The organism is Streptomyces sp. NPDC086077 (assembly GCF_040686175.1).
In the GTDB taxonomy this organism is placed as follows: Bacteria; Actinomycetota; Actinomycetes; order Streptomycetales; family Streptomycetaceae; genus Streptomyces.
The window spans coordinates 1-47359 of the sequence record NZ_JBFBJT010000049.1 but is presented as its reverse complement, the minus strand read 5'-3'; the positions used below and the strand labels follow the sequence as shown (position 1 = coordinate 47359).

42 protein-coding genes and 1 pseudogene are annotated in these 47359 nt (G+C 72.9%); 23 read left to right on the top strand and 20 right to left on the bottom strand.

Translation table 11 applies throughout. The annotated features are described in order from the left end of the window. The 5 genes from AB0O67_RS16725 to AB0O67_RS16705 all read right to left on the bottom strand — a co-directional run. A partial coding sequence (locus AB0O67_RS16725) for a CHAT domain-containing protein (RefSeq protein ID WP_365450623.1) occupies positions 1-2732 on the bottom strand: 2732 nt, incomplete at its 3' end. 18 nt (positions 2733-2750) lie between these two features. Beyond that, complete coding sequence (locus tag AB0O67_RS16720; protein ID WP_365450621.1) at positions 2751-3524, bottom strand: hypothetical protein; 774 nt, start codon at positions 3522-3524, stop codon at positions 2751-2753. A gap of 83 nt (positions 3525-3607) precedes the next feature. Then, a complete protein-coding gene (locus AB0O67_RS16715; RefSeq protein ID WP_365450619.1) occupies positions 3608-5197 on the bottom strand; it encodes a transporter in 1590 nt (529 codons plus the stop codon). Then, entirely contained in the window at positions 5194-5988 is a 795-nt protein-coding gene (locus tag AB0O67_RS16710; protein ID WP_365450617.1) for an ABC transporter ATP-binding protein, read from the bottom strand. Before AB0O67_RS16710 ends, AB0O67_RS16715 begins: the two co-directional genes overlap by 4 nt. Positions 5989-6027: 39 nt before the next feature. Beyond that, positions 6028-6690: a bifunctional DNA primase/polymerase gene (locus AB0O67_RS16705; protein ID WP_365450615.1), complete on the bottom strand. Its 663-nt coding sequence runs from the start codon at positions 6688-6690 to the stop codon at positions 6028-6030. 308 nt (positions 6691-6998) lie between these two features. On the opposite strand from AB0O67_RS16705, the gene AB0O67_RS16700 reads away from it, so the two are divergent. Next, complete coding sequence (locus AB0O67_RS16700) at positions 6999-8384, top strand: transcriptional regulator (protein ID WP_365450613.1); 1386 nt, start codon at positions 6999-7001, stop codon at positions 8382-8384. Positions 8385-8584: 200 nt separating this feature from the next. Continuing rightward, positions 8585-10306, top strand: coding sequence for a hypothetical protein (locus AB0O67_RS16695; RefSeq protein ID WP_365450611.1), 1722 nt, complete (start codon positions 8585-8587; stop codon positions 10304-10306). Between the two features lie 28 nt (positions 10307-10334). Here AB0O67_RS16695 and AB0O67_RS16690 read toward each other — a convergent pair whose 3' ends face one another. After that, a complete protein-coding gene (locus tag AB0O67_RS16690) occupies positions 10335-11642 on the bottom strand; it encodes an ABC transporter substrate-binding protein (protein ID WP_365450609.1) in 1308 nt (435 codons plus the stop codon). Between the two features lie 117 nt (positions 11643-11759). Between AB0O67_RS16690 and AB0O67_RS16685 the strand changes: the two genes are divergently transcribed. Together AB0O67_RS16685 and purU are read left to right on the top strand one after the other, a co-directional pair. Next, on the top strand, positions 11760-12278 hold the full coding sequence (locus tag AB0O67_RS16685; protein ID WP_365450607.1) for a hypothetical protein: 519 nt from the start codon (positions 11760-11762) through the stop codon (positions 12276-12278). A 40-nt stretch (positions 12279-12318) separates the two neighbouring features. Beyond that, a complete protein-coding gene (gene purU / locus AB0O67_RS16680; RefSeq protein WP_365450604.1) occupies positions 12319-13212 on the top strand; it encodes a formyltetrahydrofolate deformylase in 894 nt (297 codons plus the stop codon). 165 nt (positions 13213-13377) lie between these two features. Here the strand turns inward: purU and AB0O67_RS16675 are convergent, their stop codons facing one another. Next, entirely contained in the window at positions 13378-14568 is a 1191-nt protein-coding gene (locus AB0O67_RS16675; RefSeq protein WP_365450631.1) for a maleylpyruvate isomerase N-terminal domain-containing protein, read from the bottom strand. A gap of 101 nt (positions 14569-14669) precedes the next feature. After that, positions 14670-15242: a sigma-70 family RNA polymerase sigma factor gene (locus tag AB0O67_RS16670; RefSeq protein ID WP_365450602.1), complete on the bottom strand. Its 573-nt coding sequence runs from the start codon at positions 15240-15242 to the stop codon at positions 14670-14672. Positions 15243-15588: 346 nt separating this feature from the next. Between AB0O67_RS16670 and AB0O67_RS16665 the strand changes: the two genes are divergently transcribed. Further along, positions 15589-15969: an STAS domain-containing protein gene (locus AB0O67_RS16665; protein ID WP_365450599.1), complete on the top strand. Its 381-nt coding sequence runs from the start codon at positions 15589-15591 to the stop codon at positions 15967-15969. A gap of 135 nt (positions 15970-16104) precedes the next feature. Next, the gene (locus AB0O67_RS16660) at positions 16105-16617 is read left to right on the top strand and encodes an EF-hand domain-containing protein (RefSeq protein ID WP_365450597.1); all 513 of its coding nucleotides are present in this window, start codon (positions 16105-16107) and stop codon (positions 16615-16617) included. On the opposite strand, the gene AB0O67_RS16655 is transcribed toward AB0O67_RS16660, so the two are convergent. Then, complete coding sequence (locus AB0O67_RS16655) at positions 16601-18112, bottom strand: AMP-binding protein (RefSeq protein ID WP_365450629.1); 1512 nt, start codon at positions 18110-18112, stop codon at positions 16601-16603. The genes AB0O67_RS16660 and AB0O67_RS16655 overlap by 17 nt on opposite strands. 152 nt (positions 18113-18264) lie before the next feature. Here AB0O67_RS16655 and AB0O67_RS16650 point away from each other — a divergent pair, with 152 nt between their 5' ends. The 4 genes from AB0O67_RS16650 (at position 18265) to AB0O67_RS16635 (ending at position 22423) form a co-directional block, all read left to right on the top strand. Then, positions 18265-19458 (top strand): amidohydrolase family protein, encoded by a 1194-nt coding sequence (locus AB0O67_RS16650; RefSeq protein ID WP_365450594.1) that lies wholly within the window; start codon positions 18265-18267, stop codon positions 19456-19458. Then, positions 19458-20591 (top strand): acyl-CoA dehydrogenase family protein, encoded by a 1134-nt coding sequence (locus tag AB0O67_RS16645; RefSeq protein ID WP_365450592.1) that lies wholly within the window; start codon positions 19458-19460, stop codon positions 20589-20591. The genes AB0O67_RS16650 and AB0O67_RS16645 overlap by 1 nt, the downstream gene beginning before the upstream one ends. Before the next feature lie 2 nt (positions 20592-20593). Further along, positions 20594-21478 (top strand): acyl-CoA dehydrogenase family protein, encoded by an 885-nt coding sequence (locus tag AB0O67_RS16640; RefSeq protein ID WP_365450590.1) that lies wholly within the window; start codon positions 20594-20596, stop codon positions 21476-21478. Positions 21479-21934: 456 nt separating this feature from the next. Further along, positions 21935-22423: an ATP-binding protein gene (locus AB0O67_RS16635; protein ID WP_365450627.1), complete on the top strand. Its 489-nt coding sequence runs from the start codon at positions 21935-21937 to the stop codon at positions 22421-22423. Positions 22424-22805: 382 nt separating this feature from the next. On the opposite strand, the gene AB0O67_RS16630 is transcribed toward AB0O67_RS16635, so the two are convergent. After that, positions 22806-23732 (bottom strand): cyclase family protein, encoded by a 927-nt coding sequence (locus AB0O67_RS16630; RefSeq protein ID WP_365450588.1) that lies wholly within the window; start codon positions 23730-23732, stop codon positions 22806-22808. A gap of 84 nt (positions 23733-23816) precedes the next feature. Here AB0O67_RS16630 and AB0O67_RS16625 point away from each other — a divergent pair, with 84 nt between their 5' ends. The 3 genes from AB0O67_RS16625 to AB0O67_RS16615 all read left to right on the top strand — a co-directional run bounded on the left by AB0O67_RS16625 (position 23817) and on the right by AB0O67_RS16615 (position 27064). Then, positions 23817-24728 (top strand): SDR family NAD(P)-dependent oxidoreductase, encoded by a 912-nt coding sequence (locus tag AB0O67_RS16625; protein WP_365450585.1) that lies wholly within the window; start codon positions 23817-23819, stop codon positions 24726-24728. Between the two features lie 132 nt (positions 24729-24860). Further along, positions 24861-26015 carry an acyl-CoA dehydrogenase family protein gene (locus AB0O67_RS16620; protein ID WP_365450582.1) on the top strand — a complete coding sequence of 385 codons (1155 nt, stop codon included), beginning with the start codon at positions 24861-24863 and terminating at the stop codon, positions 26013-26015. After that, positions 26015-27064: a Zn-dependent alcohol dehydrogenase gene (locus AB0O67_RS16615; RefSeq protein WP_365450580.1), complete on the top strand. Its 1050-nt coding sequence runs from the start codon at positions 26015-26017 to the stop codon at positions 27062-27064. The genes AB0O67_RS16620 and AB0O67_RS16615 overlap by 1 nt, the downstream gene beginning before the upstream one ends. A gap of 9 nt (positions 27065-27073) precedes the next feature. Here AB0O67_RS16615 and AB0O67_RS16610 read toward each other — a convergent pair whose 3' ends face one another. Next, the gene (locus AB0O67_RS16610) at positions 27074-28084 is read right to left on the bottom strand and encodes a helix-turn-helix domain-containing protein (RefSeq protein ID WP_365450578.1); all 1011 of its coding nucleotides are present in this window, start codon (positions 28082-28084) and stop codon (positions 27074-27076) included. Between the two features lie 71 nt (positions 28085-28155). On the opposite strand from AB0O67_RS16610, the gene AB0O67_RS16605 reads away from it, so the two are divergent. Together AB0O67_RS16605 and AB0O67_RS16600 are read left to right on the top strand one after the other, a co-directional pair. After that, complete coding sequence (locus AB0O67_RS16605) at positions 28156-29442, top strand: MFS transporter (RefSeq protein ID WP_365450575.1); 1287 nt, start codon at positions 28156-28158, stop codon at positions 29440-29442. Between the two features lie 154 nt (positions 29443-29596). Then, positions 29597-31963, top strand: coding sequence for a SpoIIE family protein phosphatase (locus tag AB0O67_RS16600; RefSeq protein ID WP_365450573.1), 2367 nt, complete (start codon positions 29597-29599; stop codon positions 31961-31963). 27 nt (positions 31964-31990) lie between these two features. Here AB0O67_RS16600 and AB0O67_RS16595 read toward each other — a convergent pair whose 3' ends face one another. From AB0O67_RS16595 to AB0O67_RS16580, 4 genes are all read right to left on the bottom strand, one after another. Beyond that, positions 31991-32581: a flavin reductase family protein gene (locus AB0O67_RS16595; RefSeq protein ID WP_365450570.1), complete on the bottom strand. Its 591-nt coding sequence runs from the start codon at positions 32579-32581 to the stop codon at positions 31991-31993. Between the two features lie 141 nt (positions 32582-32722). Next, positions 32723-33514 carry an enoyl-CoA hydratase-related protein gene (locus AB0O67_RS16590; protein WP_365450567.1) on the bottom strand — a complete coding sequence of 264 codons (792 nt, stop codon included), beginning with the start codon at positions 33512-33514 and terminating at the stop codon, positions 32723-32725. A 126-nt stretch (positions 33515-33640) separates the two neighbouring features. Further along, complete coding sequence (locus tag AB0O67_RS16585) at positions 33641-35872, bottom strand: acetate--CoA ligase family protein (RefSeq protein WP_365450564.1); 2232 nt, start codon at positions 35870-35872, stop codon at positions 33641-33643. Between the two features lie 120 nt (positions 35873-35992). After that, positions 35993-37306: an NAD(P)/FAD-dependent oxidoreductase gene (locus AB0O67_RS16580; RefSeq protein WP_365450562.1), complete on the bottom strand. Its 1314-nt coding sequence runs from the start codon at positions 37304-37306 to the stop codon at positions 35993-35995. 227 nt (positions 37307-37533) lie between these two features. Here AB0O67_RS16580 and AB0O67_RS16575 point away from each other — a divergent pair, with 227 nt between their 5' ends. The 3 genes from AB0O67_RS16575 to AB0O67_RS16565 are packed head-to-tail and all read left to right on the top strand — an operon-like array spanning position 37534 to position 39042. Beyond that, a complete protein-coding gene (locus AB0O67_RS16575) occupies positions 37534-37983 on the top strand; it encodes a DoxX family protein (protein ID WP_365450560.1) in 450 nt (149 codons plus the stop codon). Continuing rightward, positions 37980-38384, top strand: coding sequence for an OB-fold domain-containing protein (locus AB0O67_RS16570; RefSeq protein WP_365450557.1), 405 nt, complete (start codon positions 37980-37982; stop codon positions 38382-38384). The genes AB0O67_RS16575 and AB0O67_RS16570 overlap by 4 nt, the downstream gene beginning before the upstream one ends. A gap of 31 nt (positions 38385-38415) precedes the next feature. Then, positions 38416-39042, top strand: a complete 627-nt coding sequence (locus AB0O67_RS16565; protein ID WP_365450555.1) for a GNAT family N-acetyltransferase — start codon at positions 38416-38418, stop codon at positions 39040-39042. 73 nt (positions 39043-39115) lie between these two features. Here AB0O67_RS16565 and AB0O67_RS16560 read toward each other — a convergent pair whose 3' ends face one another. The 3 genes from AB0O67_RS16560 to AB0O67_RS16550 all read right to left on the bottom strand — a co-directional run bounded on the left by AB0O67_RS16560 (position 39116) and on the right by AB0O67_RS16550 (position 41478). After that, positions 39116-39781 (bottom strand): pyridoxal 5'-phosphate synthase, encoded by a 666-nt coding sequence (locus AB0O67_RS16560; protein ID WP_365450553.1) that lies wholly within the window; start codon positions 39779-39781, stop codon positions 39116-39118. Between the two features lie 25 nt (positions 39782-39806). Further along, the gene (locus AB0O67_RS16555; protein ID WP_365450551.1) at positions 39807-40232 is read right to left on the bottom strand and encodes a pyridoxamine 5'-phosphate oxidase family protein; all 426 of its coding nucleotides are present in this window, start codon (positions 40230-40232) and stop codon (positions 39807-39809) included. 76 nt (positions 40233-40308) lie between these two features. Further along, positions 40309-41478, bottom strand: coding sequence for an acetyl-CoA acetyltransferase (locus AB0O67_RS16550; RefSeq protein ID WP_365450549.1), 1170 nt, complete (start codon positions 41476-41478; stop codon positions 40309-40311). Positions 41479-41564: 86 nt separating this feature from the next. Between AB0O67_RS16550 and AB0O67_RS16545 the strand changes: the two genes are divergently transcribed. Both AB0O67_RS16545 and AB0O67_RS16540 read left to right on the top strand, forming a co-directional pair. Then, complete coding sequence (locus tag AB0O67_RS16545) at positions 41565-42773, top strand: acyl-CoA dehydrogenase family protein (protein WP_365450546.1); 1209 nt, start codon at positions 41565-41567, stop codon at positions 42771-42773. Beyond that, positions 42773-43240: pseudogene (locus AB0O67_RS16540) on the top strand (nitroreductase family deazaflavin-dependent oxidoreductase). Before AB0O67_RS16545 ends, AB0O67_RS16540 begins: the two are co-directional and overlap by 1 nt. A 52-nt stretch (positions 43241-43292) precedes the next feature. On the opposite strand, the gene AB0O67_RS16535 reads toward AB0O67_RS16540, so the two are convergent. Further along, the gene (locus tag AB0O67_RS16535) at positions 43293-43913 is read right to left on the bottom strand and encodes a LysE family translocator (RefSeq protein ID WP_365450544.1); all 621 of its coding nucleotides are present in this window, start codon (positions 43911-43913) and stop codon (positions 43293-43295) included. A gap of 82 nt (positions 43914-43995) precedes the next feature. Between AB0O67_RS16535 and AB0O67_RS16530 the strand changes: the two genes are divergently transcribed. After that, positions 43996-44448, top strand: a complete 453-nt coding sequence (locus AB0O67_RS16530) for an Lrp/AsnC family transcriptional regulator (protein ID WP_365450542.1) — start codon at positions 43996-43998, stop codon at positions 44446-44448. A gap of 113 nt (positions 44449-44561) precedes the next feature. On the opposite strand, the gene AB0O67_RS16525 is transcribed toward AB0O67_RS16530, so the two are convergent. Continuing rightward, positions 44562-45197: a TetR family transcriptional regulator gene (locus tag AB0O67_RS16525; RefSeq protein WP_365450625.1), complete on the bottom strand. Its 636-nt coding sequence runs from the start codon at positions 45195-45197 to the stop codon at positions 44562-44564. Between the two features lie 134 nt (positions 45198-45331). On the opposite strand from AB0O67_RS16525, the gene AB0O67_RS16520 reads away from it, so the two are divergent. Both AB0O67_RS16520 and AB0O67_RS16515 read left to right on the top strand, forming a co-directional pair. Next, complete coding sequence (locus tag AB0O67_RS16520; RefSeq protein WP_365450539.1) at positions 45332-46066, top strand: VOC family protein; 735 nt, start codon at positions 45332-45334, stop codon at positions 46064-46066. 276 nt (positions 46067-46342) lie between these two features. Then, the coding region (locus tag AB0O67_RS16515) for a serine/threonine-protein kinase (protein WP_365450537.1) at positions 46343-47359 on the top strand (1017 nt) is incomplete at its 3' end.

Sequence of the window (47359 nt, the reverse complement as noted above, 5' to 3'; positions counted from 1 at the left end):
GGGGCGCCGGTGCCGGTCGCGGCGAGGGCGGCGAGCCGGCGCAGCACGGGCAGCACCCGGACCCGGGTCGCCCGGCTGCCGTCCCGGCGCAGCACGGCCTGGAGCAGCGCCTCGGCGCCCTGCCAGACGCGTGACCGGATCAGGTACGGCGCCGCCGACAGACCCGCGCGCGCGAGCACCGGCCCGGCGAGACGGGCGCCCTCCGCGTCGGTTCCCTCCCGTGCCCACGCGAGCTCGAAGACCCGCACCCAGTACCCGGACATCCGCGTGTCCACCAGCTGCCGGAACGCCTCCCCGGCCCGCGCCCGCCCCTCGGCGGCGACGGCGGGCTGGATGTCGTACGACTCGTGCGTCCCTTGCGGTGCCGGTGCGGTCCGCCGGGTGAGCAGTCCGCATGTGACCAGGGTGTCGAGGAGCGGGGTGAGGGGCGCGTCGGGATGGCCGAGGCCGGCGCGCAGTGCGGGCCAGTTGTGGTCGAGGACCGGCCGGGTGCGGTCGGGCTCCTCCAGGCAGCACAGGACGTGGAACAGGTCGCGCGGGGCGGGCGCCAGGGCGTCGGTGACGCCGTCCGTCCAGACGCTCAGCACGCGCGCGTGGTCGGCGTCCCGGGGGACGGTCGGGCCGGCCGTGAAGAAGCCCTCGGGCACCTCACCCGTTTCCGCCCAGGCCCGTCCGGCGGACCCCAGCAACGCGGTCAGGCGCGCCGGGTCGGCGGCCTGGCCGTCGGCGAGTTCGAGCAGCTTGGGGTGGCCCTGGGTGAGGTCCAGCAGGCTGGTGAGGTGACGGCGCGCGGTGCCCGGGGCGATGCCGGGCGCGCGGCCGTCGGCGAGGCGGCCGAGGTGGGGCAGCTCGCGGACGAGGAGCAGGGCCTCGTCCGGGTTCAGCAGGTCGACCGGTGCCGTCGGCACCCGGGGGCCCGGGCCGGGCGGGCGTACCCGGCCGGTCAGGATCAGCCGTCCGGGCCCGTCATGCCGCGACAGCGCCGCGAGCAGCGCCTCCCACCGCGCGTCCCGCCAGGCCCCGGTGGGCGTGAGGAGTCCGTCGAGATGGTCCACGACGACCAGCAGCCGCCGCCGCGCAAGACACCGGGCGACGGCGCCCACGAACTCCTCGAACCGCCCGTCGAGGTCGAACTCCCCGCCGAGGCCGAACCCCCCGTCGCCATCGAACCGCCGCCCGTCGTCGAGCTGCTCGTCAGCGCAGAACCGCCCGTCGGCGTGCGGCCGTCCGTCACCGGCGTGCTGCCCGTTGCCGCCGGGTGGCGCGTCGGTCCCGTGCTGGTCGTCAGGCCCTCGCCGCCCCCGCAGGAACCCCTCCGACAGCACCGCGAACTCCGCGAGGGCCGCGCGGCCGTCCGTCTCCGGGCGTTCCGGTGCCTTGAACCAGGCGACCTCCTCGAAGGCGTGCGCGTGTGTCGCCACCAGCTCCCGTGCGCAGGCCGTCTTGCCGACGCCGGGCATGCCTTGCAGGAACACGCCGCACAGACCGCTGCGCGGGGCGAGGGCGGCGCCGGCCCGCGCCATGAGGGCGACCCGGCCCACGAAGTGCTCCGGGAGAGCGGGGAGTCGAGGGAGGCGATCGACCCGCGGCGTACGCCGGGGCGGCGCCGCCAGGCGCAACCGCGCGGCCCGTGCGCCGAACAGCGCCGGTGTTCCCGCCTCCAGAGCCGACCGCTCCGCGTCGCGCTCCTGCGCCAGCACCCCTTCGAGCGCCTCCGGCAGCGGCCTGCCTTCGATGATCAGACGCCGGTACAGCCCCTCCGCCAGCGTGATCGCGAACCGGTCCGTCACCGGATGGCGCAACGCCAGCACCGCGCACCCGAGCCGCTCCACCAGCTCCCCGGCCAGTGCGCCGACCACGTGCGGCGGGCGGCCCCCCTCGTCCACCGGGACCCCGGCCGTGGGCACCCCCAGCGCCCGCCGCTGCTCCCGCACCGTCGACGCCCCCGACCAGCACGCCGACACGGTCACCAGCGACACCCCGCGGGCCACGCCCAGCAGCGCCCCCAGCTCCGGCGCCGGGATCCGGTCCGTCCCGCCGCTCCCGGTCTCCAGCAGCAGCTCACCGGGTGCCCCGTGACCGGACACATGGACGACGTCCCACCCCTCGGCGAACACGTCCCGCAGCCGCTCCCGCGTCACCCCGTACTGCAACGTCCGCACCTCGACGTGCCGTCCGGCGCCGGCGAACAGCCTGGTCAGCGCGAGCCGTTCCCGCCGCAGGTTCAGGGCCCGGCTGCCCTCCGGCTGGCTGAACAGGGCCAGCACCCGCACCGGCCGTCCCTCCGCGACCGGTGCGTGCGGGTCGCAGGAGTCGCCGATCTGCATCACCAGGGAGACGCCCCGAAGGGCCAGCGGCCGCCCGTCGACGTGGGCGAGTTCCAGCGGTACGTACAGCAGCCGCCGCGCCTCGGGGACTTCCGTCGGGACCACGACCCGTACGACCACCGGGGCGGCCGCCAGGAGGACGCCGGTGGCGGGGCCGAGGATCTCCGTGCCGATCCATGCCCCGACCTCCCGCACGATCTCGCGCTCCCGCTCCGTCCGGCGGTCGGGCGCCGCATGCCGCCGCACATGGCCGGGGATGTCGAGGAACGCCTCGTACGGCGGGCAGCCCGGGTCGAGCCGTACCTCGTGCCGGGCAAGTACACGCCCGCCGCCCGGCTCGGTCAGCTCCCACCGCCAGCGGTCGAGGCCTGTGAAGTCCCGCACCTCAAGGCGCAGTTCCGCCATGCCGGACACCTCCGCGGCTCAGATGCCGAGCATGCCGCGCAGGTGGCGGATCCGCTCCACCGCCCCCTGGACGGAGCCGTACGCGGGATGGGTGCGGGGGAACTCGCGCAGGGCCCGCTCGTACAGCTCCTGCGCCTCGGCCGCGTGCCGGACCTGCCCGCCCTGCACGAGCCCGAGCAGCGCCCCGCCCAGGTTGACCAGCCGCACCGGGTGCATCGGATCGTGGGCCGGGGTGTGGTCGAGCGCGGCGCGGGCGTGCCCCACGGCCTCCTCCAGCGCGGCCGGGTCCGGGAACTTCTGGACCCGGCGGAGCAGCGCGTTGGCGAGGTTGGACTCCTGCCCGGCGTGTTCGGGGTGGTCGGGCGCCAGGATGTCGAGGCAGCCGCGGTAGAGGGCGATGGCCTCGTCGATGTCCTGCCGCCTACCGGTGCGGTCGAAGGCCTCCTGGAGCGAGGTGGCCAGCGACGACATGTGCCGGCCGAGCTCGGGGTCGCCGGGCGGGGAGACCTCGACGGCCTCCCGTCCGTACGTCACCGACCGGTCCAGCAGCCGTGCGTCCCGTTCCCGCTCCCAGCGCAGCCGGTACAGCATGCACAGCGCGGACAGGGCGGCGGCGTGGCGCGGGTCGTCGGCCGTACTGCCCTCCCGGGCCCGTTCCGCCGCCTGGACCGCGCGGTGCAGCAGGCGCGGGTCGCCCGTCTGCCCGTAGGCCAGCCGCAGTTCGTCCGCGGTGCCCAGCGGATCGTCGTCGCCGGGCCGTTTCTCCTGGGACTTGCCGAACCACCTGGCCACTCGCGCCCCCAACGCCGACTGCCGTCCCACGATCGTAAGCCCGAACGGCGGGCGGGCGACAGGAGTTGACGTCGGCCGACGGCTCAGCCCTTGCTGACCGCCGCGAGGATCTCCGGCAGCCGCTGGGCCGTGCGCGGCGCGGCCAGCCGGAGGCCGAGGTAGGTGAGCACCGCCCCGTACGCCGTCCCGACGGGCAGCAGCAGCCAGGTCCACGCGTCGCCGTCCGCGCTGGTGTTGATCAGGATGGTCAGCACGATGACGGGCGCGCACAGCAGGGCCGCGGCCACCATCCCGCCGAAGATCGAGATCCAGGCGAGCCCGACCTGGCCGGGGGCCACGTTCTTGTAGCCCTCCTGCGGGATGGAGTACGGGAAGCGCGCCGAGGTCCACGCCCCGGTCGCCAGCATCGCGCCGAGCAGCGCGAAAGACAGGCCCAGCACCTCGAGCAGCTTGGCCCAGTCACCGAGCAGCGCCGTGGTCAGGACGGTGACGAGAAGGGCGTACGGCAGGGTGATCAGCAGCAGGGCGTAGGCACGCGCGCGCAGTTCGACTGCGGCGTCGCGGGTGGAGGAGATGGTCATGGCGACCATCCAGAACGCGGACGTGTCCTGCCCGAACTGGTTGTACATCTGGATGCCGAGCATGCCCGCGGCGAAGCACGCGAAGTAGATCGACCCGGTGCCCTGCAAGGCGTTGAACACGGGCACGATCAGCCCGATGGCCAGCGACGTCACCCAGGCCGCCTTGGTCTTCGGGTCGCGCCACACGTAGCGCAGGCTGCGCTCCATGACCGTCCCGGTCCGCCCGCCCGGCAGCAGCCGCGCCGGCCCGCCGGAGGACCGGTCGCGTACGGCGGTCTCGGCCATGGCCTGGATCGTCGACCCGTCCGGCGAGGTCATCAGCCGGTGCAGATGCCGTGCCCACACCGCGATGAGCGCCACCAGGGCCAGCGCGGTCAGGGCGAGTTGGGCGGCGGCGACGCCGTACGAGCCGTCGCCGGCCGCGTCCACGGCGCCGAGCGCGGAGGCGGGCGGTATCCAGCGCAGCACGTCGGCGGCCGGTTCGAGCTGCCCCAGACCGGCCGAACCGATCCGCTGCGCACCGAAGTTGACGACCTGCGCGCCGACCGCGATCACGAGCCCGCTCAGCACGGCCAGATCGCGCCCCCTGCGGCTTGTCAGCAGCCGGACGTTGGCGGCGGCGACGGCCCGCGCGAGGGCCACGCAGACCAGCAGCGCCAGCACGGCGGCGACGACTCCTACGACGTACGCCGCCGTGCCGCGCGCCACCGCGATCACGGAGCCGACCAGCATGCACACGGTGAACAGGGGCCCGATGCCCACCAGGGAGGCCGCGAGCAGCGCCCGCACCAGCGGCCGGGCCCGCAGCGGCAGCATGACCAGGCGGGTGGGGTCGAGGGTCTCGTCGCCGCCGGGGAAGAACAGCGGCATCACCGCCCAGCCCAGCGCCAGTACGGCGACCAGCAGCACGATCACGGCGTCGGCGTGGTCGTTGCCGCGCAGCAGGACCAGGCCGAGCAGTTGCAGCGCGGCGAAGAGCAGGGTGAGGACCGCGGAGGCGATGTAGGCGGCGCGCCGCCCGGCGGACTGCCGCAGTCCGTTGCGCAGCAGGGACAGCTTCAGCTGTACGAGGGTCGCCGTGGTGCCGGTCATCGGGCGCCGCCGCCGAGCCAGTCCAGGAGGTCGCTGCCGGCGTCGCGGTCGTGGGCGCCGACGAGTTCGAGGAAGGCCTGCTGAAGCGTGGGGGCGTCGCCGCGGACCTCGGCGAGCGGGCCGTGGGCGCGGATCCGGCCGGCGGCCATCACGGCCACCCAGTCGCACAGCGACTCGACCAGCTCCATCACGTGGGAGGAGAAGACGACGGTGGCGCCGGAGGCGGTGTACCGCTCCAGTACGCGCCGGATGGTCTGGGCGGACACCGGGTCGACGCCCTCGAACGGCTCGTCGAGGAACAGCACTTCGGGGTTGTGCAGCAGCGCGGCGGCGAGTCCGATCTTCTTGCGCATGCCGGTCGAGTAGTCGACGACCAGCTTGTGCTGTGCGCCGGCCAGGTCGAGGACGTCGAGCAACTGGGTGGCCCGCTTGTCGACCTCGGCGCCGGGCAGGCCGCGCAGCCTGCCCGTGTACGCCAGCAGCTCCCGGCCCGACAGCCGCTCGAACAGCCGCAGCCCCTCGGGGAGCACCCCGATGCGGGCCTTGACCTCCACCGGGTCCCGCCACACGTCGTGCCCGACGACCTCGACGGAGCCCTGATCGGGGCGCAGCAGCCCGGTGACCATCGACAGCGTGGTGGTCTTTCCGGCCCCGTTGGGCCCGACCAGCCCGATGAACCGCCCGGCGGGCAGCTCCAGATCGATCCCGGAGACGGCGACGTGCTCCCCGAAACGCTTCCAGAGCCCTCGTACGCGTACGGCGGCCGTCCCCGCCCCTGCTCCCTGGTTCATGGGAGCACCCTAAGGGGAGCCCTGTCCCGTGGGACCTGGTCAGCGGTCCCGTCCGCAGGCGTACGCGAGCGGGGAGATCAACTCCTCGGCGTCCGGCAGCCAGCGGTTGGCGGGGGTGGGGCGGCAAACCCACTGGACGGCGCCGCGAGAGCCGAAGCGGGTGGGGGGCGCGGCGACGTAGCCGCCCTCGCCCAGTGCGACCAGGTCGAGCGACCCGATCGACCAGCCCAGCTTCCGGACCAGATCGGAAACCTTCACGGACGCGCCCGGCAGCACGAAGAACTGCATCCTCCGGTCAGGGGTCAGCGTCACCGGTCCCAGCATCAGCTCCATCCGCTCCATGCGGGCCAGGGCCAGGAACCCGGCGGTCTCCGGCACGGAGATCGCGTCGAAGGTCCGGCCCGTCGGCAGCAGGATCGACGCGTTCGGCTGCTTCTGCCACATCCGGCGCGCCACCGTCGCACTGCCGGTCGCCTGCGTCTCCCAGTCCGGCCGTGCCGGATGCGCCCCCGGCGCATCGCACGCGGCGTCGCCGCAGGAGCAGCGCTGCACCCCGCCGACGGCTTCCAGCCAGGTGCCGGGGAACACGTCCCAGTGACGCTCCTCGGCGTAGCGAACGGCGGTCTCCAGCAGCGATTCGCCGCGCTGCTTCGGAATCTGTGCGGCTTCGGTGGCCGGGATCGTCTTTTCCACGCTCAACACAACTCCCAGCCCCACCTCGGGTTACGGCCGGACCGCGCGCGGGAGGAGCATCGATTCGGCATCCGGGGCGCATGGGTGCATGTCCGGGGGCGCGCAGGAGGAACCGCGGCGGGAGCTGGGTAGCCAGGTGTGGGGTCGGCAACCGCCGGTACCCCGGCAATCCTCGCATGCCTCGCATTTTCGGTATGTCCGCGGGGCATTGATCTTCACGGCCGGAATTCCTCGCTCCCGCAGGGTGGGGGGCTCGGGTCCTGGAAGACACGACAACTCGGTGTGCGGGCAGGCACCGCAGCCTCAGGGGGTACGCCATGGCCGCAAGGCCTCTCGTCGCACGGCAGCCGAACGAACGGCTGCAAGCGCTCATCCAGGAAGCGGGTTGCTCGAACGCCGGGCTGGCCCGGCGCGTCAACATGTGCGGCGCCGAGCACGGTCTCGACCTGCGCTACGACAAGACGTCGGTGGCCCGCTGGCTGCGCGGACAGCAGCCGCGTGGCCGCGCGCCGGCGATCATCGCGGAGGCGCTCGGCCGCAAGCTCGGCCGTACGGTCACGATCGACGAGATCGGCATGGCCAACGGCAAGAACCTCGCCTCGGGCGTCGGCCTCCAGTTCTCGCCGACGGTACTGGGCGCCATCGAGCAGGTCTGCGAGCTGTGGCGCAGTGACGTGGGGCGCCGGGACTTCCTGTCCGGTTCGTCCGTCGCGGCCTCCGCACTGGTGGAGCCGAGCCGTGACTGGCTGATCTCCGCGCCCGACGCGCAGGTGGCGCGCTCGGCGGGCCCGCGCGTGGGCCAGTCGGACGTGGCGGCCGTGTGCGCGATGACGCAGGCCCTGGTCGACCTGGACCACCAGTACGGCAGCGGGCATGTGCGCCCGGTCGTCGTGCACTACCTCAACAGTGTCGTCTCGGGGCTGCTCGCCGGCTCGTACCGGGAGGCCGTCGGGCGGGAACTCTTCGCGGCCGTGGCGCGGTTGACCGAGCTCGCCGGGTACATGGCGGTCGACACCGGGCAGCCGGGCCTCGCCCAGCGCTACTACATCCAGGCGCTGCGGCTCGCGCAGGCCGCCGGTGACCGTGGTTACGGCGGCTATGTGCTCGCCGCGTCCATGAGCCACCTGGCCGCGCAGCTGGGAAACCCGCGGGAGATCGCCCAGTTGGCGCGGGCGGCACAGGAGGGGGCGCGGGGGCGCGTGACCCCGCGCGCGGAGGCGATGTTCCTCGCCGCCGAGGCGCGCGGGCACGCCCTGCTGGGCGACGCGCGCGCCACCCAGGCGGCCGCCGGGCGGGCGGTGACCGCCATGGAGCAGGTGGACGGCGCCTCCGGCGACGACCCGGCGTGGATCGCGCACTTCGACGAGGCCTATCTCGCCGACGAACTGGCCCACTGCCATCGCGACCTCGGCCAGGCCGAGGCGGCGGCGCGGTGCGCGCAGGAGTCCCTCGACGGCCACCCCGAGTCCCGGGCGCGCAGGCGGGCGATCGGCTACGTGCTGCTCGCCACGGCACAGGTGCAGCAGCGCGAGATCGAGCAGGCCTGTCATACGGGGCTGAAAGCGGTCGAACTGCTGGAGACCCTCCGCTCGAACCGGGGCGCCGAGTACCTGGAGGACTTCCAGCAGCGGCTTGAGCCGTTCCAGGAGGAGTCCGTGGTACGGGAGTTCGGGGCGCGGCTGGACCTCCAGGCGGCCGCGTGAAATACGCCTCGCGCGGGCGTGAACGCGCGGAGAACGAGGGCGCCGGGAGCCGGAGGTGACATAAGCAGCGTGCCGCGGGCCGGTTTTGTTACGGCGGTCACAGGGCATGAGGTCAGGTCCTGTGCTGCGTGGCAACCGGCTCGGGGGACCCGGTAGCGTGAGCCGACGATTCCGATGGTCCCCCATTCGTAGGAGCCCCGGTGACGCAGAGTGGACAGGGCGAGGAGCCCTCGGCGCGGCCCGCGCGCGAAGGCATCGTGCTGCCCTCCGACGGTGGCGAACCGCTGCTGCCGGGTATGACGGGCGGACCCGCCGACCGAGCCGCGGGGCAGCGGCACGGCGCCCCACAGGACGGCCCCGCCCCGGCCTCGGCGCCGCCCGGCGGCCAGGCCTGGGGGCAGCCGTGGGGGCCCGAACAGCACCAGGCCCCGGCCCCGCAGCCGGGCCAGGACTGGCAGACTCCGCCCGCCGATCCGTGGCAGGCGCAGCAGCCTGCCCGGTGGGCGGCGCAGGACCAGCCGGGCGCGCTCCCCCAGGAGGCGGCGCCCGGCCAGCCGTACGGCAACGACCCACAGGCGTCCTACGGGGCTTACGGAACGCCGGGCGCGGCGCCGCTGCCCCCCGCCGGTCACGGCGCACCGATGCCGCCGGCCGACGACGGGGCGACCCAGTACATACCGCCGGTCGCGGCCGCGCCCGGCGACGAGGGGGCCACGCAGTACATCCCGCCGGTCGGTGGCGGTCACTACCCTGCCCCGGGCGGCCCCGGGAACGAGGGTGCCACCCAGTACATCCCGCCCGTCACCGGTGGGCCCGGTGACGGAGGCGCCCACCGGTACGCGCCGTCCACGGCCTCCGGCGACGAGGGCGCCACGCAGTACATACCGCCGGTCGGGCCCGGGGCCCTGCCGCCCGAGATGCCGTCCGGCGGACCGGCGGACCGGCCCGCCGAGACGACGACCTACCTCGGGAGGGCCCAGGAGGACGGCGGAGGGGCCGGACCGATGCCGTCCGGATCCGACGCCGACGCCACGCAGTACATCCCGCCCGTGCCCGGGCAGGGGGCGTACGGGGACCGGCAGCCGCCCGCCGAGTTCGACAACCTCTTCCGCGGCGGACCCGGCGGCGACGGCGGCCAGGCCGGCGCCACCCAGCACATGCCCCGCTACCAGGGGCCGCCGCAGAGCACCGGACACGCCGCCCCGCAGCCGTCCTACGACGCTCCCGGCCCGGCGCAGGGACGGCGGGCCTCCCGGGGATCCCGGGACGGCGGTGGCCGGACCGGCTCGAAGGTGCCGCTCATCGCGGCCTGCGGCGTCGCCATCGCCGTGGTCGGCATCGGGGCCGGCGCGTTGCTCGCGGGGGGTGGCGACGGTGAGCAGGACAAGGACCCTCTACCCGTCTCCGCCTCGGCCCCGGCCCCGGCGAGCAGCGAGGCCTCTGGCTCACCGTCCGCCGACCCGGCGAAGGAGCAGGCCGTCGCCCTGGACAAGCTGCTCGCCGACAGCGGTGACAGCCGGGCCACGGTGATCAGTGCCGTCGGTCAGGTGAAGTCCTGCGGCAACCTCGCCCAGGCCGCTCAGGACCTGCGCGGCGCCGCCGAGCAGCGCAACAGCCTGGTCACCCAGCTGTCCGGGATCTCCGTCGACAAGCTGCCCGAGCACGCCGCGCTGACCGACGCGCTCAAGAAGGCGTGGAAGGCGTCCGCCTCCGCGGACAACCACTACGCGGCCTGGGCCGACCAGGTCGCCGGGCAGAAGGGCAAGCTCTGCAAGAAGGGGCAGGCCCACAGCACCGGCCAGACCGCCGCCGGCAACCGGGAGAGCGGCATCGCCACCACGCAGAAGGCCGAGGCGGCCAAGTTGTGGAACGCGATCGCCCGGACCTACGGCCTGACCGAGCGCCAGCCGACCCAGTTGTGAGGTGACCGGGGCGCCGGGCGCCGGGAGGTCATTCCTGGTTCTCGGTGCCCTGGAGGGTCTTCGTCACGTCGATGGCGCCCTGGCGGTCCGCCACCAGCTGGCCCTCCTTGACCACCTGAGGAGTCACGTCGGTGTTGACCAGGCGCGGCAGGCCGACGGAGGCCAGCACGTCCTGGAACTGCCAGCGCAGGGTCGGCGTGAGCCCGCCCGTGGTGACCTTGAATCCGTCGTCCAGGGTGCGCCGTACCGTGTCCGCGGAGACCTCGCCGTCGCCGAGCGCCTTCACGACGGCCTCCAGGACGGTGTACGCGATCCAGGTGGTCTGCACGCCCGCGTCCGCGGGGTCGATCCGGGTGTCGGTGAAGGCCTGTTCGCGGATGACCTTCTTCATCCCGTCCCAGCGCTTGTCGGTCTCCACCGGGTACCAGCCGGTGATGTACGCCCCCTCGTAGGGGCTCGACGCGCCACCGGTGGCGTCGATGACCGTCTGGTCGACGCTGCCGAGCACGGTGCCCGTGCGCACGTCGGGGTACTCCTCGCGGTCGCGCCGGAAGGAGTCCATGAAGGTGTTGGTGCGGTCGCCGAGGGCCGGCACCACGCAGCCCCGCTTCCCCGGGTCCTCGGTGGCCCGGGTCAGGGCCTGCTCGGACTGCGCGGAGAACTCGGTGGCGTCCTCGGCCGCCCGAAGGTCGGTCACGTGGGTGTGACCGCCCGACTCGAGGCCCGAGTTGAGAAGGTTGGGAAGTTCGTCACCCGCGATGGTGTCGGGCCGGACCAACGTGACCGGGCCGCAGTTGCTCGCGAGTTGCCTGCCGAGGCCGGCCAGCAGGGCGGGCTGGCCGCCGTTGACCGGGTAGGAGAGCGGGCTGGTGAACTCGGCGTTCGTGATGCCGTAGCCGCCTATGTACGGTATGCCCGCTCCCTCGAGGATCGGGAAGAACGTGTCGGCGAACTGGCTGTAGGAGCCGACGACCGCGGCGACCTTCTGCTTGACCGCGCGGCGCGCGCACTTCGCGGCGTGCACGCTGTCGTTGCGGTCGTTGCAGATCACGACCTTGAGCTTGCGGCCGTTGATGCCGCCGTCGGCGTTGACGTGGCGGGCGTAGGCGAGCGCCAGGGCAGGCATGCCGGGCTTGTTCGTGGTGTTGGTGTCCTGTGGGGCCCAGGTCATGACGGTGATCGGGTCGTCCCCGGTGTCCCCCGGCAGACCGGGGACGACCCCGCATCCGACGGCGAGCGACGCACACGCCACCAGGGCGCCCGCCGCGCGCAGGGTTTTGACGGGCCCGGTGAGGGCGGGGAGGAATGTGCTGCGGGTGCGTCGCCTGCCGGTCATGGGCCCGCACGATTCCGCCACATCAATAACCTCTGAGTGACCCTTGCTCAACAGGAGGTGACGTCCAGGTGAATTGCGGGGTCCGGTGAACGGCGCGTGGCGAGGAACGTACGATCGATGACCGTGCAAGGTGTGCAAGGAGTACAAGGTTCGGTGAACCCTTCCCGTCGCGGGCAGCGCTCATCCACGATGGGTGGCATGCCACTGAACGACATGCCGTGGTGGCGCTGGCGCAGCAATGTGCGCTCCGCGCTGCACATGCTTTCCGATCCGGTGTTCCAGCGGGACGTCTGGCTTGCGGGCGTCGAGGGATACGGGGACGTGACCGACGCCGTGTACCGGCTGGTCGAGGACACCTGGCTCGATCACTGGTCCGCCGAGAAGTACGTCGGGACCATATTCCGGGACTCGCAGGAGGCCGCGCTGATCGACACCGCGGTGCTGCGGGTGCTGCGGATCATGCACCAGGTGGGGCCGGACGCGCCGGTGTCCTCGTACATGGAGCATCCGGCCTGGCCGGAGGCGGTGCGGGCGGCTCGGGACGCGCACGTGCGGATGGCGGTGAGCGACGGGGAGGATCCCGACGGGGCGCCTCGGACGCTTGAGGTGCTGCGGATCCTGACGCGGTCGGCCTAGGGCTTCTGGCTGCTCAGGTCCGTGTGGGACCCTGTGGTGCATGAACGAGCAGCCCAACAGAGCCGCGGCCGAGACGGCCGCGCCGGTCGACCAGTACGTCCTCACTCTGTCCTGCCCGGACAAAAAGGGCATCGTGCATGCCGTCTCGAGCTACCTCTTCATGACCGGCTGCAACATCGAGGACAGTCAGCAGTTCGGTGACCATGACACGGGGCTGTTCTTCATGCGTGTCCACTTCTCGGCGGATGCGCCGGTGACGGTGGACAAGCTGCGGGCCAGCTTCGCGGCGATCGGTGACTCGTTCCACATGGAGTGGCAGATCAACCGGGCCGACGAGAAGATGCGCATTCTGCTGATGGTCAGCAAGTTCGGGCACTGCCTGAACGATCTGCTGTTCCGGGCGCGGATCGGTGCGCTGCCTGTGGAGATCGCCGGGGTGGTGTCCAACCACACCGAATTCGCCGAGCTGGTGGGTACTTACGGGATTCCGTTCCACCACATTCCGGTGACGAAGGACACCAAGTCGCAGGGGGAGGCGCGGCTGCTGGAGATCGTGCGGGAAGAGGGCGTGGAGTTGGTCGTTCTGGCCCGCTACATGCAGGTGCTCTCCGACGATCTGTGCAAGCAGCTGAGCGGACGGATCATCAACATCCATCACTCGTTCCTGCCCAGCTTCAAGGGCGCCAAGCCGTACCACCAGGCGCATGCGCGGGGTGTGAAGCTGATCGGCGCGACGGCGCACTACGTCACGGCGGATCTGGACGAGGGACCGATCATCGAGCAGGAGGTCGAGCGGGTGCGTCACGATGTCGCCCCGGATCAGCTGGTCGGGATCGGGCGGGATGTGGAGTGCCAGGCGCTGGCGCGGGCCGTGAAGTGGCACGCGGAGCGGCGGATTCTGCTGAACGGGCGTCGGACGGTCGTGTTCGCGTAGGCGGTGGCGCGCCGCCAGGCCTGCGGCGCCTGTGCGGATGCGGTGGGGGTGCGGGTGGCGCCTTCTGTCCGGGGTCGGGGCCGTGCCGGGGGGTTACCGCCGTACGCGACTGCGGTGTGCCGCGCCAGCCGCCTGGTTGGGGGCGATCGGTCCTCTGCCGTGGGGCTACATGCGGCTCAGGGAGGCTGCTGCGAGGAGGACGTCCCTGATGGCCTCGCGGTCGCCCAGCTGGCCCGCTGCCGCCTCCTCGGGGGAGACGTGGCCCGCGGCCAGGCGGCAGAATTCGACGCCGTCCAGGGCGACGTGGGCCACCTCGTGCTCGGTGGAGCCCACCTCCGCGGGGGAGTCCAGGGGGATCAGCCACTCGCCGCCCCCGGAGCCCTCGATCTCCAGGCGGAGGGTGCGGCCGGGGGTGCCGGCGGGGACCAGTTGGCGGTGGGTCCGGGCGGGGCTCGCCAGGCCCGCGCGGCGGCGTTCCGCGAGGGACGTGGGCAGCAGGCGGGCCGCGAGGTCGATCATGCGGTTGAGGTGGCGGGCCGACGGCGGGTCGTAGGGGTAGTCCACCGCGTCCGCGATGTCCTCCGCGTGCACCCAGCACTCGAAGGCCCGCTCGATCATCGCGTCGTGCAGCGGCAGCTCGCCCACTCCGTACGGCACGCCCAGCTTGCCCTCGGTGCCGCCCGTGAAGGACGCCGTACGCACGATGCCGTGGCCCTGTTCGCGCCAGGGCGCCTGGACGGTGCGGGTGGGCGGGAAGTGCGAGGCCCGCCAGTACGCCTCCGTGCGGGCCGTCGGCGTCGGCGGGTCGGCGTCGGTGTCGCCCAGGGGGTCGTCCAGGCCGAGGGCGACGGCGATCAGGCCGTCGACCGCCACGAGGTGGGCGATGACGCCCGCGACGGTCGTGCGGCGGCTGGCCGGTTCCGTGCCGTCGAACCAGCGCAGCCGTACCGGCGCGTGCCACTCGGCGTCCCCGAAGTCCTGGAGCAGGGCGTCGAGGCGTGCGGTCTCGGCGTCGTAGGGCCTGGCCCACTCGGGGACCGGGATGCGCGGTGGCCGCCGGTCCAGGCAGGTCGCCAGGACGCGGGTGCGCAGGCCCGGGTCGAGGTCGAGGCTGTCGGGGCGTTGCAGCAGGCCGACCGCCTCGCGCAGCCGCCGCGCCTCGTCGGCGCAGTTGCCGCACAGGCCGAGGTGGTCCTCGACGGCCAGCGTCTCCTCGGCGGAGCAGGCGGCCAGCGCCCACGCGCCCAGCAGGGACTTCAGGACGTGGTGTTCCAGGGGCGGGTAGGACGGCTGGAGGGTGTCGAGGGCGGGGAGGGGCAGGCCCGTGTCCTCCACCGAGGCCCTTGGCATCGGTATGCGGGGCTGGTGGGCGGGGGTGTGCGGCTCGTCCTCCTTCTTCTCCGCGCCGTGCGGGTGGTGCTCGTGCTCGTCGGGCGGTTCGTGGTGTTCCGGGTCCGTCACGCCGCACCTCCGTATCCGGGCGGTGCGCCGGCGTCGTGGGCCGTCGAGAGAAGTTGCAGGCCCAGACGGAGGCGCCGGCGTGCCTCGTCCTCGGTGATGCCGAGGTCGGTGGCGGTCTGGCGGTAGTCACGGCGCTGGAAGTAGGCGCGCTCCAGGGCGGCGCGCAGCGGGGCGGGCATGGACTGGACGATGTAGTCGGCACGGGCGGCGACGGAGGCGTGGCGGACCTTGAGCTCCAGGTCCTCGCTGGAGCCGTGCCCGCCCTCGGCGAGGGCCGCGGTCTCGGTGGCGCGCAGGCGCTGTACGGCCAGGCGGTGGGTCAGGGTCGCCACCCAGGAGCGGAGGGGGCCCTGCTTGGGGTCGTACGCGTCGGGGTGCTCCCACAGATGTATGAAGACCTCGCGGGTGATGCCGTCGGCGGCCCGCTCGTCGTCGAGCACGCGGTGGGCCAGACCGTGCACGAGGGAGGCGAAACGGTCGTAGAGCTCGCCGAGGGCGGCCGCCTCACCGCGTGCGAGTCGCTGCTGCATCTTGCGGTCCCAACGGGGCGGTGCGTCCTTCTTCGCCATGCGGCCCCCTCCCCGTGGTTCGTCCCGGTGTCCAGCCTGCGTCCATCGCCACCTCGAATGTAGTCGGCACGTCGGACAACGCACGCCCCTTTGTGCCAATGCGCGCCCCTCGACCAGTCGCAGGTGATAGTGCGCTTTCGCGCCGCGCCTACCCACCGCGTACAAGACCAGACCTGATCGAACAGGATCGAATGCGACTGAATCAAGCCTTTTCCGTTTGGGTTTCGTTTCCGGCAAGGTGTTTCAGGGAACGGCCGCTGGGCAGCCGCGCCGCAAGGAAGCGTAGGGACTGGTTCCGTTTCCGGATGGTTCCGGCTGTTTCCCGCACGTTCCGGCGACGAAGGGCATGGTGGTGGCGTTCAAGGTGACCGGCGGCGAGCAGGGCGACTGGGCCGTGCTCCATGTGTCGGGCGAGCTGGACCTGGTGACATCGCCGGTGCTCCGTCAGCGGGTGCACGACGCGGTGGCCGAGGGCCGCCACAGTCTCGTCCTCGACCTCTCCGAGGTCTGGTTCTGCGACTCCAGCGGTGTGGGTGTGCTGATCGCGGGCCGTCGGCTGCTGCGCTCGTGCCAGGGGCGACTGCGGCTGATACTCCCCGCCCAGGGCGCGGCCGACGGCTCGCACGTCAACCGAGTTCTGGGCGCACTGGGGGTACGGCGGCTGTTCGACGTCCATCCCGACCTGGCCTCCGCGACCGCGGACGACGCCGGCCCTCTCTCCGCGTGAACTCTCTGCCACACCGTTGTTCCGAAATTCCCCCGGTCTTGGCACAACCGTCGTTTTCCCGCTCCCGAACCGCCCGCGGCGTCGTACGCTCCCTGGCGAGAAGCACCCGACATGACGTGAGGCGGCCTGAAAGACATGGTCAGCAGCGAGTACGAGCGCAGGATCGCGGCCCGGTTCGCCACCTTCGACCAGGACGGCAACGGCTACATCGACCGCGAGGACTTCAGTGGCGCGGCCAAGGCACTGCTCGTGGAGTTCGGCACGGCGTCCCGCTCCGACAAGGGCCAGGCGCTGTACGGCGGCGCCGAGGCCTTCTGGCAGGGCATGGCCGGGATAGCGGACCGGGACGGTGACCAGCGCATCACCCGCGAGGAGTTCGTCAACGGCGCGGTCAAGCGGCTGCGCGACAACCCCGACCGCTTCGCCGAGATCGCCCGCCCCTTCCTGCACGCGGCCCTCGCCGTCGCCGACCCGGACAGCGACGGCGCGGCCACCGTCGAGGACCTCGCACGCGTGCTGCGGGTGCTCGGAGCCCCCGGCGACATCGCGCGGGCCGCGGCCGGCTCGCTGGACGGCGACGGCGACGGCAAGGTGAGCGAGACGGAGATCATCTCCGCGTTCGCCCGCTACTTCACCGTCCCCGAGTAGCCGAGAAGCGGTCCCTGAGCTTGTACTTGAGCACCTTCCGCAGGGTGTCGTTGCGCGGGAGGGCGTCGACCACCTGCAGCTGCTCCGGCAGCTTGTGCACCGACAGCCCTTCCGCGCGCAGGTAGGACGTCAGCGCCTCCAGGGTCAACGGGGTGACCCGCGGCGGCTGCTCGATCACCGCGCAGACCCGCTCCCCCCGCTCGGCGTCCGGCAGGCCGATCACCGCCACGTCCGCGACGGCCGGATGCCGGTGCAGCAGTTCCTCGATCTCCTTGGCGGAGATGTTCTCGCCCTTGCGGATGATCACGTCCTTGAGCCGGCCGGTGAGGACCAGGTGCCCGTCGGCGGTGAGCCGCCCGAGGTCGCCGGTGCGCAGGAAGCCGTTCTCGTCGAACGCCTCGGCCGTCTGCGCCGGGTCGAGATAGCCCCGGCAAACGGCCTCGCCGCGCAGCCGCACCTCCCCGTCGACGATCCGTATCTCCATGCCCCGCGGCGGGCGCCCCTCGGTCGTCGCCAGGTTGTCGGGGGTGTCGTCCGGCGTACCCATGGTGATCATCGGCACCTCGGTCATGCCGTATCCGTGGGTGAGCTGTACGCCCATCTCGCGGACGACGGCGTGGTGGACGTCGGGCGGCTTCGGCGCCCCGCCGCCCGCGAGCAGCCGCAGGGTCGGGACGACGGGGGTCCCGGGCCGCTTGCGCTGCTCGGCCAGGAACATCGAGTAGAACGCCGTGGAACCGCCGGCGATCGTCACCCCGTGTGCGCGGTACGCGGGCAGCGCGTCCGGCAGCGCGAACTGTTCCAGCAGCAGCGCCGGGAAGCCGTACAGCAGCAGCATCACCGTGTAGTCGGGGCCGCCTATGTGGGCGTACGGGAAGGCGATCGACCCCACGTCGTCGGCGGTGGGGCGCAGGGCGTGCGCCAGGCACGTGCCGCCCGCGATCAGGGAGCGGTCCGTGTGCAGGACGCCCTTGGGGTCGGAGGTGGTGCCGGAGGTCCAGTAGATCCAGCGGACGTCGGTGCCCCGTTCCGGCGGCGCGGGCAACACCGACGGATCGCCGTCGGGCAGGTCCTCGTACGCCTCGAAAACCCCCTTCGCGCCGAGCCGCCGGGCCATCGCCGTGTGGTCGAAGCCGCGCCAGGTGCCCGGTACGGCGAAGTACCCGGCGCCCGACTCGCGCAGCGCGAAGCCCACCTCGCGGTCGCGCAGGAACGGGATGAGCGGGGTCTGGACGGCGCCCAGGCGGGCCAGCGCGAAGGTCAGCACCGCCGTCTCGACGCGGGTGGGCAGCTGCCAGGCGACGACCGTGCCGGGGCGCACGCCCATGCCGTACAGCCCGGCCGCGGTCCGCTCGGCGCGGGTGCGCAGGGCGCCGAAGGTCAGGGTGCGGTCGTCCTGGAGCAGGACGGGGCGGTCGGGGGTGCGGTCGGCGCGGCGGGAGAGCAGGTCCCAGAGGGTGGGTGCGGTGCTGAGCTCGTGCGCGGTGGTGTGCAGGGTCACGGTGGCCCCCGGTGAGCTGACGACCAGTCAGATAGTGGGGTGAGCGTAGGGCTCGGCGCCTTGTCGGTCCAGGGGTGCGGGACTAGCCTTCCGGTACGGCGTCATCTGACGGATCGTCAGATCCGGATCTCCGCGGAGGGGGACCCATGACCGAACTGCCCCGCATCATCAGCGTCGACGACCACGTGATCGAGCCCGCGCACCTCTTCGAGACCTGGCTGCCGGCCAGGTTCCGGGACCGCGGGCCCCAGCCGCTCACCGCGGGCATCGGCGAACTCGCCTACGTCGGCGGCAAGTACCAGATCACCATGGACCCGGACGGCCAGCCCACCGACTGGTGGATCTACGAGGACCTGAAGTTCCCGTACAAGCGCAACATCGCCGCCGTCGGCTTCGACCGCGACGAGATGACCCTGGAGGGCATCACCCGGGAGCAGATGCGGCGCGGCTGCTGGGACCCCAAGGCGCGGCTCGCGGACATGGACCTCAACCACGTCGAGGGCAGCCTGTGCTTCCCGACCTTCCCGCGCTTCTGCGGGCAGACCTTCGCCGAGGCGCACGACAAGGAGGTCGCCCTGGCCTGCGTGCGCGCCTACAACGACTGGATGGTCGAGGAGTGGTGCGGCGACAGCGGCGGGCGCCTCATCCCGCTGTGCCTGATCCCGCTGTGGGACATCGACCTCGCCGTCGCGGAGATCCGGCGCAACGCCGCACGCGGCGTGAAGGCCGTGACGTTCTCCGAGATCCCCACCCACCTGGGGCTGCCGTCGATCCACTCCGGCTACTGGGACCCGTTCTTCGCGGTCTGCCAGGAGACCGGGACCGTGATCAACATGCATATCGGGTCGTCGTCCCAGATGCCGGCCGCGTCCCCGGACGCGCCCCCCGCCGTGCAGGCCTCGCTCTCGTTCAACAACGCGATGGCCTCGATGGCGGACTTCCTCTTCAGCGGCGTCCTGGTGCGCTTCCCGCAGCTCAAGCTCGCCTATTCCGAGGGCCAGATGGGCTGGATCCCGTACGCCCTGGAGCGTGCCGACGACGTCTGGGAGGAGCACCGCGCGTGGGGCGGCGTCCGCGACCTCATCCCGGAGCCGCCGTCGACGTATTACTACCGGCAGATCTTCTGCTGCTTCTTCCGCGACAAGCACGGGGTCGCGTCCCTGGACGTCGTCGGGCGTGACAACGCCACCTTCGAGACCGACTACCCGCACGTCGACTCCACGTTCCCGCACACCAAGGAGGTGGCCCTCGACCACGTCAAGGGCCTCGACGACGAGACCGTGTACAAGCTGATGCGGGGCAACGCCATCCGCATGCTGGACCTCGACCTGGACCGGTAGTGGACCTGACGTACACGCCCGAGGAGGAGGAGTTCCGGGCCGGCCTGCGCAAGTGGCTGAAGGGCGTGCTGCCCTCCCTGCCGGCCAAGCCGTCCCCGGACGACTGGCCGGGGCGGCGCGCCTACGACCTCGGCTGGCAGCGGACGCTGTACGACGCCGGGTACGGCGACGTCCACTGGGACGCGTCCCCGACCGTGCGGCTGATCTTCCTGGAGGAGACCGAGCGGGCCGGCGCCCCCTACGTGGGCGCCAACTTCGTCGGCCTGCTGCACGCCGGGCCCACCATCGCCGCGGAGGGGACCGAGGCGCAGCGCGCCCGCTGGCTGCCGCCCGTCCTGCGCGGCGAGCAGGTCTGGTGCCAGGGCTTCAGCGAACCGGACGCCGGGTCCGACCTCGCGGCACTGCGCACGCGCGCGTGGCGGGACGGCGACGACTACGTGGTCTCCGGCTCCAAGATCTGGACCTCGCACGCCGAAGTCGCCGACTGGTGCGAGCTGTTGGTGCGCACGGACACCGCCGCGCCCCGGCACCGGGGGATCAGCTGGCTGGCCATGCCGATGGACGCGCCGGGCATCACCGTACGGCCGCTGCGCACCCTCGCCGGCTCGGCCGAGTTCGCCGAGGTCTTCCTCGACGAGGTGCGGGTGCCCGTCGCCAACCGGGTCGGCGACGAGAACGACGGCTGGCGGGTCACCATGGTGACGCTGTCGTTCGAACGCGGCACGGCGTTCGTGGGTGAGGTGGTGGCCTGCCGCCGGGTGCTGGGCGACCTCGCACGCGAGGCCCGGAAGAACGGCCGGTGGGACGATCCGGTCCTGCGCCGGCGGCTGGGGCGGCTGAACGCCGAGTTCCGGGCGCTGTGGCGGCTCACCCAGTGGAACGTGAGCGAGGCGGAGGCCTCGGGCGGGGTCCCCGGGGTCGGGGGTTCGGTTTTCAAACTGAGGTACTCGCACGCGCGCCAGGACCTCTACGACGCCGCCGCCGACGTCCTGGGCCCCGAGGCGCTCGACCTGGACCGGCCGTGGACACTCGACCGGCTGTCCTCGCTGTCGTACACCATCGCGGCCGGCACCTCGCAGATCCAGCACACCATCGTGGCCGAACGGATCCTCGGCCTGCCGAAGGGGCGGTAGCCGTGCGCTTCCAACTCACTTCGGAGCAACGCGCGTTGCGGGCCGCGCTGCGCCAACTGCTCGACCGGCGCTTCGACGGCGGGGCGCGCCGGACGGCCGTGGAGCGGGCGGCGCCCGCACTGGACCGGGCGCTGTGGCGAGAGCTGGGCGCGGCGGGGTTCTTCGCGCTGCGCCTGCCGCAGGCGCGGGGCGGCGTGGGACTCGGGCTGCCGGAGGCCGTGTTGGCGTTCGAGGAGGCCGGGCGGGCGCTGCTGCCCGGTCCGCTGCTCGCCACGCACCTCGCTGCGGGCGAGGTGGCCGGCGCGGCGGACGGGGCGGCCGTCGTGGCCGCCGTCGACGCGGGCGGGCTGGTGGAGTGGCTGACGCAGGCCGACGCCGTGCGCGGCGACGCCTCCGGGGCCGTGGGGTTGCGGTCGGTGGATCCGCTGACGCCGCTGCACCGGGTGCCGGGGGCCCGGGGGGTGGCGGATCCGGTGGCCGTGCTGCTCACGGCGGCCGAGCAGCTCGGCACGGCCGTGCGTACGTGCGAGCTGGCGGCGCAACACGCCCGGACCCGTGAGCAGTTCGGACGCCCGATCGGAGCCTTCCAGGCCGTGCAGCAGCTGTGCGCGCGGTCCCTGGTCCGGGTGGAGGTGGCGCGCGCCGCCGTGTACGCGGCGGCCGTCACGGCGGACCCCGTGGACGTCGCCGCGGCCCGGCTGCTCGCCGACGAGGCGGCCGTGCGCGGCGCCCGCGACTGCCTCCAGGTGCACGGTGGCATGGGCTTCACCTGGGAGGCGGAGGTGCACCTGCATCTGAAGCGGACCTGGGTGCGGACCCAGCGTGCGGGCGGTGTCACGGAGAGTGAGGAGGTGCTCGCGCGCGATCTGTTGGCCGAAGGGCTCTGACAGGGCCCCTGCCTGCGGCGTCGACGAACCCTGTAATACGGGATGTCGCGGATTGTGGCACGCCGGTATTACGGAGCGTTGATATCGGCTTGTGTCCTAGGTGTGACTTGTCACGTCCTGGAGTCGAAGGTCCGCTCCGGTACCTTGTGTGAGATGCGAGAGGTTCCGAGCTCGAGCAACGCCGGTGACGGGCCTTGTTCCGCCGCCTGTTCGACTCTCTGCGGCGAGCGTCGCACAGTATGCCGCACGGGTACTCCTTCGCGCTGGAATATGCCCGAAGCGCTTGTTGGGGTGACTGTACGTCAACCATGCTGTTGCGTAAGGGATTCACGTTCCGTGATCTCTGCTCTGGCCGTTGTTCTGGTCATGCAGAAAATGGCTACGATCGTGGCCCTCCTGAGGCGCGAGCCTCTGTGTCCACCGGTTCGGATGGTGTGAGCGGTGCAGGTGCTTCAAGTGCAGCTGGAGATCCGGCCCGACCCCGCGGAAGTGGGGCGCGCCCGTCGGTGGGCCCGCTCGCGGCTTGCCGGGTGCGGAATAGCAGCCGATGAACCCCTCGCCGAGACGCTGGTCCTGCTCGTCTCCGAACTTGTCACCAACGCCGTCGTGCACACCGGCTGCCCCGCCGTGCTGCGCCTTTCCCTGCCCCAGCCCGCCACCGTCCGCGTGGAGGTCGCCGACGGCAGCACCAGCGCCCCGGTCCCCCGGTGGGTGGACGGCGAGGAGACCGGCGGCCGTGGCCTCGCGCTCGTCGACGGCCTCGCCGACCGCTGGGGCTGGAGCCCCGACGGCGTCGGCAAGCAGATCTGGTGCGAACTGGACCGCTGCGCCGAACCGCGTACCGCGGCCATGGCGTACGGGGGCGGCGCGGTGGGCGTCTGCGAGGGCCTGGAAGGGCTCGACGGGTACGAGGGTTACGAAGGGCTGGCGTACGAGGCAGTCTGAGGCGCCCGGTGTCGTACCCGGGGTCACGAGGGCAAAAGCGTCGGACGCGCCAGGCCCGGTGCGGGATGTGCGCCCGCGTGTGCTTCCGTGCGCGCCTCCGCCGCACGGGACGTAACCGGCAAATCCCCGAACCGCTGTTGACGCGGCGTGTCCGACTGATCACGCTGAGAGCAGCGAATCGCCGCGAGGGGACGACGAGGGTTGACGCGACGGAAACCCTCGTCGAGTGCGACTCGTGTTTCGGCGTGGGTTCGCTCATCGGGCAGGGGAGGCCGGGGCGGGTTACGCCGGAGCCGGATGGCGGCGCGTGGCGCCGTGCTCGGGGCGGGCGCGTACGCGCCGCCGTCCGGATTCACCGCACGGCACGCCCGGTCGTCCGCCGCTACAGCACGGCGACCGGCGCCACCGGGGCGCCCGTCGCGCCGGTGAACGGCTCGGGTGTGGCCGTCAGCAGGAACGCGTAGCGACCCGATTGTCCACAGGCTGTGGACAACTCTTCGAGATTCCAGTTCTGGCCCTGCGGCATCCCCATCTCCACCAGATGCAGCGCGTGCACGGGCAGCCACAAATCCTCCGTCTCCGGTGGAAAGACCTCGAACGTGAGGGTGTCGTTCGCGACGGCCGCGACATCGCGCGCGTGGAACCACGCGGGCGTACGCATCGACAGCCCCGGCGAGGGATGGGCGTACCCGTGCTTGTCCCCGGCGAGACAGGCCCGTATCTGACCCGTCCGTACGAGCACGACGTCGCCGGCGCGCACGCGCGTGCCCGCCAGGTCCTCCGCCGCGTCCAGGTCCTCCGGGGTGACCGCGTGTCCCCCGTCCAGGCGGTCCGTCCCCCGCGCGCGGGCGACGTCCAGCAGTACACCGCGCGAGACCAGGTGCCGCACCGTGCCGATGCCGCTGAACTCGGCGCCGCCGTGCGCGGTGACCGTGCCCGCCGGGCGGCCGTTGTAGAGCCGGCCCGAGTGCGAGACATGAGTGAGGGCGTCCCAGTGGGTGCCCGCCTGGAGTCCCATGGTCACCGCGTCGTCGCTGCACGCGACCGTGCCCGGCCCGAACAGCTCCTGGTTGATCTGCACCATGACGTGCAGCGGATTGACCCGCCCGGGGATCATCCCGGTCTGCACGCCGTCCTGGCGCAACGGCAGCGCGAGCGGCACTCGCCTTCCGGTGCGGACCTCGCCGGCGGCCCGCCGGACCACCTCGTCGGTGATCAGGTTGAGCGTCCCGATCTCGTCGTCCGCCCCCCAACGGCCCCAGTTGTTCACGCGCTTGGCGATCTCGTGGAACTCGGCCGGCAACGACATGGGCCCTCCCCGGGGCTTGTGTCCGGGCATCTGACGGGTCATAAAATCTAACGGTCCGTCAGAACCTGCGGGAAGGGGCCGGGCGTGGGGAACTTCTTGACCGGCGAGGTCGTCGTCGTGACAGGGGCGGGACGCGGCATCGGCCGTGCGGTCGCGCTCGCGGCGGCCGCCGAGGGAGCACGGGTCGTCGTCAACGACTACGGGGTGGCCGTCGACGGGGCCTCACCCACCAGTGGGATCGCGGACGCCGTGGTCAAGGAGATCGAGGCCGCGGGCGGCGAGGCGGTCGCGGTGGCCGACGACATCTCCACCATGGCCGGCGGCCAACGCGTGGTCGACGTCGCGCTGGCGTCGTACGGGCGGCTCGACGGGGTCGTCTGTGTCGCCGGGATCCTGCGGGAGCGGATGCTGTTCAACATGACCGAGGAGGAGTGGGACCCGGTGGTCGCCACTCATCTCAAGGGCACGTTCACGGTGTTCCGGGCCGCGTCGGCGGTCATGCGGCGGCAGCGGGGCGGCACCCTGATCGGCTTCACCAGCGGCAACCACCAGGGGTCCGCGTCGCAGGCCAACTACAGCGCGGCGAAGGGCGGGATCATCTCGCTCGTGCGCAGTGCCGCGCTGGGGCTGCACAAGTACGGGGTGACAGCGAACGCGGTGGCGCCGGTGGCGCGTACGCGGATGTCGGCGGACGTGCCGATGGAGCTGACGGAGATCGGGGACCCGCAGGACGTGGCCGCGCTGGTGGTCTATCTGCTGTCCACGCGGGCCCGGGAGGCCGGGATCACCGGACAGGTGTACACGATCGCCGGGCCGAAGATCGCGGTGTGGGCGCAGCCGCGGGAGCTGCGCTCGGCCTATGCGGAGGGCGCGTGGACGCCGGAGCGGATCGCCGCGTTCCTGCCGGGGTCCGTGGGGGTGGATCCGATGCCGATGCTGGAGCGGGTGGCGGGGATGGAGCGGGCGGCGAGATCCGGGGAGCGGCCGAACGCCTGAGAGCTCGGGGCTCTTGCGGTGTGGCGGGTGCGGCCGCGTCGTGGCTGGGCGCGCCCACGCGGCGGAGCCGCGCAGGGATGCAGTCCCGCGCCCCAGAGGGCGTTGATGTCGGCCGGAATCTAGGAGGACGCCGTGGAGTTCGGGTTCACCGTCGAGGACGAGGCGTTTCGAGGTGAGGCGCGGGCCTGGCTGGACGGGCATGCCGGGGAGGCGCAGGACCGCCGTGACTGGGAGCGGACGCTCGGCAAGGCCGGGTGGATCGGGATCGGGTGGGCGGCGGACGGGTGGGGCAACCGGAGGGCCTCCCTGACGCAGCAGGTCGCCTGGGCCGAGGAGTACGCCCGCTCCGCGGCGCCGCCGCGCTCCGGGCACATCGGCGAGAACCTGCTCGCCCCGACCCTCATCGCGCACGGCAGCGAGGAGCAGAAGACCCGCTTCCTGCCGCCGGTCGCCGCCGGGGACGAGCTGTGGTGCCAGGGGTACAGCGAGCCGGGCGCGGGCTCGGACCTGGCGGGCGTGCGCACCGCGGCGGTGCGGGAGCCGGGCGGGACGTACTACCGCGTCACCGGGCAGAAGATCTGGACCTCGCTGGCGCACGAGGCGGACTGGTGTTTCGTGCTGGCGCGCACGGAGGCGGGGTCGCGGCGGCATCACGGGCTGAGCTTCCTGCTGGTGCCGATGGACCAGCCGGGGCGGATCGAGGTGCGGCCCATCCGGCAGCTGACCGGCACGAGCGACTTCAACGAGGTCTTCTTCGACGGGGCACGCGCGCGCGTGGAGCACGTCGTGGGCGGGGAGGGCGCTGGGTGGCGGGTCGCGATGAGCCTGCTCGGGTTCGAGCGGGGGGTGTCGACGCTGGCCCAGCAAGTGGGATTCGCCGAGGAGCTGGGGCGCGTGGTGCGGGCGGCCCTCGACTCGGGGGCGGTGGACGATCCGGTCGTACGGGAGCGGCTGGTGCGCCAGTGGGCCGCGCTTCGGGTGATGCGGTGGAACGCGCTGCGGACACTGGGCGGTTCGGGGGACGCGGGCGCGTCGAGCGTGGCCAAGCTGCTGTGGGGAGGCTGGCATCAGCGGCTGGGGGAGCTGGCGATGCAGGCGCGGGGGGCGGCGGCCGGGGTCGGGACGGTGCGGTGGTCGGCGCAGGTGCCGTACGAACTCGACGACTACCAGCGGACGTTCCTGTTCAGCCGGGCCGACACCATCTACGGCGGCTCGGACCAGATCCAGCGCACGATCATCGCCGAGCGGGTGCTCGGTCTGCCGAGGGAACCCAAGGGAGCGTCGTGATGAGAGGCGTGGTCTTCGACGGAAACCAGGTCCAGGTCGTGGACGACCTGGAGGTACGGGAGCCCGGGGCCGGTGAGGTGCGGGTGGCGGTCGCCGCGGCCGGGCTGTGTCACAGCGATCTGTCCGTGGTGGACGGGACCATACCCTTCCCCGTTCCCGTGGTGCTCGGCCATGAGGGTGCGGGCGTGGTGGAGGCGGTGGCGGAGGGCGTCCGGCATGTGGCGCCCGGCGACCATGTGGCGCTGTCCACGCTCGCCAACTGCGGGACCTGCGCCGACTGCGACCGGGGTCGGCCGACGATGTGCCGGCGGGCGATCGGGCGGCCGGGGCGGCCCTTCACGCGGGACGGCCTGCCGTTGCACCAGTTCGCCTCCAACTCGGCGTTCGTGGAGCGGACGGTGGTGAAGGCCGTGCAGGCGGTGCGGATCCCCGAGGACATCCCGCTGACGTCCGCCGCGCTCATCGGCTGCGGGGTGCTGACCGGGGTCGGGGCCGTGCTGAACCGGGCCCGCGTGGACCGCGGTGACAGCGTCCTCGTGATCGGCGCGGGCGGCGTCGGGCTGAACGTCCTCCAGGGCGCGCGGCTCGCGGGCGCCCTGCGGATCGTGGCCGTGGACTCCAACCCGGCGAAGGAGGCGGTGGCCCGGCAGTTCGGGGCGACCCACTTCCTGACCTCGCCGGCCGGCGTGCGGGAGATCCTGCCGACGGGCGCGGACCACGCCTTCGAGTGCGTCGGGCGGGTGGAGCTGATCCGGCAGGCGATCGACCTGCTGGACCGGCGCGGTCAGGCCGTCCTGCTGGGAGTGCCGCCGGCGGGGGCCGAGGCCTCGTTCGTGGTCTCCTCGATGTACCTGGACAAGTCCGTCCTCGGCTGCCGTTACGGCTCCTCGCGTCCCCAGCGGGACATCGCCCTGTACGCCGAGCTGTACCGGCAGGGCCTCCTCCTCCTCGACGAACTGGTCAGCGAGACGTACCCGGTCGAGGACTTCGACAAGGCGCGGGCCGACGCGGAGGCGGGGCGGGTGGCACGGGCGGTGCTCACTTTCTGACGGCGGTGCTCACCTTCTGACGGCGGTGCTCCCCTCCGTGCGGAACGTCCGCCGGTACGCCGTCGGTGTCACGCCGAGCGCCGCCTGGAGGTGCTGCCGCATCGACTGGGCCGTGCCGAAGCCCGCGTCGTGGGCCACCTGGTCGACGGAGAGTCCGGTGGACTCCAGGAGGTGCCGGGCGCGTTCGACGCGCTGCTGGGTGAGCCACTGGCCGGGACTGACGCCGACCTCCTCGCGGAACCGGCGCGTGAAGGTGCGGACCGACATCGCCACCTGCTCGGCCATGTCGCGCAGCTGGATCGGCTCGTGCAGCCGGCCGAGCGCCCACGCGCGGGCGGTGGTGGTGGAGGCCTGTTGCGGTTCGGGCAGCGGCCGCTCGATGTACTGCGCCTGGCCGCCGTCGCGGTGCGGGGGTACGACGGTGTGCCGGGCGACCTCGTTGGCGACCGCCGTGCCGTGGTCGCGGCGCACCATGTGCAGGCACAGGTCGATGCCGGCGGCGACGCCCGCCGAGGTCAGGACGTCGCCGTCGTCGATGAACAGGACCCCCGGGTCGACCCTGACGCGCGGGAAGAGCCGCTGCAGGCGGTCGGCGTCGGCCCAGTGCGTGGTCGCCGGGCGGCCGTCGAGGTAGCCGGCGGCGGCGACGACGTACACGCCGGTGCAGATGGAGGCGAGGCGGGTGCCGGGACGGATGTGGGCGAGGGCGGCGGCCAGCTCGTCGGTGAGGACGCCCTTCTCCTGGACCGGGCCGAGCTCGTACGACGCCGGGATGATCACCGTGTCGGCGGTGGCGAGCATCTCGGGGCCGTGCCCGACGTGGAGGGCGAAGTCGGCGTCGGTGTCGACGGTGCCCGGTGGCCGTACCGAGCAGGTGACGACCTCGTACAGGCGCCGGCCCTGGGTGTCCTTGGGGCGCCCGAAGATGCGGTGCGGGATGCCGAGCTCGAAGGGGAGCACGCCGTCGAGGACGAGGACGACGACACGGTGGGGACGGAAGGGAACAGCGGCCGTATCCATGGCCCGATCCTAACGAATGCTGTCCTCCGGGCCACTCGATCGCGGGGAACCGGGGCCTGAAGCTCTATGTCGTGACCCAGACAAGTGAAGCCGCAGTCGTCGCGAGGAAGCCGGAGCCGAGGCGTCCGCGCATCCACCGCGCATGGTTCGTCGCCGCTGTCGCCTTTGTGACGATCATCGGCGCGGCCGCCTTCCGCTCCCTGCCGGGGCTGCTGATCGACCCGCTGCACCAGGAGTTCGGCTGGTCGCGCGGCACGATCGGCGCGGCCGTCTCCGTCAACCTCGCCCTGTACGGCCTGACCGCGCCCTTCGCCGCCGCGCTGATGGACCGCTTCGGCATCCGGCGGGTGGTCGCGGGCGCGCTGACCGTGATCGCGATCGGCTCGGGCGCGACGGTGTGGATGACGGCGGCCTGGCAGCTGCTGCTGTGCTGGGGCCTGCTGGTCGGTCTCGGCAGCGGGTCGATGGCGCTGGCCTTCGCGGCGACCGTGACCAACCGCTGGTTCACCGAGCGGCGCGGCCTGGTCACCGGCATCCTCACCGCCGCCTCGGCCTCCGGGCAGCTGATCTTCCTGCCGGTGCTGTCCTGGATCGTGGAGACCCACGACTGGCGGCCGGCCGCCGTCACGGTGGCGCTCGCCGCCCTCGCGGTGGTCCCCTTCGTGTGGTTGCTGCTGCGGGACCACCCGGCGGACGTGGGCCTGAAGCCGTACGGCGCGAAGGAGTTCGTGCCGAAGCCGGCGCCCGTGCCGGGGGCGGCGCGGCGGGCGGTGGGAGTGCTCCTCTCCGCCGTCCGGACAGGGCCCTTCTGGCTGCTGGCCGGGACGTTCGCGATCTGCGGCGCCTCGACGAACGGACTCATCCAGACCCACTTCGTGCCGGCCGCGCACGACCACGGCATGCCGATCACCGCGGCGGCCTCGCTGCTGGCGGTCATCGGGGTGTTCGACGTCGTCGGTACGGTGGCCTCCGGCTGGTTCACCGACCGGTTCGACGCGCGGCGGCTGCTGGCGGTGTACTACGCGCTGCGCGGCGTCTCCCTCCTGTTCCTGCCGATGCTGCTGGCGCCCAGCGTGCATCCGCCGATGATCTTCTTCATCGTCTTCTACGGACTCGACTGGGTCGCCACCGTGCCGCCCACGATGGCGCTGTGCCGGGAGCACTACGGCGAGGACAGCGCGATCGTGTTCGGCTGGGTACTGGCGTCGCACCAGGTCGGCGCGGCGGCGGTGGCCTTCGCGGGCGGAGTCGCGCGCGACGTGTTCGGCTCGTACGACGTGATGTGGTACGCCTCCGGGGCGCTGTGCGCGGCGGCGGCGCTGATGGCGCTGGTGATCCGCCGGGGGCGCGCTCTGTGAAGGCATGGAGGCGGACGAGGTGATCGCCCGGCCGCGGTGCCGGGCCTCCCGCGAAACCGTCGGCGGCCGTCAGGTGTGGGCCGGTGATCGCGCGTGCGGTTGTCCTCCGTCCCGCGGCACGGGATGCTGAGGGTGCACGGAGGGAAGCGGTGTGATGGATCGTTTTCCGAACGCGGCCAACGTCGATTTCCACAGCCCTCTGGACCTCTCCAAGGCCGCCGTCGCCGTGCTCGACGCCGACGGCCTCGTTTCCGGCTGGGCGTCCTCGGCCCAGCGCCTTCTGGGACACCCCCCCGAGGATGTCCTCGGCCTGCCGGCCGCCCGGCTGCTGGCGGCGACCCCCGGGCAGCGGCTGTCCGCGCTCTGCGGGGCGCACAGGCCCCGCAGCGCCGTCCTGGACCTTCGCTGCCTTGACGGACGCGCGCTGCGCGCGGCCGTGACCTTCAGCCCGCTCGTGAACCGGGGCGTCGCCGCGACGGTGGTGGTCGCGGCCGATCTGGAGGCGCTGCGCGGCTGGGAGGCGCAGCTGGCCATGCTGCAGGGACTGGCCACCGAGTCCTCCGTCGGCCTGACGATCTTCGACACCGACAAGCGCGTCGTGTGGGGAAACGCCTCCACCGACATGGAACTCGCGGGGATCGCCCAGTACATCGGCAGGCCGGCGGAGGACCTCTTTCCCGAAGGCGAGTTCATCTCCCGCCATCACTCCCCGGACGAGGACCAGGTGATGGAGCACGTGATGGCGACGGGGGAGCCGGTCATGGGCATGCACTATCGCGGTCGTGCCCCCGCCGACCCGGTGCGCGAGCACGTCTGGTCCTGCTCGTACCACCGGCTGGTGGACGCCCGCGGCGAACCGCTGGGGCTGTTCGAGGAGTCGCTGGACATCACGGACCGCTACCGGGCCCAGGAACGGCTGTCGCTGCTGGTGCGGGCGGGAAAGCGCATCGGCGCCTCGCTGGACGTGCGCCGCACGGCCGCGGAACTCGCCGACGTGGCGGTGCCGCAGCTGGCCGACGAGGTGCTGGTGGACCTGCCTCCGGCGGTCATCGAGGGGCGGCAGCCGCCGACGGGATCGGCGCCGGGACACAATCTGCTGCGGATGCACGGCCGGACCCCGGAGGACTTCCGGACCAGCGCCGTCTCCTACCCGCCGTCGTCACCGCAGGCACTGAGTCTGGCCACCAGCCGTCCCGTCGCCGACGACTCCCCTTCCGCCCCTTCCGACCCGTGGGCCGCCGCGCACTCGTGCCTCTTCGTCCCTTTGCTCACCCGCGACGCGGTCCTGGGACTTGCCACCTTCCGGCGCAGCAGCAACCCCGACCCGTTCGGGCCGGAGGAGCAGACCCTCGCCGTGGAGCTGGCCGAGCGAGCGGCGGTCGGCATCGACAACGCGCGCCGTTACACCAGCCAGCATGCGGCGGCCCTGGTACTGCAGCGCAGCCTGCTGCCACAGCACCTGCCCGAGCAGAGCGCGGTAGAGGTGGCGTACCGCTATCTGCCCGCCGACAGCCGCGTGGGCGTGGGCGGCGACTGGTTCGACCTGATCCCGTTGTCCGGCGCCAGAGTGGGTCTGACGGTCGGCGACGTGGTGGGCCACGGCGTGCACGCGGCCGCGACCATGGGCCGGTTGCGCGCCACCGTACGGACCCTGGCCCTGCTGGACCTGGACCCGGCCGAGCTGCTCACCCGGCTCGACGGCCTGGTGGCACAGGAATCCGAACACCGCGCGGACGACGGGACGAGCGCCGAGGGGCTCGGGGTGACGTGCCTGTACGCGATCTACGACCCGGTCGGGGGCCGCTGCGTCTGGGCGAGCGCGGGCCATCCCCCGCCGATCGTTTCCGACGCGGGCGGCTCGGTCGCCCTGTCGGGGCTGGCGCCGGGACCACCCCTGGGGCTGGGCAGCCTGCCCTACGAGAACGTGGAGCTGAGCCTGGCCGACGGCAGCGTCGTGGCGTTCTTCACCGACGGTGTCGTGGAGGACCGGCACACCGACATCGACACCGGGATCGACCGCCTGGCCCATGTGCTCACCTGGCAACGGTGCCCGCTGGAGGAACTGTGCGACCGGGCGCTGTCGACCCTGCCGCCCGGGCCGCAGGCGGACGACGCCACGCTGCTGCTCGTGCGCACCCGGCGGCTCGACTCCGACCGTGTGGCGGACCTGGAGCTGCCGTCCGACCCGGCCTTGGTGGCACACGCCCGCACGGTCACCGAGCGCCAGCTGGAGACCTGGGGCCTGTCCGCCCTGTCGTTCAACGCCGCGCTCGTGGTGAGCGAACTGGTCACCAACAGCATCCGGTACGCCACCGGGCCGGTCGTGCTGAGGTTGATCAGGGACCGCTGCCTGCTGTGCGAGGTCTCCGACAAGGTGCACACCGCACCTCACCTGCGGCGAGCGCGTCGGGACGAGGAGGGGGGCCGGGGGCTGTTCCTTGTCGCCCAGGTGTCCCAGCGCTGGGGCACGCGGTACACCTCGTCGGGGAAGACCATCTGGGCCGAGCTGGCCATCCCCTAGGCCTCGGAGACAGCGCCCGTTCAGGCCTCAGAGGAAGCGCCCGTTGTGGAACAGCAGCGGAGCCCCGCCCTCGCCGCTTCCCGCCCCCAGCGCGTCGACCCGACCCACCACGATGAGGTGGTCCCCGCCCGTGTGCACCGCGTGGATCGTGCAGTCGATCCAGGCGAGGGTGCCGGCCAGGCGGGGGGAGCCCGAGACGGGCGCGGGGTCGTGGGCGACCCCGGCGAACTTGTCGGCGCCGCTCACCGCGAACCCCCGGCACAGCTCGCCCTGCCCGGCGCTCAGCACGTTCACGCAGAAGACCCCGGCGCGGGCGATGCGGGGCCAGGTCGTCGACGTACGGCCGACCATGAAGGCGACGAGGGGCGGGTCGAGGGAGAGGGAGGAGAAGGACTGGCAGGCGAATCCGGCGGCGCCGTCGGCCGCGGGAGCGGTGACGACGGTGACGCCGGTCGCGAAGCTCCCGAGGACGCGACGGAACTCCCGCTGGTCGACGGGCGCCCGCTCACCGTCCCGCACACACCGCAACTCCGGCCGCGGCAACGCCTCCACGGGACCCCGGGCCCCGGCCGCCCTGAGATACCGGACGGCGGCTTCGGCCGTCCCTGCTTGTCCCATCACACCCTCATTGAAACTGACGATGCGTCAGATAGGAAGCCTCGCGACGGCGGTACGGAGGGAGCCGGAGTTGCTCCTGGTGGTCGGGGATCCGGACTCGCCGGGCCTGGGGAGTCCGGAGCGGGACTGAGGGGGGCCCGGTCAGCGTCCCCGGTAGGTCGGTTCTCTGCGTTCCGTGAAGCTTGTCAGGCCCTCCCTGGCGTCCTCCGTCGTCATGTTGATCTCCTGGGCGGCGGCCTCGGCGGCGAAGGCGGTGGGGCGGTCGGTGTCGAGGGAGGCGTTGACGAGCTGCTTGGTGAGGGCGAGGGCGCGGGTGGGCGCGACGGCGAGGCGGGCCGCCCACTCCGCGGTCGTCCTGCCCAACTCACCGTCCGGTAGGACGCGGTTGACCAGACCGAGGCGTACGGCGTCGGCGGCCGTCAGCGCGTCGCCGAAGAACATCAGCTCCTTCGCCCGCTGCGGCCCGATCAGCCGCGGCAGCAGATACGCGCCGCCGCCGTCCGGCACCAGGCCGCGGCGGACGAACACCTCGATGAACCTGGCCGACTCCGCGGCGAGTACGAGGTCGCAGGCGAACGCCAGATGGGCGCCGAGGCCCGCCGCCGTGCCGTTCACGGCGGCGACCACGGGTTTCTCGCAGTCGAGCACGGCGCCGATCAGCCGCTGCGCGCCCAGGCGGAGCGTCCGGGCCACGTCCCCGGCGACCCGCTCCCCACCCACCGCCCCACCCCGCAGATCGGCCCCCGCACAGAAGCCGCGCCCGGTCCCCCCGAGGACGACGACCCGCACCCCGGGGTCGGCGGAGGCCTCGGTGAGCGACGCGATCAACTGGTCGCGCATGTCCGGGGTGAGGGCCCCCAGGGCCTCGGGGCGGTCGAGGGTGAGGTGGGTGACGCCGTTTTCGGTCGTGACGCGGATCCAGGGTCTGGGCATGCTCGGGCTCCGTTTCGTCGGGTGACCGGCGCGCCGCCCGCCGCGGTCGGTCGGGTACCGGGCCACGCGGACGGCGGTGCCGCGCGGGTCGTGGTCGACGGGTGGGCGGGCCGGCGGGCGGCGGCCTCACCGGCACACCGCCAGTGCGTCCAGTGCCACCGCCCCCTGGCCCCGGGGCAGCACCATCAAGGGGTTGACGTCGAGTTCCGCGAGGTCGTGGCCCAGTTCGAGGGCCATGCGCTGGAACCGGAGGACGACTTCGACCAGTGCGTCCAGGTCGGCCGGGGGGCGGCCGCGTACGCCGTCGAGGAGGGGGCGGCCGCGGAGTTCGGCGAGGGCGGTCCGGGCCTGGTCCTCGCCGAAGGGGGGTACGCAGACGACGGTGTCGCTCAGGACCTCCACGAGGACGCCGCCCAGCCCCACCGTCACGGTCGGGCCGAAGAGGTCGTCGTGGGTGACGCCGACGACCATCTCGACGCCCTGCTCGACCATCTGGCAGACCAGGACGCCGTCGAGGGAGACGCCCTCGTAGCGTGCGATGTCGGTCAACTCGCGGTAGCCGTCGCGGACCTGGGCGGCGGAGGTCAGCCCGATCTTGACCAGGCCCAGCTCGGTCTTGTGTGCGAGCTGGGCGCCGGACGCCTTCATCACCACCGGATAGCCGACCAGCCCCGCCGCCCGTACGGCCGCCGCCGCGCTGGTCACCAGCTGCTCGCGCGGCACCCGGATCCCGTACGCCCGCAGCAGCTGCTTGGCCGCGTGCTCGCTCAGCTGCTGTCCCGGCCGCATCAGCTCGCGCGCCTTGCGGAAGGACGGCGAGGGGGTGCGCGGGGCGTCGTCGAAGGGGGAGTGGTAGCCGCTGACGAAGCGGTGGTGGGAGAGGTACGCGCGCACCGCGGTGAGGCAGTTGGCGACCGTGCGGAAGGTGGCCACGCGCGAGGACCCGAGCAGCACCTCCCGGTACGCCGGCTCGGTGCCGACCGGCGACCCCCACACCACGCACACCAGCTTGTCCGTCTGCTCGGCCGCGTCCACCAGGTCTCGCACGAGCCGGTCGCTCAGCGGCGGGAACGGACCGGTGACCGGGCAGATCAGCACCCCGACCTCCGGGTCGGCGAGGATCGCGTCGATGATCTTCCGCCCACGTCGGTCCCCCACCGGGTGACCACCGTTGTCCACGGGGTTGGCCACGCTCAGATACGGCGGTATCCACTGGTGCAGCTCGGCCTGCCGGGCCTCGGACAGCTCCGGCAGCCGCAGTCCCGCCGCGGTCGCCAGGTCGGCGACGTGGGCGCCGGTGCCGCCCGAGATGGAGTAGACGACCACCCCGTCGGCGCGCGGCGGCCGGGCGCGGGCCAGCAGGGCGGCGGTGTCCTGGAGTTCGTCGAGGCCGTCGACGCGGATCACTCCGTACTGCCGCATCGCCGCGTCCACCACCGCGTCCGCCCCGGTCAGCTTGCCGGTGTGGGAGGCGGCCGTGCGGGCGCCGGTCTCCGTGCGGCCCACCTTGACGGCGACGACGGGCACCTTGCGCCGGGCGGCCCGGTCGGCGGCGAGGAGGAAGGAACGGCCGTCCTTCAGGCCCTCGACATACGCGGCGATGGCACCGACCTCGGGGCGTTCGGCGAAGTAGGAGAGGAAGTCGGCGGTCTCCAGGTCGGCCTCGTTGCCGGTGGGGGCCCAGTGGGAGAGTCGGATGCCGAGTTCCTGGAGGGCGAAGACGGGGCGGCCCTGGTGGCCGGACTGGGTGATGAGCGCGATCGCCGGACCGTCCAGGTCCTCGCGGAAGTCCTCGAAGGCGTTCAGATTGGTGTTCGGCCCGAGGAGGCGCAGCCCGGAGCGGCGGGCGGCGGCGCCGAGCCGGGCCTGCACGGCGGCGCCCTCCTCGCCGGTCTCCGCGAAACCGGACGCGAAGGCCACCGCGAACCTGACCTTGGCCTCGGCGAGTTCCTCGACGACCGGGAGCGGGTCGGCGACGAGCAGTACGGCGAGGTCGACCTGTTCGGGCAGGTCGGCGACGCAGGTGACGCAGGGCAGGCCGAAGACGGACGGGCGGGTGGGGTGCACCGGGTGCAGCCGCGCGCCGACCCGCTCGGCCCAGCGGATCAGCTGCCGTGTGACGCCGGTGTTCGGGCGCCCCTCGGTGTCCGAGGCGCCGATCACGGCGACGGATCCGGGGCGGAAGAAGCGGTCCAGATCGGGGACGTCGGCGTACAGCGGGCGGCCGCTGACGTCCAGGTCGTGCACGTCGGCCGCCGCCCGCCCGTGGACGGCGGGGCCGGTCCGCCCGTCGCCGCAGGCGATGACCCGTGCCCGGCGGGCGTCGGTGGTGAGGGTGCCGTGGGTTGATCCAAGCATCGGTCCGCCCGCTTCTGTGTGACGGCATTGTTAACTGACGCGCTGTCAGATTACTGAACTGACGCACAGTCAGGAAATGGTCGTGCGGGCGGAATCGAGGCGAGGGGGCGGGACCGCCGGTCAGCCGGGGATGCGCGAGACCCGGTCGGCGCTGCGCCGGGCGACGGCTCGCGCGATCTTCTCCGCGTCGCGGGCGAGTTCACGGAGCATGCCGCTGATGGGGTTGGTGAAGCCCGTGAAGTACAGGCCGGGGGCGTCCTTCGGGGTGCGGGCGCCGTGCGTGACGGGTCTGCCGCGGGCGTCCAGGACGTCGAGGTGGCCGACGAGTGGTTCGAGGGCGCGGACGTAGCCCGTGGCGGCGACGACCGCCTCGGGGCCGATGCGGTCGCCGTCGGCGAGGACGACCTTCTCGCCGTCGAACGAGTCCACCGCGGCGACGATCTCGACCTTGCCCTTGCGGATCGCGTCGATGAGGCCGACGTCCTGGACCGGGATCGCGCCCTCGGTGACCCTGCTGTAGAGGCCGGTGCCGGGGCGGGGCAGGCCGTGCTCGGCGAGGTCGGGCACGCTGACCGCGGCCAGCGGCCGGGCGAGCCGGTCGACGAGGCCGACCGGGAGGCGGCGCACCAGGATGCCGGTGTACTGGGCGGCCCAGCCGGCGGTGGAGCGCCTGACGATGTGCGGCGCGGTGCGCACCGAGAGCCGTACGCGCGCGGCCCCGCCGTCGACGAGGTCCACCGCGATCTCGGCGCCGGTGTTGCCCACGCCGACGACGAGGACGTCCCGGCCGGCGTAGGGCGCGGCGTTGCGGTAGGCGGAGGCGTGCAGGAACTCGCCGGTCCAGGTGTCGCGTCCGGGCCACCGCGGGACGCGGGGCGTGTGGTTGTGGCCGGTGGCGACGACGACCGCGCCGCCGGTCAGCCGCCGGCCGCCGGTGGCGTGCAGCAGCCAGCCGGTGCCGTCGGGCGCGGGCTCGACGCGGGTCACCTCGACGCCGGTGACGATCTCCAGTTCATGGTGCTCGGCGTACTTCTCGAGATACCGCACGACGTCGTCCCGCGACGCCCAGCGCCCGAAGCGGCGCGGCATCGGCAGCCCGGGCAGGGCGGACAGGCGCCGGGTGGTGTGCAGATGCAGGCGGTCGTAGTGCCGCCGCCAGGAGGCGCCGACGCCGTCGGACTTCTCCAGGACGACGGCCCGGATTCCCCGTGCCCGCAGGGCGTGTGCCGCAGCGAGTCCGCCCGGCCCGCCGCCGATGACGTAGACGGGCCGATCCGAGGGCGCCTGCCGCACGGCCCGACCGCCCTTCTGCCGAGGCGCTTTCCCGGCCTCCGGGCGCGCGCCGGCCGTCGAGTCCTCGGACTGCGGGCTCGGCGCCGTCGACCGGGTGGCCTTCGGGTCCTCTTCGTGGGTGGGCGCTGTGGAGTCGGGCATGGTACGGAGCGTAATCACATGCCGGGTTGATGGGTCTCGGTCAAGACCGGAATTGGTTGCGGATCGATCACGGGTGGGGGAGGAGCGGGCGGAGCCTGTGGTGCAGGGGGACCGGTTGTGTCCGATCGGGGGAAGCGGCGCACACCTTGCACGGGGCTGGACACCTGGCCGCCGGCCGCCTTGACTGACGTACCGTCAGATAGGCGAAGTCGTCGGCGGGAGCGCCCATGGACACGATCTGGCTCACCGGTGCGCAGTGGCTGGCCGTGCTGCGGATCGGGCTCGGGCTGTGGTGGCTGGAGAGCTGGCGGCACAAGGACAAGAAGGCCTGGTTCGGCGGCTCGGGCATCGCGTGGGCCGCCGACGTGGCCGCCAAGCAGCGTTGGCGCGGCGTGCGTTCGGGCTTCCGTACGGTGGTCGAGCCCCGCCCCCGCGTGATGGCTCGCGTCGTCGCGTACGCCGAACTCGCCCTGGGGCTCGGCCTGATCGCCGGATTCCTGACCCCGGTCGCCCTCGTCGGCGGGCTGCTTCTGAACGCCGTCTACTTCGTCCTCATGATCCACGACTGGGCCGAGCAGGGGCAGAACCTGATGATGGCGCTGATCTCGGTCGTCGCGCTCCTCGGGATGTCCTGGCAGACCTGGTCCCTGGACGGCGCGCTGGGGTGGTTCGGGTGAGCGCGCGCCACGACGTACCGGAGCCGGACGCCTTCACGCGGACGTACTGGGAGGCGGCCGCGCGCGGCCGGCTGCTGGTGCGGCGCTGCGGGGCGTGCGGCCGGGCGCACCACTACCCGCGGGAGTCCTGCCCGCACTGCTGGAGCGAGGACGTCGACTGGGAGGAGGCGAGCGGCCTCGCCACCCTCTACACCTGGTCCGTGGTGCACCGCAACGACCTCCCGCCCTTCGACGCGCGCACCCCCTACGTCGCCGCGGTCGTCGATCTCGCGGAGGGCCCGCGGATGATGACGGAGATCGTCGGCCACGGCGGCGCGGGCGCGCTGCGGGCCGGCGCCGCACTGGAGGCCGACTTCCGGGACGGCGTCCCGGTGTTCCGGATCAGGCCGAATTCGGGGTGAAACCCGGCGGCCGACGGACTTGAATGGGGCGATGGCCCTCATGAACTCCCCGTCCTTCGCCCACCCCCACCCCGAGCCGTACGGCCACGGGCTGCGCCTGCGCCGCTGGGACCCCGCCTCCGACGCGGACGCCGAGGCCTGGCTGCGCGGCATGTCGGACCCGGAGTTCCGGCGCTGGAACACCCCGCTGAGCCCGGTCACCGACCTCGACGCCGCCCGCGCCTCCCTCCGGGCGAGGGACGACAACGCCGCGACCGGCGCCGGCGCGTCCTTCCGCATCACCGACGCGGAGACGGGGACGACCCTCGGCCACGTCGGCGTCAACGAGATCGACCACACCTTCCGCGTCGCCCGCGTCGGTTACTGGATCCTCCCCGAGGCCCGTGGCCGCCGCGCCGCCACCCGCGCCCTCGCCGTCGCCGCCCACTGGGCCTTCACCGACCTGGGCCTGCACCGCCTGGAGCTCGGCCACGCCGTCGGCCACGACGCCTCCTGCCGGATAGCGCAGCACTGCGGCTTCCCCTACGAGGGCACCCTGCGCGGCGCGATGTGGGAGGCCGACCGCCAGGACGCCTTCCGAGACGTCCACCTGCACGCCCGCCTGGCGACCGACCCGGAGCCCGACCCGCGGGCCACCGCCGTGGAGTCCGGGCCGTGAGGCACACGACCGGCGACGGGGCCGCTCCCGGAGCCCCCGCCTGGACCCTCACCGAGGACCGGGACGCCCGGCCTCAGGGCCAGAGCAACTGCTTGACCCACTCCCCGCCGCTCCTCGCGTAGCGGAGCCGCACGTGCCGGCGCCGCTCGTCGCCCTGGAAGAACTCGATCTCGTCCGGGCGGAGGCGGTACAGCGTCCAGGTCGGGGACGGGGCGCCGGGATTCTGCCGGGCCTGGGACCAGGCCGCCTCGGACGCCTCGGCGAGGTCCTCCAGGGAGGTCAGCGGCTCGCTCTGGCGGCCGGTCAGCGCGGCGGCCAGCGCGCCGGTCGAGCGGGCGTGCAGATCGGCCAGACTCTCCGCCGGCGGGGCGGTGGTGACGGGGCCGCGGACGCGGATCTGGCGGCCCTGGAGGTGCCAGTAGAAACTCAGCGCGGCGTACGGCCGGGAGGCCAGCTCGCGGCCCTTGCGGCTGGTGGCGTGGGTGGCGAACGTCCAGGCCTCGGCGTCCGCGCCGTGCAGCATCACGATCCGCACGTCCGGCCGGCCCTCCTCGTCGGAGGTGGCCAGCGACATGGTGTGCGGCTCCGGCTGGCCCGCCGCCACCGCCTCGGCGAACCAGGTGGTGAAGAGGGGGAGCGGGGCGGCGGGTGCGGCGTCGGGGTCGAACGGCGGCAGGGACGTGACCTCGGGGTCCCACACCCGCAGGGTCCTCAGGAGCGCGTGCAGATCAGCTTCCATGCCGTCGAGTGGGAGGAGCCCCTCCCTATACCGCGCCGAGGTCGGACGACACCCAGCGCTCCGGTCGCATGGTGATGACCACCATGTCGCCGTGGTTCTTCCAGGAGAAGTCGACGTACCCCTCGACCTTCTCGGCCGGCAGATAGCGCGCGGAGATCTCGCGCAGCTTCTCCACGGTGGCCGGGACCGTCTCCACGACCGGCCCCTCGACCGACACGTACCGGATGGTGGGCTCGACCCGGTCGACCATCAGCGTGAAGCGCCCGGCCGCGCCGATCAGCTGGTTCTTACGGGAGTCCAGCCCCGTCAGGACCCACACGTCACCGCCGGGCTCGTACTGGTACCAGATCGGCACGCTCAGCGGCGCCCGGCCCTCCTCCCCGGCCACCGCCAGCGCGGCGATGTGCGGCTCGGCCAGGAACTCCTCGCGCTCTTCCCGGGTCAGTGCCATGACGGGTCTCCTCCAGCGGCGTCGTCGTCGAACAGCCTCTCCGTCCCACAACACCACGCCGGGAGCCGATGTTCCGTCAGCGACCCAGCACCATCGTCCCCGAGGAGCAGAACCATCCCCCCGTCCCCGACGCCACTCCCAGCCGCGGCAGCCCCCCGTCCGCCCCGCGCACCTGCCGCGCGCCCGCCTCCCCGCGCAACTGCCGCACCGCCTCCACCAGCAGGAAGAGCCCCCGCATCCCGGGGTGCTGCGCCGAAAGACCGCCCCCGTCGGTGTTCACCGGAAGCTGTCCGCCCTCGACCCTGAGCCGCCCCTTCCCGACGAAGTCCCCGCCCTCACCCTTCGCGCAGAAGCCCAGGTCCTCCAGTGTCACCAGGGTCATGTACGTGAAGGCGTCGTAGATCTGCGCGAAGTCGATCTCCGACGGCCGCACCCCGGCCCGTTCGAACGCCAGCCGTCCGCTCACCGCCGCCGGGGACCGGGTGAAGTCGGGCCACTCGGACATGGCGGCGTGCGAGACGTGCTCGCCGGTGCCGAGGATCCACACCGGAGCGGTACGGCAGTCCCGTACGACGTCCTCGGCGGCCAGCAGGACCGCCGCGCCGCCGTCGGAGCGGATGCAGCAGTGCAGCTTGGTGAAGGGGTCCGCGATCACCGGTCCGTCCAGCACGTCGTCGACGGTGATCGGCGCCCGGAACATGGCGTCGGGGTTGAGCGCCGCGTTCGCCCGCGCCTGTACCGCCACCTCCGCCAACTGTTCGATCGTCGTGCCGTGTTCGATCATGTGACGCCGGGCCGCCATCGCGTACTTGGCGATCAGGGTGTGGCCGTAGGGCACCTCGAACTGGAGCGGCCCGCGCGTGCCGAAGGAGAGGTTCCCCGTGCGCCGCCCGGCCCTGACGTCCGCGCGGGCGGTCGAGCCGTACACCAGCAGGACCGCCCGCGCGTGCCCCGCCGCGATCGCGTCCGCCGCGTGCGCCGCCATCACCTCCCAGGTGGCACCGCCGACCGACGTGGAGTCGACCCAGGTGGGGCGCAGGCCCAGGTACTCGGCCACCTCCACCGGCGCCAGCACGCCGGTGCCGGCCGACGCGAAGCCGTCGACGACCACCCGGTCCAGACCGGCGTCCGCGAGGGCCCGGCGGGCCGCCTGGGCGTGCAGGGTGTAGGGGGTGGCCTCGTCCACACGGCCGCAGTCGGACAGGGACACGCCCACCACGGCGACTTTCCGGGTAGCAGCAGCCATGTTTCTGACGGTACATCAGAACTTACTCTGGGCGGCCGGCCGGCGACGGCCTAATATGACTGCCCGTCAGATTCAGGAGACCCGTCATGGACACCAGCTTCACCCCGGAGCAGGACGAGATCCGTCGCACCCTCCGTGAACTGCTCCGCCGCCGCTGCACCCCCGAGCAGCTGCGCGCCGCCCTCGACACCCCCGCCGGCCACGACCCCGCCCTCTGGTCGGCCCTGTCCGAGCGGCTCGGCCTGCCCGGACTCGCGCTCCCCGAGGCCTACGGCGGTGTCGGCTGCTCGGTGACCGAGCTCGCCCTCGCCGCCGAGGAGACCGGCCGCGCGCTGGCACCCTCGCCGCTGCTCGCCACCACCGTCCTCGTCACCCCCCTGCTGCTGGCCCTCGGGACCGACGCCCAGCGCACCGAGCTGCTCCCGCGCCTCGCCGCCGGCCGGCTCACCGCCACCCTCGCCGTCGCCGGGTCCCAGCTCACCACCGCCCTCGCGCTGACCGGCGGCAACGCGGGCGACTGGGCGGGCGGCGGCCGCGCGGGCGGTGTCCAGGCCCGCCCGGCGGACGGCGGCTGGCGGCTCTACGGGGAGGTCGACCAGGTGCTGGACGGCCACAGCGCGGGACTGCTCGTCGTCGCCGCGCACACCGGGGGGTTCGCCCGGTCCCGGACGCTGCTGTTCCTCGTGCCGGGGGACGCGCCCGGAACGACCCGCGTGCGCCAGACCGCCCTGGACGCGACCCGGCCGAGGGCGAGGATCCAACTGAGGGAGGTGCCGGCCGAGTTGCTCGGCGAAGAGCAGGGGGCGCCCGCCCGTACGGCCGGCGCCACCCCCCTGACCGCTCTCGCCGCCCTCGGCGACACCGCCGCCGCCGTGCTCGCCGCCGAGGCCGTCGGTGCCGCCGACCGTGTGCTGGAGCGGACGGTCGAACACGTGGGCCGACGCGAGCAGTTCGGACGGCCCATCGGCTCCTTCCAGGCGGTCAAGCACCGACTGGCCGACGTGTACGTCCAGGTGCAGGCGGCGCGCTCGGCGGCCTACTACGCCGCCTGGGCCACCGCCCACGGTGAGCGGGTCGGCGGGCTCGCCCTCGCCCAGGCCCTGGAGGCGCTGCGCACCGCCGCGGCCGAGGGCATCCAGTTCCACGGCGGTCTCGGGTTCGCCTGGGAGCACGACGCCCACCTCTCCTTCAAGCGGGCGGCAGGCGACGAGCTGCTGTTCGGCCCGGTGCACCGGCTGCGCGCCCATGCCGCCGAGACGGCCCAGCTGTTCGAGCACGCGGAGGTGACCGTCTGATGGGTGTCACCGGGATCGTCCAGAAGGTCTCCTCGACCAGGGGCTTCGCGAAGGCCGCCCCGTACGTCGTGCCCGCCCTCGACCGTGCCGTCCACCGCCTCACCGGGGCAGGGTGCTGCTCAGCGCGCTGCTGCTGCCCGGCGTGATCCTGACCTCCACGGGCGCCCGGAGCGGCCTGCCCCGCCGTACGCCGCTCGCCTGCATGCCGGAGGAGGGTGGGCGGAGCTGGCTGCTGGGCGGTTCCGACTTCGGCCGGAGCGGTCACCCCGCCTGGACCCACAACCTGCTCGCCCGACCCGACGCCGAGATCAGCTGGAAGGGCCGGGACATCCCCGTGACCGCGCTGCCGCTGGCGGGTGAGGAGCGGGCGGCCGCCTGGCGGGCGGTGCTGGCGTTCTGGCCGCCGTACGCGACGTATCAGGCGGGTGACGCGCGAGATCCGCGTCTTCAGACTCCTGCGGAAGTGACGGCCGCGCGCGGCGGCGGCGGCTGCCCCGCGGCGGCGTACGACGATCACCGCTACAGCGTCGCCAGCCGTTGTACCAGCAGAAACGCCCCGATCCCCAGCATCGCCGCCCCCGACGTCCGCGCCACCGCCCGTGCCGCCGCCGGGCGCGCGCCCAGCACCGCGCGCGCCGCGATGCCGACCCCGAGGTACACCACGGCGCAGCACGCCATGTGCAGCAGCCCGAGGACGGCGGTCTGCGCCGGGACCGGCAGGTGACCGCGCCCCGTGACGAGGAACTGCGGGAGCACGGAGAGGTAGAGCAGGAGCCCCTTGGGGTTCAGTCCGCTGATCATCGCGCCGCGCAGGAAGACCCGCCCGCCGGCCACCGGGGTGTCACCCCCGGCGAGCGGCGTGCCCGGGCGGCGCAGCACGCTCCACCCCAGCCACACCAGGTACGCCGCTCCCACCACCGTCAGCACCGTGAGCAGGGCCGGTGATCCCGCCACCAGGACCGCCAGTCCCGCCGCCGCGAGCACGGTGTGCAGCGCGTAGCCGCTGACCAGGCCCGCCACCGCCGTGAGCGGGGAGCGGTCACGCAGACCGGCCGAGATCACATACGCCCAGTCCGCACCCGGTACGCACACCAGCAGCAGGTCGAGGGCGAGGAAGGAGATCAGGGTCGCGGAGTCCATGCCGGTCAGATTAGGCGGAATGTGCCCGAAGGTGTTCCCGAAGTTCCCCCATGATCGCGGATCCTGGGGGAGAATCTTTCCCATGGACGACATGGACCGGAAGATTCTTGCCGAGCTTCAGCAGGACGGGCGGCTCACCGTGACCGAGCTGGCCGCGAGAGTGCGGCTGAGCGTCTCGCCGTGTCACCGGCGGCTGCGGGAGCTGGAGCGGTCGGGGGCGATCAGCGGATACCGGGCCGTGGTCGAGCCAGGGGCCGTGGGGCTGACCTTCGAGGCGTTGGTCTTCGTGTCCATGCGGCAGGAGGACCGGGACACGGTCGCCGAGTTCGAGAAGGCGGTCAGCGAGGTGGAGCACGTACTGGACGCGCAGCGGCTGTTCGGGGAGCCGGACTACCTGCTGCGGGTGGCCACCGCGGACCTCGCCGCGTTCCAGCGGCTGTACGACGAGCGGCTCGCGACGCTGCCGGGGGTGCAGCGCCTGACGTCCACGCTGGTGATGAAGCACGTGGTCAGGGACCGGCCGCTCCCGGCGTGACGGATGGCAGGCGGCGGTCCACCCGGGTGAACCACCGGCTGTCTGACAGGACTTGGAACCGAGGGCAAACGGAAAAGGAAAAAGGGGCGGGCGACGGGAAAGGCCGGCCGCTGCTATCTGGTCGGCTTCTTGCCCGTGATGCCCAGGTGTACCAACAACGCCAGATTCGGCTTCAGTTCGGCCTGCTTGACGCCCCAGGTCTGGAAGCCCTTCTGGTGCGAGGCGACCGCCGCGAGCATCGCGACCAGCGAACCGGCGATCGCCGCCGGGTTCACGTCCTTGTCGACGCGGCCCTTGGACTGGAGTTCGGTGACGGCGTCGACGAGGGAGTTGTTCACCGAGTTCAGGATCTTCATCCGGAGCTTGTAGAACCGCTTGTCCCCTTCGGCGGCGCCGAGGTCGACCACGCGCAGGATGGCGTCGTTCTTGCGCCAGAACTCCAGGAAACCGTCGACCAGTTCCTGGGCGGTCTGCCAGCCGGCCTTGCCGACCCAGGTGCGGCCCTCGAGCAGCTCCGTCAAATCGGCGCCCTCGGCGGCCATTTGCTCGGCGATCTCCAGGACGGCGCCCTCGACGTCCGGGAAGTACTGATAGAAGGTCGCGGGCGAAGTGCCCGCCTTCCGGGCGACATCGATGACCTTGACGTCCCGGTAGGGAGAGGAGCTGAGCATCTCGCTGAGGCAGTCCAGCAGCTTCTGCCGCGTCGCCTGCCCACGCCGACCGGCCACGCGGCCGTCGACGGTACGCACTTGTCCTGTCATGCCGTCAGCTTACCGAGGGGTGATGGGAGCGCGATTCGGCCGACTGCAAATGGGGTGCACGGGTGATCGGCGCGTGGTGTCGCCGGTGAGCGGGGTGCCGACGGCGCCGTTATTTTGGCGGCATGGCCGAAAACAGCACATCTGCTGGCGAAGCGGCGTACCCGGAGGGCGTCCCTTGCTGGGTGGACGCGCAGCTCGCCGACGTCGCGGCGGGCAAGCGGTTCTACGGTGAACTTTTCGGGTGGTCCTTCCAGTCCTCGTACGGCGGCTCCGTGTGGGCCTGCCGCGAGGGCGAGCCCGTCGCCGCGCTGGGGCAGAAGGCGGACGGCCGGCTGCCCACCGTCTGGACGGTCTACTTCGCGACGCCGGACGCCGAGGTGCTCACCCGGCGGATCCGGGCATCGGGCGGCCAGGTGATCACCACGCCGTTGCCGGTCGGCGAGCTGGGCGTGGCCGCGCTGGCCACCGACCCCGAGGGTGCGGTGTTCGGCCTGTGGCAGCCGGGGACCCACCCGGGCTTCGGGCTGCGGCACGCACCCGGCGCCTTCGTCTGGGCCGAGCTGTACGCCCGTGACACCGCCGCCGCCAACGACTTCTACGGCGATCTCTTCCACGAGGCCCTGTTCGGGCCGGACGCCACGCCCGATTTCGGCCGCGCCCCGCTGGCCGGGGCCTTCCCGGCCGAGATGCCGCCGCATTTCCTCGTCCACTTCGGCGTGGAGGACTGCGACGCCGCGCTCGCCGAGGTGAGCCGGCTGGGCGGCCGGGTCCAGGCGGGGCCCTTCGACACCTCGTACGGCACGGTGGGGGTGGCGTCGGACGGCCAGGGGGCGTCGTTCGCGGTACTTCAACGCTGAACGGACGCCGGTCCATCGCCGTCCGGTGGCCGTTCGGCCGCCGATCCGTCGTCGTTCCGCCGTCGAGGCGGCGGGCTTGCGCCACCGCTTGTCCTGGAATGCCCCACCCCTTGCCCCGGTATGAGGGACACACCCGATATGTCACCGGGTTCGCAACCTGTGGCCGGGACAGGAAGAATCGGGGTGCGTGCCGCTGCGGCGGGGCGGTGGTGAGACGCTGCACGGGGTCGCGTACATATGTGGGTGACGCGGCTCGTACGGGGAGGTGGCAGGCAAGTGGTGGATCAGCTGACGCAGCACGATCCGCGGCGTATCGGGCCGTTCGAGGTGCTGGGACGGCTGGGAGCCGGCGGCATGGGGCTGGTCTATCTCGCGCGCTCGGCGTCCGGCCGGCGTGTGGCGATCAAGACCGTGCGGACGGAGCTCGCCGAGGACCAGCTGTTCCGTGTCCGCTTCACGCGTGAGGTCGAGGCGGCCCGCGCGGTGTCCGGCTTCTACACGGCGGCCGTGGTCGACGCCGACCCGCGCGCCGCCGTGCCGTGGCTGGCGACCGCGTACGTCCCCGCGCCCTCCCTCGAGGAGATAGTGAACGACTGCGGGCCGCTCCCGGCCCAGGCCGTGCGCTGGCTGGCCGCGGGCGTCGCGGAGGCCCTCCAGTCGATCCACGGGGCCGGGCTGGTCCATCGCGACCTCAAACCCTCGAACGTCCTCGTCGTCGAGGACGGCCCCCGGGTGATCGACTTCGGTATCGCCTCCGGCGTCTCGAACACCCGTCTGACCATGACCAACGTCGCCGTGGGCACCCCCGCCTACATGTCGCCCGAGCAGGCGAAGGACTCGCGCTCCGTCACCGGCGCCAGCGACGTCTTCTCGCTCGGCTCCACGCTGGTCTTCGCCGCCACCGGTCACCCGCCCTTCCACGGCGCCAACCCGGTCGAGACCGTCTTCATGCTGCTCCGCGAGGGCCCCGACCTCGACGGTCTGCCCGACGAGCTGCGCCCGCTGATCGAGTCCTGCATGCAGATGGACCCCTCGGCCCGCCCGAGCCCCGCCGACCTCCAGGCCCAGCTCGCCCCGCACCTGTTCGGCTCCGGCTCCGACGACAGCGGTACGGCGTCGGCCTGGCTGCCGGAGAAGGCCGTGGGCCTGATCGAGTCCCGTCGTGGCGGCCGCCCCGCCGCCAAGCCCGCCACGGGCGGTCGAGGAGTGGCCGCAACTGCTCCGCATCCGCGCAGTCCAGCGCCCGCAGCCCTGCCACCGCTCGCGCCCGCACCCCTGCCGCCGGGTGCACGA

What these genes read in the sequence shown, in the direction of transcription:
- AB0O67_RS16595 (WP_365450570.1), bottom strand. Translation starts at nt 32,581, where the DNA reads ATGGGACAAGCAGGGACGGCCGAAGCCGCCGTCCGGTATCTCAGGGCG.
- AB0O67_RS16690 (WP_365450609.1), bottom strand. Translation starts at nt 11,642, where the DNA reads ATGACCGGCAGGCGACGCACCCGCAGCACATTCCTCCCCGCCCTCACC.
- AB0O67_RS16560 (WP_365450553.1), bottom strand. Translation starts at nt 39,781, where the DNA reads ATGGAAGCTGATCTGCACGCGCTCCTGAGGACCCTGCGGGTGTGGGAC.
- AB0O67_RS16535 (WP_365450544.1), bottom strand. Translation starts at nt 43,913, where the DNA reads ATGGACTCCGCGACCCTGATCTCCTTCCTCGCCCTCGACCTGCTGCTG.
- AB0O67_RS16550 (WP_365450549.1), bottom strand. Translation starts at nt 41,478, where the DNA reads ATGGCTGCTGCTACCCGGAAAGTCGCCGTGGTGGGCGTGTCCCTGTCC.
- AB0O67_RS16615 (WP_365450580.1), top strand. Translation starts at nt 26,015, where the DNA reads ATGAGAGGCGTGGTCTTCGACGGAAACCAGGTCCAGGTCGTGGACGAC.
- AB0O67_RS16610 (WP_365450578.1), bottom strand. Translation starts at nt 28,084, where the DNA reads ATGGATACGGCCGCTGTTCCCTTCCGTCCCCACCGTGTCGTCGTCCTC.
- AB0O67_RS16575 (WP_365450560.1), top strand. Translation starts at nt 37,534, where the DNA reads ATGGACACGATCTGGCTCACCGGTGCGCAGTGGCTGGCCGTGCTGCGG.
- AB0O67_RS16670 (WP_365450602.1), bottom strand. Translation starts at nt 15,242, where the DNA reads ATGGCGAAGAAGGACGCACCGCCCCGTTGGGACCGCAAGATGCAGCAG.
- AB0O67_RS16590 (WP_365450567.1), bottom strand. Translation starts at nt 33,514, where the DNA reads ATGCCCAGACCCTGGATCCGCGTCACGACCGAAAACGGCGTCACCCAC.
- AB0O67_RS16685 (WP_365450607.1), top strand. Translation starts at nt 11,760, where the DNA reads ATGACCGTGCAAGGTGTGCAAGGAGTACAAGGTTCGGTGAACCCTTCC.
- AB0O67_RS16715 (WP_365450619.1), bottom strand. Translation starts at nt 5,197, where the DNA reads ATGACCGGCACCACGGCGACCCTCGTACAGCTGAAGCTGTCCCTGCTG.
- AB0O67_RS16585 (WP_365450564.1), bottom strand. Translation starts at nt 35,872, where the DNA reads ATGCTTGGATCAACCCACGGCACCCTCACCACCGACGCCCGCCGGGCA.
- purU (WP_365450604.1), top strand. Translation starts at nt 12,319, where the DNA reads ATGAACGAGCAGCCCAACAGAGCCGCGGCCGAGACGGCCGCGCCGGTC.
- AB0O67_RS16600 (WP_365450573.1), top strand. Translation starts at nt 29,597, where the DNA reads ATGGATCGTTTTCCGAACGCGGCCAACGTCGATTTCCACAGCCCTCTG.
- AB0O67_RS16545 (WP_365450546.1), top strand. Translation starts at nt 41,565, where the DNA reads ATGGACACCAGCTTCACCCCGGAGCAGGACGAGATCCGTCGCACCCTC.
- AB0O67_RS16700 (WP_365450613.1), top strand. Translation starts at nt 6,999, where the DNA reads ATGGCCGCAAGGCCTCTCGTCGCACGGCAGCCGAACGAACGGCTGCAA.
- AB0O67_RS16710 (WP_365450617.1), bottom strand. Translation starts at nt 5,988, where the DNA reads ATGAACCAGGGAGCAGGGGCGGGGACGGCCGCCGTACGCGTACGAGGG.
- AB0O67_RS16565 (WP_365450555.1), top strand. Translation starts at nt 38,416, where the DNA reads ATGGCCCTCATGAACTCCCCGTCCTTCGCCCACCCCCACCCCGAGCCG.
- AB0O67_RS16555 (WP_365450551.1), bottom strand. Translation starts at nt 40,232, where the DNA reads ATGGCACTGACCCGGGAAGAGCGCGAGGAGTTCCTGGCCGAGCCGCAC.
- AB0O67_RS16660 (WP_365450597.1), top strand. Translation starts at nt 16,105, where the DNA reads ATGGTCAGCAGCGAGTACGAGCGCAGGATCGCGGCCCGGTTCGCCACC.
- AB0O67_RS16630 (WP_365450588.1), bottom strand. Translation starts at nt 23,732, where the DNA reads ATGTCGTTGCCGGCCGAGTTCCACGAGATCGCCAAGCGCGTGAACAAC.
- AB0O67_RS16580 (WP_365450562.1), bottom strand. Translation starts at nt 37,306, where the DNA reads ATGCCCGACTCCACAGCGCCCACCCACGAAGAGGACCCGAAGGCCACC.
- AB0O67_RS16650 (WP_365450594.1), top strand. Translation starts at nt 18,265, where the DNA reads ATGACCGAACTGCCCCGCATCATCAGCGTCGACGACCACGTGATCGAG.
- AB0O67_RS16520 (WP_365450539.1), top strand. Translation starts at nt 45,332, where the DNA reads ATGGCCGAAAACAGCACATCTGCTGGCGAAGCGGCGTACCCGGAGGGC.
- AB0O67_RS16665 (WP_365450599.1), top strand. Translation starts at nt 15,589, where the DNA reads ATGGTGGTGGCGTTCAAGGTGACCGGCGGCGAGCAGGGCGACTGGGCC.
- AB0O67_RS16530 (WP_365450542.1), top strand. Translation starts at nt 43,996, where the DNA reads ATGGACGACATGGACCGGAAGATTCTTGCCGAGCTTCAGCAGGACGGG.